Annotated in this window: 46 protein-coding genes (1 of these 46 only partly in view); 30 read left to right on the forward strand and 16 right to left on the reverse strand. The window is 42.8% G+C overall.

Annotated features, from left to right (window positions below; genetic code table 11):
- The first annotated feature begins 670 nt into the window (after positions 1–670).
- On the forward strand, positions 671–2218 hold the full coding sequence (locus AAEY99_RS08215; protein WP_502959499.1) for a glucan biosynthesis protein G: 1548 nt from the start codon (positions 671–673) through the stop codon (positions 2216–2218).
- Positions 2215–4353: a glucans biosynthesis glucosyltransferase MdoH gene (gene mdoH, locus AAEY99_RS08220; RefSeq protein WP_351009989.1), complete on the forward strand. Its 2139-nt coding sequence runs from the start codon at positions 2215–2217 to the stop codon at positions 4351–4353. The genes AAEY99_RS08215 and mdoH overlap by 4 nt, the downstream gene beginning before the upstream one ends.
- Before the next feature lie 150 nt (positions 4354–4503).
- Here mdoH and AAEY99_RS08225 read toward each other — a convergent pair whose 3' ends face one another.
- Positions 4504–5508, reverse strand: coding sequence for an oxidoreductase (locus AAEY99_RS08225; RefSeq protein WP_350979067.1), 1005 nt, complete (start codon positions 5506–5508; stop codon positions 4504–4506).
- Positions 5509–5517: 9 nt separating this feature from the next.
- Entirely contained in the window at positions 5518–6132 is a 615-nt protein-coding gene (locus tag AAEY99_RS08230) for a LysE family translocator (RefSeq protein ID WP_123776995.1), read from the reverse strand.
- A gap of 242 nt (positions 6133–6374) precedes the next feature.
- Between AAEY99_RS08230 and AAEY99_RS08235 the strand changes: the two genes are divergently transcribed.
- Together AAEY99_RS08235 and AAEY99_RS08240 are read left to right on the forward strand one after the other, a co-directional pair.
- On the forward strand, positions 6375–6881 hold the full coding sequence (locus tag AAEY99_RS08235) for a DTW domain-containing protein (protein WP_351009993.1): 507 nt from the start codon (positions 6375–6377) through the stop codon (positions 6879–6881).
- A gap of 78 nt (positions 6882–6959) precedes the next feature.
- Complete coding sequence (locus tag AAEY99_RS08240; RefSeq protein ID WP_351009995.1) at positions 6960–8591, forward strand: methyl-accepting chemotaxis protein; 1632 nt, start codon at positions 6960–6962, stop codon at positions 8589–8591.
- Positions 8592–8682: 91 nt separating this feature from the next.
- Here AAEY99_RS08240 and AAEY99_RS08245 read toward each other — a convergent pair whose 3' ends face one another.
- From AAEY99_RS08245 to AAEY99_RS08290, 10 genes are all read right to left on the reverse strand, one after another.
- Positions 8683–11310 carry a glycoside hydrolase family 3 C-terminal domain-containing protein gene (locus tag AAEY99_RS08245; protein ID WP_351009998.1) on the reverse strand — a complete coding sequence of 876 codons (2628 nt, stop codon included), beginning with the start codon at positions 11308–11310 and terminating at the stop codon, positions 8683–8685.
- A gap of 15 nt (positions 11311–11325) precedes the next feature.
- Positions 11326–12087, reverse strand: a complete 762-nt coding sequence (locus AAEY99_RS08250) for a DUF6445 family protein (protein ID WP_351010001.1) — start codon at positions 12085–12087, stop codon at positions 11326–11328.
- Positions 12088–12096: 9 nt separating this feature from the next.
- Positions 12097–13584 carry a tryptophan halogenase family protein gene (locus AAEY99_RS08255; protein WP_350998775.1) on the reverse strand — a complete coding sequence of 496 codons (1488 nt, stop codon included), beginning with the start codon at positions 13582–13584 and terminating at the stop codon, positions 12097–12099.
- A 42-nt stretch (positions 13585–13626) separates the two neighbouring features.
- The gene (locus AAEY99_RS08260; protein WP_351010004.1) at positions 13627–14649 is read right to left on the reverse strand and encodes a cupin-like domain-containing protein; all 1023 of its coding nucleotides are present in this window, start codon (positions 14647–14649) and stop codon (positions 13627–13629) included.
- Between the two features lie 5 nt (positions 14650–14654).
- On the reverse strand, positions 14655–15377 hold the full coding sequence (locus AAEY99_RS08265; protein ID WP_101086663.1) for a SapC family protein: 723 nt from the start codon (positions 15375–15377) through the stop codon (positions 14655–14657).
- A gap of 110 nt (positions 15378–15487) precedes the next feature.
- Complete coding sequence (locus AAEY99_RS08270) at positions 15488–17065, reverse strand: tryptophan halogenase family protein (RefSeq protein WP_192115266.1); 1578 nt, start codon at positions 17063–17065, stop codon at positions 15488–15490.
- A 315-nt stretch (positions 17066–17380) separates the two neighbouring features.
- Positions 17381–20317, reverse strand: coding sequence for a TonB-dependent receptor (locus AAEY99_RS08275; RefSeq protein ID WP_351010007.1), 2937 nt, complete (start codon positions 20315–20317; stop codon positions 17381–17383).
- Positions 20318–21191: 874 nt separating this feature from the next.
- Positions 21192–22205, reverse strand: coding sequence for a LacI family DNA-binding transcriptional regulator (locus tag AAEY99_RS08280; protein WP_101086666.1), 1014 nt, complete (start codon positions 22203–22205; stop codon positions 21192–21194).
- Positions 22206–22260: 55 nt separating this feature from the next.
- Positions 22261–23589, reverse strand: a complete 1329-nt coding sequence (locus AAEY99_RS08285; RefSeq protein WP_162023476.1) for a glycoside-pentoside-hexuronide (GPH):cation symporter — start codon at positions 23587–23589, stop codon at positions 22261–22263.
- A gap of 91 nt (positions 23590–23680) precedes the next feature.
- Complete coding sequence (locus AAEY99_RS08290) at positions 23681–25012, reverse strand: GH1 family beta-glucosidase (protein ID WP_351010010.1); 1332 nt, start codon at positions 25010–25012, stop codon at positions 23681–23683.
- Between the two features lie 382 nt (positions 25013–25394).
- Between AAEY99_RS08290 and AAEY99_RS08295 the strand changes: the two genes are divergently transcribed.
- The 8 genes from AAEY99_RS08295 to AAEY99_RS08330 all read left to right on the forward strand — a co-directional run bounded on the left by AAEY99_RS08295 (position 25395) and on the right by AAEY99_RS08330 (position 34830).
- On the forward strand, positions 25395–26702 hold the full coding sequence (locus AAEY99_RS08295) for a sugar MFS transporter (RefSeq protein ID WP_351010013.1): 1308 nt from the start codon (positions 25395–25397) through the stop codon (positions 26700–26702).
- 33 nt (positions 26703–26735) lie between these two features.
- A complete protein-coding gene (locus tag AAEY99_RS08300; protein ID WP_502959500.1) occupies positions 26736–29354 on the forward strand; it encodes a glycoside hydrolase family 3 protein in 2619 nt (872 codons plus the stop codon).
- Positions 29355–29490: 136 nt separating this feature from the next.
- Positions 29491–30582, forward strand: coding sequence for a glycoside hydrolase family 16 protein (locus AAEY99_RS08305; protein ID WP_335691392.1), 1092 nt, complete (start codon positions 29491–29493; stop codon positions 30580–30582).
- Between the two features lie 344 nt (positions 30583–30926).
- Positions 30927–31727 carry a 3'(2'),5'-bisphosphate nucleotidase CysQ gene (gene cysQ, locus AAEY99_RS08310; RefSeq protein ID WP_335691394.1) on the forward strand — a complete coding sequence of 267 codons (801 nt, stop codon included), beginning with the start codon at positions 30927–30929 and terminating at the stop codon, positions 31725–31727.
- Positions 31728–31800: 73 nt separating this feature from the next.
- A complete protein-coding gene (mak, locus tag AAEY99_RS08315; protein WP_101086673.1) occupies positions 31801–32706 on the forward strand; it encodes a fructokinase in 906 nt (301 codons plus the stop codon).
- A 142-nt stretch (positions 32707–32848) separates the two neighbouring features.
- Positions 32849–33607, forward strand: a complete 759-nt coding sequence (locus tag AAEY99_RS08320) for an ElyC/SanA/YdcF family protein (RefSeq protein WP_351010017.1) — start codon at positions 32849–32851, stop codon at positions 33605–33607.
- Between the two features lie 70 nt (positions 33608–33677).
- The gene (locus AAEY99_RS08325; protein ID WP_351010020.1) at positions 33678–34385 is read left to right on the forward strand and encodes a DUF2982 domain-containing protein; all 708 of its coding nucleotides are present in this window, start codon (positions 33678–33680) and stop codon (positions 34383–34385) included.
- Between the two features lie 31 nt (positions 34386–34416).
- A complete protein-coding gene (locus AAEY99_RS08330) occupies positions 34417–34830 on the forward strand; it encodes a GFA family protein (protein ID WP_351010022.1) in 414 nt (137 codons plus the stop codon).
- On the opposite strand, the gene AAEY99_RS08335 is transcribed toward AAEY99_RS08330, so the two are convergent.
- The 3 genes from AAEY99_RS08335 to galE all read right to left on the reverse strand — a co-directional run bounded on the left by AAEY99_RS08335 (position 34827) and on the right by galE (position 37269).
- A complete protein-coding gene (locus AAEY99_RS08335) occupies positions 34827–35186 on the reverse strand; it encodes a bactofilin family protein (RefSeq protein ID WP_101086677.1) in 360 nt (119 codons plus the stop codon). The genes AAEY99_RS08330 and AAEY99_RS08335 overlap by 4 nt on opposite strands.
- 111 nt (positions 35187–35297) lie before the next feature.
- Complete coding sequence (gene napF / locus AAEY99_RS08340; RefSeq protein WP_351010023.1) at positions 35298–35783, reverse strand: ferredoxin-type protein NapF; 486 nt, start codon at positions 35781–35783, stop codon at positions 35298–35300.
- A 460-nt stretch (positions 35784–36243) separates the two neighbouring features.
- Positions 36244–37269 (reverse strand): UDP-glucose 4-epimerase GalE, encoded by a 1026-nt coding sequence (gene galE, locus AAEY99_RS08345; protein ID WP_162023469.1) that lies wholly within the window; start codon positions 37267–37269, stop codon positions 36244–36246.
- A 353-nt stretch (positions 37270–37622) separates the two neighbouring features.
- Here galE and phhA point away from each other — a divergent pair, with 353 nt between their 5' ends.
- The 7 genes from phhA (at position 37623) to ompW (ending at position 44063) form a co-directional block, all read left to right on the forward strand.
- A complete protein-coding gene (gene phhA, locus AAEY99_RS08350) occupies positions 37623–38420 on the forward strand; it encodes a phenylalanine 4-monooxygenase (protein ID WP_351010026.1) in 798 nt (265 codons plus the stop codon).
- A gap of 82 nt (positions 38421–38502) precedes the next feature.
- Positions 38503–38841 carry a 4a-hydroxytetrahydrobiopterin dehydratase gene (locus AAEY99_RS08355; RefSeq protein ID WP_351010028.1) on the forward strand — a complete coding sequence of 113 codons (339 nt, stop codon included), beginning with the start codon at positions 38503–38505 and terminating at the stop codon, positions 38839–38841.
- 164 nt (positions 38842–39005) lie between these two features.
- The gene (gene tyrR, locus AAEY99_RS08360) at positions 39006–40544 is read left to right on the forward strand and encodes a transcriptional regulator TyrR (RefSeq protein ID WP_101086681.1); all 1539 of its coding nucleotides are present in this window, start codon (positions 39006–39008) and stop codon (positions 40542–40544) included.
- 237 nt (positions 40545–40781) lie between these two features.
- Positions 40782–41768, forward strand: coding sequence for a fumarylacetoacetate hydrolase family protein (locus AAEY99_RS08365; protein ID WP_351010031.1), 987 nt, complete (start codon positions 40782–40784; stop codon positions 41766–41768).
- A gap of 98 nt (positions 41769–41866) precedes the next feature.
- On the forward strand, positions 41867–42517 hold the full coding sequence (gene maiA, locus AAEY99_RS08370) for a maleylacetoacetate isomerase (RefSeq protein WP_351010034.1): 651 nt from the start codon (positions 41867–41869) through the stop codon (positions 42515–42517).
- A complete protein-coding gene (locus tag AAEY99_RS08375; RefSeq protein ID WP_351010037.1) occupies positions 42504–43169 on the forward strand; it encodes a nucleotidyltransferase family protein in 666 nt (221 codons plus the stop codon). Before maiA ends, AAEY99_RS08375 begins: the two co-directional genes overlap by 14 nt.
- Positions 43170–43415: 246 nt before the next feature.
- The gene (ompW, locus tag AAEY99_RS08380; RefSeq protein WP_182744538.1) at positions 43416–44063 is read left to right on the forward strand and encodes an outer membrane protein OmpW; all 648 of its coding nucleotides are present in this window, start codon (positions 43416–43418) and stop codon (positions 44061–44063) included.
- 76 nt (positions 44064–44139) lie between these two features.
- On the opposite strand, the gene AAEY99_RS08385 is transcribed toward ompW, so the two are convergent.
- Positions 44140–44883 (reverse strand): SDR family NAD(P)-dependent oxidoreductase, encoded by a 744-nt coding sequence (locus AAEY99_RS08385; protein ID WP_192115256.1) that lies wholly within the window; start codon positions 44881–44883, stop codon positions 44140–44142.
- Between the two features lie 361 nt (positions 44884–45244).
- Between AAEY99_RS08385 and metA the strand changes: the two genes are divergently transcribed.
- From metA to AAEY99_RS08440, 11 genes are all read left to right on the forward strand, one after another.
- Entirely contained in the window at positions 45245–46189 is a 945-nt protein-coding gene (gene metA / locus AAEY99_RS08390) for a homoserine O-acetyltransferase MetA (protein WP_101086687.1), read from the forward strand.
- Positions 46190–46284: 95 nt separating this feature from the next.
- Positions 46285–48324 (forward strand): diguanylate cyclase, encoded by a 2040-nt coding sequence (locus tag AAEY99_RS08395; RefSeq protein WP_351010040.1) that lies wholly within the window; start codon positions 46285–46287, stop codon positions 48322–48324.
- A gap of 311 nt (positions 48325–48635) precedes the next feature.
- Complete coding sequence (locus AAEY99_RS08400) at positions 48636–49826, forward strand: thiolase family protein (RefSeq protein ID WP_351010043.1); 1191 nt, start codon at positions 48636–48638, stop codon at positions 49824–49826.
- Positions 49827–49992: 166 nt separating this feature from the next.
- Positions 49993–51486 (forward strand): CoA-acylating methylmalonate-semialdehyde dehydrogenase, encoded by a 1494-nt coding sequence (locus AAEY99_RS08405; protein ID WP_192115252.1) that lies wholly within the window; start codon positions 49993–49995, stop codon positions 51484–51486.
- 165 nt (positions 51487–51651) lie between these two features.
- A complete protein-coding gene (locus AAEY99_RS08410; protein ID WP_101086691.1) occupies positions 51652–52809 on the forward strand; it encodes an acyl-CoA dehydrogenase family protein in 1158 nt (385 codons plus the stop codon).
- 50 nt (positions 52810–52859) lie between these two features.
- Positions 52860–53642, forward strand: a complete 783-nt coding sequence (locus AAEY99_RS08415) for an enoyl-CoA hydratase (RefSeq protein ID WP_162023460.1) — start codon at positions 52860–52862, stop codon at positions 53640–53642.
- Entirely contained in the window at positions 53642–54760 is a 1119-nt protein-coding gene (locus tag AAEY99_RS08420; protein WP_351010046.1) for an enoyl-CoA hydratase/isomerase family protein, read from the forward strand. Before AAEY99_RS08415 ends, AAEY99_RS08420 begins: the two co-directional genes overlap by 1 nt.
- A gap of 14 nt (positions 54761–54774) precedes the next feature.
- Positions 54775–55674: a 3-hydroxyisobutyrate dehydrogenase gene (gene mmsB / locus AAEY99_RS08425; RefSeq protein ID WP_162023458.1), complete on the forward strand. Its 900-nt coding sequence runs from the start codon at positions 54775–54777 to the stop codon at positions 55672–55674.
- Positions 55675–55686: 12 nt separating this feature from the next.
- The gene (locus AAEY99_RS08430; RefSeq protein ID WP_011636818.1) at positions 55687–56445 is read left to right on the forward strand and encodes an SDR family oxidoreductase; all 759 of its coding nucleotides are present in this window, start codon (positions 55687–55689) and stop codon (positions 56443–56445) included.
- A 203-nt stretch (positions 56446–56648) separates the two neighbouring features.
- Positions 56649–56855 carry a hypothetical protein gene (locus AAEY99_RS08435; protein ID WP_101087206.1) on the forward strand — a complete coding sequence of 69 codons (207 nt, stop codon included), beginning with the start codon at positions 56649–56651 and terminating at the stop codon, positions 56853–56855.
- Positions 56856–56862: 7 nt separating this feature from the next.
- A protein-coding gene (locus AAEY99_RS08440; RefSeq protein ID WP_351010050.1) for a DMT family transporter crosses the window boundary here: on the forward strand, positions 56863–57671 show its 5' portion. The gene runs 157 nt beyond the window's last position; 809 of the gene's 966 nt are visible here — the first part of the coding sequence; it begins with the start codon at positions 56863–56865; the stop codon falls past the right edge of the window.

Genomic DNA, 57671 nt, shown 5'->3' on the forward strand with positions numbered 1-57671 from the left:
TTCCCATTCACTTGGCCATCATCAATATCGATATTGTGTACTGCGCCAAATTAAACAACAATCATGTTGCTGCCACTCAATACCTAAACCGATTACCTATATTCGCCCATAACCTTATTGTCATTTATCTTTTAGCTTGAGTCCTTTGACCGCTTGTAGTGGTTCCCTCCAATACCGTGGTTATCTCAAATGGTCGTTAGATTAATTCACCAAATGGCACGCTTTGCTTAGTCGCCCTTATTTATTTGCCCTTATTTAGTCGTATTTATTACTAATAGTCATTATTGGGTTAGATATTGGCCATATATTTCAGCGAAATAGGATTGAGCGTTAAACAATATTCATATTGTGGATAAAATACTCAAAATGTTTACGTTTAATGGTAATACTAGTTAAGTCGTAATACTCAAGATGATTGGGGTTCATTTTTTTAAATAATTGAAGCTATGCTGATAGTGATCAATATTATCTAAACGAGGTCGTTTAAATGATCTTTGACTAAAATTATCTTCGGTCAACACCAGCCTCGATTAATACCAACCTCGATTAACAGTACAGGGGCAGAACCGTTAGTGAGTACGATGTTGTGGAGCTATTTTGTGAATGTTCAATAAGGAGTTTCAATATGTTAAGGACTGTTAATATGTTTTACGATTCACCGCTAAAAAATATGCTTGATGAGCGCTTTTCTGTGCAAGCTTGGGTTCATCTCGTGGTATCACTCTTTTTAGTTTCATCGGTAAGTATTGCTTATGCAGAAACGCCAGTATCCAAAACTGATGGCAAGCCATTCTCCCATGACACAGTCGTAGAAGTTGCTCAAAAACTGTCCCAGATCCCCTTTGTTGAACCCAAACAAGCCCCCGAAGCGCTGACTAAAATAGATTACTCAACCTATCGTCAAATTAATTTCCAACAACATGCTGCTATTTGGGGCAATGCGCCCACGCCTTTCTCGATACAACTATTTGCTCCTGGGTATATCTATAAACAGTTGATTGATATCGACGTGGTTGAGAATGGTAAATCATTTCCGGTAGCAGTATCTGAATCATCCTTCAGAGTGCCAGATGAATCAATTGGCAAATTACTGGAGCAAGTCGGTAAATATGCAGGTTTTCGTTTGCATTACCCGATCAATCGCGATGATTATAAAGATGAATTTCTTGTGTTTCAGGGCGCCAGTTATTTTCGTGGGGTCTCTAAAGGGCAAGCGTATGGCTTATCTACCCGCGGACTTGCCATCAATGTTGCCGATCCTAAAGGTGAAGAATATCCTTTATTTAAAAAGTTTTGGATTGAACGTCCATCCAGTCATCAAGAGGCTATTGTGGTCCATGCGTTACTAGACAGTGTGAGTGTAACAGGAGCCTATCGTTTTGCTATTTACCCTGGCGATCCGACTCGAATGGGTGTCGATGTTAAGCTTTTCCCAAGGCAGGATGTTAAGAATGTGGGTCTGGCTCCGTTAACGTCAATGTTTATGCATGGCGGCATCGATCGCGCTGATACTGCTGATTACCGTCCTGCGGTGCATGACTCTGAAGGCCTGCTAATGGAAAAAGGTAATAATGAGAAAATCTGGCGTCCGCTAAATAATCCTCGTGGATTACAGGTGAGTTCTTTTATGGATGATAATCCTAAAGGGTTTGGTTTGATCCAGCCACATCGAAAATTAGATTATTATCAGGACCTTGAAGCAAATTATCATCTTCGTCCATCGGCGTGGGTTGAACCAACAGGTGATTGGGGTAAAGGTAGAGTTGAACTGGTTGAAATTCCATCTGATTCTGAAGCCAATGACAATATTGTTGCCTATTGGAAGCCAGAACAAGGTTTGAAAAAAGGCCAGCCATTCGCCTATTCATATCAATTGACCTGGGTGGATCAGATCCCTAAAACCGAAGGCAAAGTAAAAGTGGTTCGAACTGCTGGTGGTCGCAAGTTATCGACGGATAAAAATGAGATTGTTATCGATTACAGTCACATTAATGCCAATGATATCAGCCATATTCGCGTCGATGCCAGTATCAGCAGCGGCGCTATTTTAGAATCACGTATTGAGTCTAATCCCAGTGTTGATGGTGCCAGAGTTTTTATCACGTTCGATCCGCAAGATGCTGAGGTTGCAGAATTACGTGTACAGCTAAGCAACAAAGATAAACCGCTTGGTATGACATGGCTGTATCGCTTTACTGCAGAGGACTGGCCTTTATGATAGACAATAATAATCCTCTGTCTGCTCACGTTAACAATACCTATCATGATGCACGTGCATTGCCAGAGGAATCGCCACTGCTGATGTCTCGTCATGAGGTTTCTGAACCGGGTCATAGATTAACTCCGAGTCAACAAACCGTGTGGTTTACGCTGCGCACATTTGTTGCACAGTTATTTGTGTTCATGGTTACAGCAGGCTTATCGACTTATGGCATAAGAGAAATGTATTTGGTGCTTAACACCAATGCCATTACCAGTTTGCAAATGGTTTTTTTGGTGTTGTTTAGCATTAACTTTCTGTGGGTTACTTTTGCTTTTTCACAGGCACTATTGGGTTTTCTGTTGCATCTCAAACCACGCCTAATTAAAGAGAATGAGACAGAACCAGAGTTCAAAACGGCGGTATTGCTGCCTATTTATAATGAAGATCCGCTGCGTATTCGGGCCACAATAGAAGCGATGAGTGCAGATTTAATCGCTACCGCACCGGGTAAATATGCTTTCTTTATTCTCAGTGACACTAATCGAGCTGATGCATGGATTGCTGAGGAACAGACTTTTGTGGATCTTATCAATAACAGCCAACCACAGTGTCCGGTTTATTACCGTCGTCGTCACCAAAACAGTGAACGTAAAGCCGGTAATATCGGCGACTGGGTTCAGCGTTGGGGCGGTGATTATGAGGCAATGATAGTGCTTGATGCTGACAGTATCATGAGCGCAAAATCGATGGTGACATTATCACGTCGTTTAGCTAGCGCACCTGGCGTCGGTCTTATTCAAACCTTACCGACACTGGTGTTTGCCAATACGCTTTACAGCCGTTTGCAACAGTTTGCCAATCAATGCTTCGGTCCTATTTATGCCGAGGGTTTGTCGGCTTGGCATGGTTTGTCCTCAAATTTTTGGGGCCACAATGCCATTATTCGCACTAAAGCATTTGCTGAGTCATGTCATCTGCCTATTCTGTCCGGTAAAGCACCTTTTGGCGGTCATGTATTAAGTCATGACTTTATCGAAGCGGCGTTGCTGCGTCGTGCAGGTTGGGGAGTACGTTTTGATACCGATATTGAGGCTTCATTTGAAGAAGCTCCACCGTCGTTAATTGATGTGATGATCCGTGACCGACGCTGGTGTCAGGGTAATTTACAGCATTCAGCATTTATGTTTGCTCGCGGTTTCTCATTGCCGACGCGGTTGCATCTTTTGTCTGGGGTGATGTCTTACCTGAGCGCCATTTTTTGGTTAGCGCTGATTATGGTCGGGCTTGCGATTGCGGTTCAGGCGGCATTTATACGTCCAGAGTACTTTGCCAATCCATCGCTGTTTCCAACCTGGCCAGTGTTTGATTCTGAGCGCGCATTAAGCCTGTTTTTGGTGTCAATGGCCATTGTGCTGGCACCTAAAGCATTTGGCTGGTTTGCTGCCTTGATTAATATTCCGCGGTGTTTACGATTTGGCGGGCCAATATTGTTAACCTTGAGTACCTTGTTGGAAATGATCATGTCTGCTCTGTATGCACCCATTCTGATGGTGTCGCAGTTTGGCGTGGTGTTGTCTATATTTCGAGGCAAAGACAGTGGTTGGATGCCGCAATCTCGAGACGATGGTGCATTGAGCTGGATGTCAGTGATGCGTGCTCATCTTGGCCATACAGTGTTTGGGGTTGCGCTGGCTTTGACCGCACTATCGCTCAGTACAGAACTCTTTTACTGGTTATTACCGATTACAATAGGGTTGATGCTATCGATCCCTTTGTCTTGGTTAAGCGGCGGCGCGAGGCGAACTAAATGGATTAAAACAGTCGGATTATTGCGAGCGCCTGAAGAAAAAAAACCAGTTAACATTTTGGTTAAAGTGAAGGAAAACGAGGCTAATTTACCCCATCTGCGACACATGCATCCGTTCAGTCGGTTGGTTAATAATCCTTTATTATTTAAATGGCACCTTGCGCAGTTACCTGATTTAGGTAAGCAAAAGCCGACGTTTTATGCCCCGAGAATTATTGCGGAATGGAAATTAAACCATGCTGAAAGCTTATCGCAATTGGAATCATGGTTGGAACCCGCAGAGGTAATAGCATTATTAAGCAATGCGGATTATCTACAGAAATTGAAAACAATCGGTAACTAATTTCTATCACTCGTCTTTGTAACAAGTACTAAAAAAGCCGCTCAATAACGCGTTATTGAGCGGCTTTTTTAGTACTTAATACTCAGCAATTAAGATTAGATTTAGGCTCTAGATCATTATTTAGGCTGAGCCATTGCTGACGTTACAGCATTATTTATGTTGAGCCATCACTCGGGTTGCAAAATCACTTGGTCCCGCCAAAATAGCCCGGCCTACTGCCACTAAATCGACTTGCTTAGTCGCTAAAATGGTTTCGATGTAATCAATGCTTTCAATACCGCCAACACCAATCACGGCCGCTTTCGTTGTACCTGTCAGCGGCGCTGCATCTTCAACTAAAAAGCCCTCGCCGCGTTTGTCTTTAGGGCGATTCCAGCCCCCAATGCCTGATGAAACATTAAGTATTTCAACGCCAGCATCAACTAGCCATTGGCTAACGTGGCCCATATCGTCATGAGACAAACCACCAGGGTAACCGTCTTGCCCAGGAATGCGGGTCATTACTGCTAATCTTGGCGCCGCTTGTTTTATTTTACTGACTATTTCGATCAATATTCTGGCGCGATTTTCAAGGCTGCCACCGTATTGGTCTTGGCGTTGATTCGTCAGCGGAGATAACCATTGATTAATACCGTAACCGTGGGCACAGTGCAGCTCGACTAAATCAAATCCGGCTTTGTCAGCACGAATGGCAGCACTAACAAAATCTTGCTGCCATTGATTGATATCATCTAATGTCATGGCTCTAGGGGTTGGTAATACACGATCATATGCTGGCACGGTAATGCCTGACGGCCCCATAATATCAGCGCTAATACCTGCACTGTCTTTTCCGCCGCAATGGGTAATTTGTAAGCCAGTTTTTACCCCTGCATTATGTAACGTCGTGGCAATTTGGCTTAAGCCGGGTAAGCAAGCATCATCATGCGCCCCAAGCTGATTAGACTCACTTCGTCCTGCCAAATTTACATGGCTGTATTCTACCATCACCAACCCTGCACCCGACTGGGCTAAATGATGGTAATGATTGATGGTCGTTTCAGTTGCTAAGCCATTTAAGTCTGCGGTTTGTGACGCCATTGGCGGCACCACTAAACGGTTTTTAAAGGTCAGTCCGTTCGTGAGTGTGAGCGGGGTAAAGCGTAACGCGGTCATTGCAACATCCTATATATTTATGGCTATCAATATGCCAGCAATCAACATAATACTGCCTGCAGTACGATTCATTATCGTTGCCGCTTTAGGGGAGGTAAATACCTGTTTTGCACTTGATGCCAAATATGCATAAGTGAGGTTAACTGAACCAAAAGCCAAGGTTGCAGTGGCGAGTATAATCATCACATCGATAAGGTCAACATGGACCATAGGCACAAAAGCAGGAAAAAAGCTGACGTAAAATATCAATGCTTTAGGGTTGCCAAGGGCAATAAGCAGGCCTGTGATTAAATTTTTAAATTGGCTCACTTTAGGTATGGTTGCTAATTGAACGCCTTTGGCGGTTGCACGCAACATACTGAAACCTAACCAGCATAAATAAAGCGCACTGGCGTACTTTATTATTTCAAACGCTGGCCCCATCGCATTGGCAATGGCAGCCAAACCAAACAAGGCTAATAGGATGTAAACAAAGTCGCCCATCAGCACGCCAAGGGTAATAAAAGCGCCATGCTTGAACCCATTTGAAAATGCTCTTGATACCACGGCAAACACTGCCGGTCCCGGTAGTATCGCCAAAATTAACATAGTGAAAAATAATGCAATAACTTGCTGTAGTATCATTAAATAACCTGAACTTGGGTTTATGGGTAGAATACGGTGGTTATAATCGATTAGGTCGCGACACTAAATCGATTTTTCGAGAGTATATCGTATTTTCATAGCTTTAATGTATTGGTCTATCGTAAGCAGTCGTTTCAGGTTATTGAATTGTGTTTATCGACGTTATGTTTTTATTACTTTGGTATTGCGGTATGTCATTACGGCGTTAAGCGGTTCATTTTATAGGTGTTATTTTTAAAATTATGTTGAAAATTATTTTACTAACGCATTCACGAGAAATGGATCGTGCTAATAATACCGGCCAATTAGTCAAACACGTTTTAGGCGATAGCGCGCGGGTGGTTGAGTGGCACCGCAAACAGCCCGATGCTGAATTATTGGCTGCTATTGAATCCGGTGTTGTTGGATTGGTTTTTCCTAGCAATGAAGAAAATATTTCTGAAAAAGTAAGCGAGATATCTAAAAGGATATTATATTTAGTGCTTATCGATGCAACTTGGCAAGAAGCGCGCAAGATGTATAACCAAAGCCCTTACCTAAAAGCATTACCTAAAGTGTCATTGATTGGCACATCTAAGTCGATATATCCACTAAGGAGAAACCAAATTGAAGGAGGATTATGTACCGCAGAATGTGTAATACATTTATTGACTGAGTCAGAAAACGTAATCGAAGCACAACAGCTAAGTCAGTTATTGATGACATTTATTGGCAGTGAGGCCAATGTTTTAACAGGGAATAAGCGTTAGCCAATATAGATTGAAACATTTGTTGTTTAACCTCGAATAATGAAAATACTAAAATTATAATAATAACCGGAGGTTGGTATGTTTAGCACAATTCGGGCTAAATTCTCACTAATATTCATCATATTTGCAGTCGCAATAGCCATAACAGCTATTACGAATGCCACACAAAGCCAAAATCAATTAGAACAGATTCATGAACTTAGTCGTCAATTTACTCCCGCTATTTCAAGCATTATCAATGGTGATCGCGATTTATATCAAGCTCATTTAAGTGAAGTTATTTTACTTGATGGCGAGCTAACTGCTCAACAACGAGATGATCAGATGAGTAATTGGCAGGAGAATGCTGATCAAGCTAGACAGCGAGTTGCTGACTTCAGTAGTCATTTAGAGAATTACCCTGAAGTGCTCAATGCGCTTAACGGTTTTGATACTCAATATCAGAAATGGTTTACGGCCTCTACCTCGGTGATCAATGCAGTTAAAGTTGGTGATTATTCAACAGCGAAGCAACGTTATAAAGACACATCTTTACTTGAATTTGCAAGGTTACGAGATATTTTTAATGCGGCTGGAGAGCGTGCCGATGAGCAAGTAAAATTAATCGACCTAAACAATACCCAAACATCAAAAAAACACATGACAATATTATTTACTGTGTCTGGTATTTTAATTGTTCTGAGCATCTTTTTGGCTTACTACGGCCCTAAAATTGTGGTGGATAGAATTAAGGATGTGACCGATCGTATTACCGATATAGGCAAAGGTGATGGCGATTTAACCCGTCGGTTAATCATAAAACAACATGATGAAATAGGTGAACTAGCAGTAGCATTTAATCATTTTGTTGATCATTTGCAGCAAATGATCATTGCCATTGATTCACAGTCCAATGATGTGAATAGTCATATTGAGCAATTAGCGAGCAATGCTGGTATTGCCAGCCAAATTAGCCAAGATCAGCACAATTCAGTGGATAGTATTGTTACTGCTGTGAATCAAATGAGCTCAGCTGTTCGTGAAGTAGCTAAAAATGCACTCGATACCGCATCTGAGATTAATAATGTAAATGATCAGACGATTGAAGGTAAGCGTATTCTGTCGTTGTCAGTCGATAATATTCAGCAACTGTCGGAATCGGTTCAAAATGCGGTGGTTGCTATTCAAGCCTTATCGACCAATTCATCACAAATATCGTCGGTTCTTGATGTCATCCGTGGTATTGCAGAGCAAACTAACTTACTTGCCTTGAATGCAGCAATTGAAGCTGCTAGAGCGGGTGAACAAGGGCGCGGATTTGCGGTCGTTGCTGACGAAGTAAGAACCTTAGCGAGTCGAACAGATCGCTCAATTCAAGATATTCAGAACATGATTGAGAAACTTCAGAGTGGTGTTAAAGATGCAGTTCATACCATAGAAGCGGGTGCGAGTTTAACCGTAAAAACAGTTGAATTATCTTCACAAACACAAACATCACTGGACTTAATTCTCCAAGCCACTTCAAAAGTCAGCGATATGTCGACGCATACCGCAGCAGCTACTGAGCAACAAACACATGTGACCGAAGAGATTAATCGTAATTTGACAGAGCTGTCTGATAAAACCCGTCATTGCAATGATGTCATTGCAGAAAATCAACAAATTGCTATAAAAACGGTTTCTGTATGCAAATCACTGCGCTCAGAAGTTGTTCGATTTAAGGTTGTTTAATATAGGATTGAACTGACAATTTAACGCAATAAAAATGGCTTAATGTTTATTACATTAAGCCATTTTATTTGGTATTTTTAAGTAGTAGTTTCTATTTCACTGAGAGATAGTCAAAGCGTTTACGCAAACGAATGTCGGCAACCGATGCGCCAATCATCACTTCAAACTGGCCTGATTCGGCTAACCAATTATTAGTGTTAACGTCCCAAAACGATAAGTCGCGTTGGGTTAGCGTAAAGCTAGCTGTTTTGCTTTCACCTGCCTTTAACCATAACTTATCAAAGCCTTTTAGCTCTTTTGCGGGACGCGGTACGCTGGCTTTAACGTCGTGCAAATACAATTGCACTACCTCGGCACCATCGACTTTACTGGTGTTAGTGACATCGACAGTAACGGTGATAATGCCATCATTTGTCATGTCAGCGCTTGAAAGACGGATGTTGCTGTAATCAAATTGGCTGTAAGACAAGCCATGGCCAAAGGCAAATAACGGCGCAATATTTTGCTGTTCAAACCAGCGATAACCAATAAATACCCCTTCGCTATAAAGTGATTCAGTGGCGTTGTAATCGTTTAACGCTATTGGCGCGGTGTCAGTAAGTTTTCTCGGTAAGGTGATGGGCATTTTACCGCTAGGGTTTTGATTGCCCAATAACATATCCGCGTAAGCATTACCGGCTTCCATACCGCCATACCAGCCCCACACAACCGCTTTAGCGTTATCTGCCCACGGCATTTCTACCGCAGAACCGCCAATCATAAACACCACAGTATTTGGATTCACTTTGAGCAGTTTGGCGATGACCTCATCTTGTTGGCCAGGCAATACCATGTCAGGTCTGTCGATAGACTCGCGGTCATCAGCATGACTTAAGCCGCCAAAGTAGATCACCGCATCGGCTTTCTTGGCTGCGGCTAAATACTCTTGTTCGGTATTGTACAAACTGTTGGGCGTTTCCCAGCCTAAGGTGGCTTGCTTGTCGCCTTGGTAACGTAAGCTCACCGCGTAAGTTTCACCAGCAGTTAAGGTCATGGCTTTACTGATAACATGTCCTTGGTTTGCTTGGGTGCTGGCGATCAGTTGTTTATCGTTAATGTACAATGCCACTTGGCCGTCAGCTTTTATGTTAAAACTGTGGCTGCCAGTTTCGATAGGTTTGATGTTGGCTTTAATATCGACAAACTGTTTTTGGCCTTTGGCATTAAATTGCGGATCGGCTATCCATGATTCACTGGTGAGCTGGGTCATTTTGTTGTCATTGTAATAATTAATTTGCCACGATGGCGTGCCTGTCCAATGACGTGTGGTGAGATAGTCATTGGGTATCGGCATAAACTGGCTGCTGGCTGGACGCATTAGTTGAATGTCGACCTTATCACCCAGTTTGGCTTTTAAACCAGCTAATGGGCTGATTTCGTAGAGTGCTTTAACTTCTGATGAGCCGCCACCAAATCCATGGCGTTTATCGGCATTGGGACCAAGTACCAAAACATGTTTAAGTTTGTCAGCGTGAAGCGGTAATACCTTGTTATCGTTTTTAAGTAATACAATGCCATTGGCGGCAAGTGTGCGAGCATCATCACGGTGAGCTTGAGTGTTACGCTCGCCGGATAAACGGTGTTTATCCATCATGCCGATGCTGAGTTGCACCCGTAAAATACGGCGGACTTTATCATCAAGTACTGATACTGGTACTTTGCCAGCATTAAGCATCTCGAGTAGCGGTTTTGCCATAAAGTAATCGTCAAAATCAGCGACATCTGTGCCCATTTCGATATCAAGGCCGTTCATGGCGGCATCATAAGTGTTGATGTCGACGTTCCAGTCGGTAAGTAACACCCCTTGAAAGCCCCATTCGCCTTTTAAGATAGTATTGACTAAGTGCTCGCTCTGATTGGCGTTAGTGCCTCTAAATTCGTTATAGGCGCCCATAATGGCATGTACGTTGGCTTGTTTTACCGCCGCTTCAAACGCTGGTAAATACACTTCACGCAAGGTGCGCTCATCAGGTGTGGCATTGACTTTTGTGCGGTTGAGCTCTTGGGTATTAAGGGCATAATGCTTTACGGTGGCGCCGACATCATTGGCCTGAATCGCTTTAATTTCGGGCACTACTAAGCTAGCTGCTAAAAATGGGTCTTCACCCATGTATTCAAAGTTACGCCCATATAACGGTAGGCGCGCGAGGTTTACACCAGGGCCCAAAATAAGATCTTTATTGCGATGACGCGCTTCTGCGCCAAGCACATTGCCGTGCAGCGTGGCCATGTTGAGATCCCAACTGGCGGCGATGGCAGTTAATGGCGGTAAATAAGTTGAGTAATCGTTAGTCCATCCTGCGGGTGCCCATGAGTTGCGATCGATTTCGTAGCGCACACCGTGTGGGCCGTCTGACATCCACATTTCATGTATGCCTAAGCGCTCAATAGCAGGTATGTGAAACTTGCCCGCGGCATGCACTAAAGACACTTTTTCCTCTAAGGTTAACTGAGGCAATAAGCGGTTAATGTCATCTTCGACTTGGCTGATACGCTCGCCAATACGCAGTTTTTCATTATCTGGTAACACCGTTAATGCATGTAAGGTTTGTGGGGTAATCGTTGGGTGTGCTGCTAATGCAGCATGGCTGACACCTAAGCATATAAGTGATGAAACACATGCTGTAAGCGCTTTCTTTTTATGATTTGACGAGATGTTGCCGTGCTGTGGCTTAGCCATAACGAGGTCCCTGTGTTATTTGAAATTGATAAAGATATTCGCGGTAAGTCGTCCTGTTTTAGGGCTGCTATCGATGTCGGTTGCTGAGTTGACTAACGTCGAGTGGAGTAGGTTACCGGGATATATGACTAAACGATTTGGCCGATATTGAACCTGATGATAAAGGGTGTAGTGATCATTACTATCGACCACATAATCAGGCGTCAGTGCTTGTTGTGCATCGACAACCGGTTGTGCCTGATTAAAGTAATGGTCAATGTTGTGTGGTGTTATCTGTTCATATTGCGTGGCGTTATGGCGAAAAAATCCAGTATCCCCATGAGAACCATCATTGAGATAGTGCAGAATCGCAAAATAGTGCGGGTCTGGGGTGTCAAAGTGTGGCATGCATTGCAGCGGCAATAAACGTTTTGCAGGCGTGTCGATAACCGAAAACACGCATTGTTGGGGCTTTATGCGTAACGAGTGTGACACCTTGTAGGTGTCATATATCAACTGATATACCGCATTAATCACTTCGATTACATATTGCTTGGGCAGCGGTGCGCGCTGCCCTGGATAGTATGAACCTTGGTCTTGATTAAATTGACTATCATCTATCGCAATATCGATTAGCGGCGACAGATCAGCGCCAAAGTCATCAATGATAATCACCGGCGTTTGCTGTAGGCCAATAAACTCAAGGTGGGGCGTAAATGGCCCCACCTTGATAATACTCTTGCTTAATAGAGTACTCTTGCTTGATATCGTTCGGTTGTTCGATGAGTCGGTTGTCATGTTACAACCTTACATGCTGGCTGATTTACAGTAATGCTGCACAAAATCATGGTGCGCTGGCAAGGTATCAACTTTACGTTTTACCGTTGCTTTAATGCTGTTTAAAAAGCTGGTTAATTCAGCTTCGTCCATCATGTCGACAATAGGATGATATTCTTTCGGCATTAAGCCTTGGCCCATCATCACTTGTATCCACGAGCTTTCACCAAACAATTCATTGCCGTATTTATAGACTTTGCCTGATTGGCTGAACATGTCGATACGATGTTGTAATGAGGCTGGAATTGGCATGTTTTTACAGTAACGCCAAAAGCGACTGTCTTCGCGATCAGTGACCTTGTAATGCAAAATAATAAAGTCGCGAATGTTATCCATTTCAACTTTAGTTTGTTGATTGAATTCAGCAATATCGGTATCTATAATGCCTTGCGACGGGAACAGCTGTAATAGGCGCACTATGCTGCGTTGGATCATATGAATGCTGGTGGACTCTAATGGCTCTAAAAAGCCGGCAGCTAACCCTATTGCTATACAGTTTTTGTTCCAATGTTGACGACGAGTACCCGTTTTAAACTTAATCACCCGAGGTTGATTGATCGGCGCGCCTTCAATGTTATTGAGCAATAATTCAGTCGCATCAGCATCAGAAATGTATTTACTGCAAAACACTAAACCATTGCCGGTGCGGGTTTGTAACGGGATACGCCATTGCCAACCAGACTCTCGGGCAATCGAGCGGGTATATGGAATTGGTTTTTGAACCGCTTCAGTTTGTACTGCAATGGCACTGTCGCACGGTAACCAGTGGCTCCAATCTTCAAAGCCAGTGTTTAAGGTTTGCTCAATAAGCAACGCTTTAAATCCGGTGCAGTCGATAAATAAATCGCCTTCAATTAACGCGCCATTTTCAAGCTTTAACGCGCGGATATTACCCGTGTCGTCGTGTTGTAATACGTCGGCTATTTTACCTTCGATGCGGGTCATGCCATGGTGCTCGGCAAATTTACGCAAAAACTTAGCATAAAGGCTCGCATCCATATGGTAAGCATGGTTGTAGTCTTGATTGGGTAATACGGCAAATCGGCCTTGGCGAGCAGCTAAATGCTCGGTGCAATAGTCGCCAATGTCACTAACCAGGCCTTGTTGCTTGCCCTTAAGCCAAAAGTGCTGAAAGCCACAAGCCCAGCAGTCTTTACCTAAAAAGCCAAATGAATGCAGGTAGTCTTTGTTGACGTCATGCCAGTTTTCAAACTGGATACCGAGTTTGAAGGTGGCATTAGTGGCTGCCATAACGTCTTGCTCTTTTAACCCAAGTAAACGATGGAAAATATGCAAGGTTGGAATAGTGGCTTCACCGACACCAACAGTACCAATTTCGTCAGATTCTACTAATACAATTTCAAGATTTTTGCCCAACAGTTTGCTAAAGGCGGCTGCGGCCATCCAACCTGCGGTTCCACCACCGGCAATGACAACTTTTTTGATTGATTTATTCATCTTGGGCATCCTGTTTGGCTTGATATCTTGCTGTGTTCAGCATTATCGTTTTAATTTATTGATTAAGTCTGCACGTATTTTGCGGGCCGTTAATTCGTCTAATGGCTTAGTTTGCATGCCTTTCACATTGTCGGGAATATGACTGTCATCAACATCGTCATGATCGAAAATGTAGTGTTCGAATATCGATTTCCATGCTTGGCGCTGAGCTTTAGGCAGAGAGCGTAAGCTTAATATACTGTGCAATAAGGCATTGTTAGGCCGGCCTAAAAAGCCAGGAGTATCGCGCCACCAGTGGGTAATGAGTACGTTAAAGTCATCGACGCCACGAACATGGTGCCACCACATGCTGGGAATAAATAACACATCACCAGGGCTTAGCTCTGCTGTTAGGCTGGCGTCTAATGCCTGCTGAAAACGCGGGAAACGTTCAAAGTCGGGGTTCGCCATATCAACGAGACTGATGTCTTGGCCACCGGGTGCCAGTTCCATGGGGCCAACATACAAATTACTAATTTGCTCGGGTGGGAATAGGGTAAAGGTACGCTTACCAACCACGTTACACGCCAGATTTAGCGGAAAGTCATAATGAGCAGCCACCTTGGTTTGGTTACCCAGCCAGATGCTGGTTAACGGTTGCATGGGCGCTAAATCTAAACTGTTTTGTGCCCCTAAACCGGGTAAACATTGGTGGATATCGGTCGAGCCCATGTACATTCCCGCAGGCATGTCTTTAATCATTTCTTGGCTTAATCGGTCTAGCAGCTGATTAAAGTCCAATCGGCCGGCTTGATAATTAAAACCATCAAGTTTTTCATTGTAAAACACTCTACCTTGTTGCTCTGGCGGTAAATAATACGCTGTTACTGGCATGCCTTGATAAAACTGGCGCAGGTAAGTCATCGCACTTTGTGCCGACTCTAATCCTGCCTGGACCAACGGCCAATGGCAACACAGCCCTTTAAATACCATGGGTTTGTCGGCATCACGGATTAAGTCTATGACGTTATCTAATGTACATTCATTGATACGTTCGACTTGCTGTAGTGTCTTGACCGTTGTCATCACTATTAACCTTGCGCATTCTTGAGGTTAAGTAAGTCTCTTACATTGCTTTGCGAGGCTAATGTCATGTAAATGGCTTGCAAGTAACCTTGCTGGTGCAGCTTTGCTAATGCGTCAGCAGACAATCCGGCTAAGGTTTCTTCATTGATGGTATAAAAACCGATCATCTGATTTTTTTGACCGTTGTCTAACTCAATATCTAAAGTGAATGATTCCAGCAATTGATGTTCAATCAAGGCATCGACAAAGCGTTGACCATCTTGTAAACCATGATGTATGACCTCAAGAATTTCGCCGACTTCATCGAGTAATGGCGTGTTACCGCCGTAAGGTAAAAATAATGCTTCACCTTCGGTCTCGCTGACTCTAGGGTGGTCTAAGTCCACATGAATAACGCGTTGCTGACGTTCTACACCGTCTTCAAGTACGGTTTGTTGACCGATTAAAAAAGGTTGGCGACGCACAGTAAGCGGCACGTATGATGCGCTCCAGCCTTGTTCACTTAAAAACACGTTATCATTTTGCTGAAAACCAAATAGTGCCACCGCGTAAAACTGGCCTGTGGCAGTATCTTTATGAAAAAAGATCGGGTAGTGGGCTTGCACGCTGCGAAACTCTTGCGGAAATGTCACGCTATACCAAAGGTTATCGCCTAGTGCAGCGGAGCGATGAGTCATCACTTTTACGTCTTTATGTTCAATGCTGTTTAGTAATACATGTTGGCTCATTTTGATGTCCTATCTTGTTCGTTCAAATACGTCGTATTTTTATGATTATTGTACGTGAATTTTGTCTGTAATCTTACTTGCGTTGTTATCGTGATTATTTATGTCATGTCTTAAAGCTTAGGGAAACCATATTGCGCAACTTTATCGAGTAACTCGCGATTACTCGGCAGGTTTTTAGCAAGCGCTTGGGTGCGCTGTTGATTGTCATTAAACAGTCGCTGTGCCAATTGTTGCATTGACGGTTTCACATGATTGGGCAATTGGGTGTTATAGCCCATGCCATAAAGTACATATTGAAAACTGGCTGCCGGAAATAAGGCTTCTTTATAACTAATATCTTGTTGGCTCGGTGTTTGATAACGCCATAATTCGAGCATGGCTTGTAAGCTGTCGGGGATTGAGTTTGACTCACGATGGTCACGCCAATAACCATCAGCTTCACGTCGGCTTATCACATAATGCAGCTTTAAAAAGTCGATAATTTGTTGCCAGTGTAGTTGATAGCGCTCGTTAACACGCTTAGCAATCGTGTCCATCACCATACGATTGGGTGGTAATTGTTGGGCTAAGGTAGATGCAGTCCATTCGATTAATGCCAAAGCCGACGCTTCTAATGGTTCGATAAAGCCTGCTGCCATCCCGATAGCAATACAGTTATTTTGCCAGCATTTAGCACGATACCCAGGGTTAATCGTCAGTTGTCTCGGTTCCAATTTGTCAGCTGCAGCGCCATCAACACCGAGATAATTAAACAATGTTTGCTGTGCATCTATGTCATTGGTATGGCTTGATGAATATACATAGCCGACACCTTTACGCGTTGGTAGGCCTATATCCCAAATCCAACCGTTTGACTGTGCAGTTGAGTGTGTGCAAGACGCAATAGGGCTATTTGCATCAGGGTAGGGGACTTGTATCGCTAGTGCGCGATCATTAAAAAGCACCGATTTTTGACATAAAAAAGGCACTTGCAAGTGTTCACCTAACAGTAGAGATTTTGCGCCGGTGCAGTCGATAAATAACTGGCCACTGATTTCGCCATGTTGTTTAGTGATCAGCTTGTCGATGTCGCCATGATCGTTATTAATAATTTGACTGACATGGTCGCGAATATGGGTGACGCCGAGTTTTTGAGTGCAATGCTCTGTGAGTAACTGACTAAACTTAGCGGCATTAAGGTGGTAGCCGTAGTTATTTTGAAAATGATACTGAGCAGTGGCAATGCTTTTGGGGGCTAAACCAAGCTGAGTTAATACTTGCTGGCTACAAACGGCTTCGGCAAAGCTGACTTGTTCGGCATGAGGCAGCCAATATTGGCATAAGTCGAGTTCTTGGTGACCGTGGGGCAAACTAAATGGATGTAAATAGCTGTCAGTGACCTTGCTTTGTGGGTCTGCACACCAATTGATAAACCGAGAGCCCTGTTTAAAGCTAGCATCACATTGGCGAATAAAGTCGTTCTCATCGATACCAATTTTGCTCAGGGTTGAGCGCATTGAAGGCCAAGTGCCTTCACCTACGCCAATAGTGGCCACATCCGGTGATTCGATTAAAGTAATATTGAGTTTGGGAGAGTGAGCTAAAACACCGTTATCAACATTATGTTCAGCGGCCAACAAACCGGCAGTTATCCAACCAGCGGTACCGCCTCCAACGATGACTATTTCGGTTATTGGTTTTTGCATCATCTTTACCTACGCTTTTGGCGTGATTATTATTTTTATTCTGATGAATCTAAAAATCTGATTGCTTAAAGAACACATTAACTAGCATTCAATAAAATGTCAGCACATTCAAGTAATAGTTTTTTTATGTTTTGCGTGTATGGTTTCAAACAACTAGGCGTAAAAAATAGTAACGTCCTTGTTACTCAATATGTTGCAATAAAAGGAGGTGACAAAGGCTGGCACCTCAACGACCTGAAAGGGAACTTGAGTGAATTCCGTCTAACACTGGGGTATTAGCCGAAATATCACTCAATGACTATTGCATTACGCTATAGGCTAGAAAGTGTAGCGAGCACCTAAACTATAACGAGCGCCGGTTTCGGTTAGGTTTAACACTTGCTCTTCTGCACGACCGTGAACACGGATGTACTCTTCAGTAATGTTAAGTCCTTCGAAAAATACGGTTAAGCCTTCAACAGATTCGACATCATAACTAACAGACAAATCGATTTGCGAGTAAGCTTCTGTGTACTGTGGGTTAGCGCCAGTACCTTGACCTGTAGAGTTTAAGAACTCATCACGCCAGTTGTATGCGATACGAGCTTGGAAACCATAATTCTCGTACACCAATACCGCATTAGCAGTGTCACTGATACCGATTAATGCTGACTGTGCATCAAATGAGAAGTTGTCGTAAGCCTGATCACTATCAACCAAGGTGTAGTTGGCAATGACACCAAATCCGCTTTCGCCGAAGAAGTGTTGAGCCGCAAACTCCCAACCATCAATGACTGAGTTATTAGAGCTATTTGATGGCGTTGAAATATTAAAGTTCAACAATTCATCATTATTAGCTGCACTGCCGCTAATAATTTGATTGGTGGCATCTACAGCAGCATTATCAGCATAATTTGCGAAAATATAATCACGAACAGCGCCAGCTTCAGTTGTCCCCGTTGCGGCCACAGCAGCTTTATATAAATCACCAGATGCTGGGTTATAAATGCCGTTAGTGGTTTTAACTGTTTCAGAACTGATAAAGTTTTTAGTGTCTTTACGGAAGTATCCTACTGACACGTAGCTCGATGGCGCGTAATACCACTCTGCCGAGAAGTCGATATTTTCAGACTCGAGCGGCAATAATGTAGGGTTACCTGCAGAACCACCACCATTACTACGATTGGCAAGGGTCGCTAATACCGTACCGCCTTGAATATCTGTGTAGCTAGGACGACCAATAGTTTCGCTGTATGCTGCACGAAGCATGACATCTTCTACCACTTCAATATTGAAGTTAAAGCTTGGAAGTAAATAGTCGTAATCACCGGTTTTGGTTTCAAAAACTTGCTCACCAGTACCCACTAATGCAATTTCAGTTTCAGCAATCCAATTTGCGCCATCATAACCAGCAACGGCTGCGGTCGAGGTGACATCAGTTTGCTCATAACGAAGTCCAAAATGCACGTCATATGGCATGCCGGCAATTTCATTATCGTAGTTGTACTGTACATAAACGGCTTGTGATTCTTCTTCAGTGTAACGGTCTGTTTCAGCTGCATAGTTTGTTGAAGGGCAGAAGCCATTACCACAATCACCGCTTACTGCAGAAGCATAGTTTGCTGCTGCAAAATCACGTACTGACGTAAAGTCCCACATGAAAATGGTATCTAAAACATCGAAGTTACCGTCTGAAAGTGAGAAGTCACCGCCATTGGCGTCAAATTTGTCATGAATGGTGTCAGCTGGGAACCATGCATCTTCAAAGTCACCTGCAGAACCTACTCCACCCCAATCGTTACGCTGAACGTTGACGCTTTGTGAGTGATTGTTTACGTTCGTTAACGCAACACCAAAGTCAATGCTGCCAGCATCTTCAAATAAGTATTCACCGTCAAATTGGTATTGATCAATTTCAGACTTATTACGTGCGTTACCAAAAACAGAACCGGTAAGCATCATGTCTGCAGGTGTCACTGCATTACCACCACCAACAGCAAGCACTGGTAAGTCACCGCTAAAGTCAGTTGCCGCGCTGGTACGCACAAACGCTGCAGTACTTAAATTGTTGTTTGAACCATAAAGGTTGTTTGGTTTGTTTTCCGCAACCGAGTTGTGCGCATCAAATGTCAGCTTTAAGTTATCTGTTGCTTGCCACTCAAGGTTAAAACCTAAAGAACCACTTTCGTTACGTACGCCATAATCACCAGCCGCCATAGATAAATCAGCAGGTGAACCATAAGTTTCAGAATAAATAAGTGGTGAGGCGATAGGGCCATCAGACCATACGTTTTCAGACGGAACGAAGTTAAACCATGCTGATACGTCATTCGATTGAGTGTCGATGTCGTTACGCATGTAGGTATAATCTAAGCTTGCGACTACGCTATCAACAGGGCTGTACTGTAATACTAACTGGCCGTTAGTACGGGTACGTTGTTGTTCTTCAAAACGATAAACAGTGGTTTGCGGAACTGAATAAATATCGCTATCACCAGGACGATTAACTTGGGTGCTGTCTTTAGCAACGCCGCCCCAATCACTGTTGTCAGCAGAACCTGGGAAGCTACGCCAGCCGGTGCCGACCTGTGCTTGTTGGTTGCCACTTTCACGCTCTTGATAACTGGCCGAGAGTGAAATACCAAATTTATCATCAGCAAACGTGTTTGAGTATAAACCTGATAACTCAGGGGTAACTGAGCCATTATCGGTTGATTGATCATCAACTGCTTTTACACCAAATGTGGCTTTTAAGCCCGGAGAGCTGAATGGCTTATGCGTTAAAATATCAATAGTAGAACCAATACCACCGGTTGAATCTGAAGCTTGGCTAGTTTTGTGTACTTCAACACCACTGATACTTTCAGAAGCGATGTTAGCAAAATCAAATGAGCGCGAACCTGTAGTCACAGGCATTTGACGACCATTGAGAGTGATCAAGTTGTAGTCTGGACCAAAACCACGCACGGATACTTTACTGCCTTCACCGTTAGAACGGTCAATCGATACACCAGTAATACGCTGTAACGATTCCGCTAGGTTGGTGTCAGGAAACTTACCAATGTCTTCAGCTGAAATAGAGTCAACGACTCCACTTGATGAGCGTTTCACATCCATTGATTTAATTAAACTGCCACGAATACCAGTAACCGATATTACTTCGATATTTTCTTCACTTGCTTCATCAGCAGCATAGGCTGGTAACATACTGCTCACACCAAGCACTAGCGATAAACTGGTCGCAAGCTTAGTTTTTGTAAATTTTGTTGTTTTCATCTAGGAAATCCCCATTGACTAGATTTTACTTCTCTCAATATTGCGGGTTAGGCGCAAATCGTTTTTTTAATTCTCTATCCACGCAGTAATCATTATTTATAATTGTAGGGTTATAAAACATCTAATGTAAGCGCTTACATAAAACTAGTGTAAAATGTGACCGCAGTCAACAAAAACAAGTTCGAATTATTACATTTCATTAACTCAGATGTAGATTTTTTTATACTAAATATTGTTATCCATTGTTTTTAAACATTTTTAATTTAATATTTATTTCTGCGTTAAAATGTAAGCGCTTTCTTTTGTGGGTTAGATTGTTACCAATTATATTTATGACTTATCTTATTATTGGGCTTGAATAAGGTGTGCTCAGAGGCATAAGCTAAGGTGTTGTCATGTATTTGGGTGGCATGGTTGTCAATCAATAGGGTTAACACTCACGCCTTTGACTTCATCCTATTACTATCATCAGCGCTGGCTCGTTCAATATAGATACCTTGTTAAAGCAACAATGGTGGTGAAGGTGTTACATTGAATGTTAGATACGTTGAACTATTATATTGTCTGGTGAAAAGGGGAGCTGATAAGTGACTTGAACATGCCAGTAATCACCTAGCTCAGGTAATCGTAATAATGTCAGTCGTGAGCAGGTATTGGAGTTTCACTTAAATACTAAGTGTTATGTTAGCGGTGAATATGTGAGAGGTTTGCTTTTTATTAGTGGGTCGTATCAAAAATCAAATGTTAATAGTTATTACACTCGTTGATAGTTGCTGTATTAGCTAATAGCGACTGCATTATGAGCCAATACCGTTGCTAAATAACATGAACAATTAATGATATATGCTCATGTTATCTGTCTTGTAAATTCAGGTTATTGACTTTTTAGGTTAACCGCTTTGGCTGAATCACGAATAAATAATTCTGGCTGAAATGAGCGTTCAATTACCACGTCTTTATTGTTATAAACTTGTCGAAGTACCCAGCGAGCGGCCATTTTACCCATCTCGTTAATGGGGTTACTGACGGTAGATAATTTAGGTGAAATATATTGTGGGAAAGGGATATTATCGTAACCGATAAATGAAATATCTTCCGGAACACGCAATCCATGCTCCAAACACACTGCAATAGCGCCTGAGGCCATCTGATCATTAGCACACACTACAGCTGTGATCGGTTTGTTCATCGACAATAAACGTTCCATCGCTTCACAACCGCCAGCTTCTTTAAAGTCACTTTCAACGCAAAGGGTGTCATCAAAATCGATATTGTATTGTTGCAATGCTCGTTTATGTCCTTTTAGGCGATCTCTCACATCGAGCTTAAACAATGGCCCTGAAATGTATGCGATATCTTTATGGCCAAGTGATAAAATGTGCTCGGTAGCCATGAAGCCACCTTGTTCATTTTCAAGATAAACACAGCGTTCTTTGATAGCGTCGATATAGCGGTTAATAAATACCACCGGCGTTGAACCTTTACTGAGCTCGATTAGGTAATCGTCTGATACAGCCTCAATATCCAAAATAAGGGCATCACAGCCGCGACTCATTAAAAACTCAACCCCTTCTTTCTCTTGTTTCTCGTCACTATGACCAGCAGCAATAATCACGTGCTTGTTAGCTGTTCTAAGGGCTGTTTCAATTTCGGTCATCATGGGACCGTAAAAAGGACCGTCAAGCTGAGACACCAAAACCCCGACACTGTTTGAACAGTTCGAGGCGAGTGACTGTGCAATCGTATTAGGCCGGTAACCTAACGCTTTCATTGCATCGAGTACTTTTTGTTTGGTTTTATCGCTTACTTTGGTGTTGTTGTTCATGACTCGGGACACAGTCGCCAGAGACACACCAGCCATCACTGATACATCGTAAATAGTTGCCATATAATGAGTATTAAAAAGCCGTCTTGGAGCACATGGCTCCAAGATTAACATGCTTTTATTTTGCTTCTCTATTTAATTCTAAGTGAATTTGGTCCACTTTTTGATTATCTAAAGTGTACCAGCGCATTACAAAAGCCACGACTAAAGATCCAATCGCAGGGTAAATAGTGAATGATAATAATATACCTTGCTGAGTATGCTCCGTTTGCATGGTATCAGGCTGATAACCATAACCTGCTAATAACCACCCCGCAGAAGCACCACCAATGGCAACACCCAGTTTGATAAAGAAAATCACTGAAGAATAAATCATCCCGGTAATGCGTACGCCATTTTTATATTGGCCATAATCGACAACATCAGCCATTTTTGCCCAAAGTAATGGGGTGGCCATGTTGAACGTAAAGCCCCAGATAATAAACATTCCAAAGGCGAGTACGACTTGATCGCTAGGTACAAAGTAGCTCACTACACACATCGCTGCCGCAAGCAGTTGCAAAGTGATATAAGCTTTGACCTTACAAAAGCGTTTAGCCAAAGGCTCAGCTAAAATACAACCAAATATATTACCAACCATACCCAGAGTGATAAATAGGGTGATGGAGTCCGGCATGTTAAGGAAATATTTAACGTAGTAAATCGCTAAGCTAGTGCGTAACACCATACCTGATAATAAACACACTGCCGCAATAGCTAACACACGCCATTGGTCATTTTTGAGCATATCGGTAAAGTCTTTCTTAAAGCTAGACTGTTGATCCGCTGGCGGGTGTAAACGCTCTTTAGTACCCCAAAAACAGGCAAGAAACATCGCAACACCCAAAACGCTCATGGCGGCAATAGTCAGCTGGTAACCTTTGGCTTGATCGCCTTCACCTAAAAATTCGACTAGGGGTAAGGTTAAACCTGACACCAATAAACCACCGAGCATTGCAAATACAAAACGGTAAGATTGTACTGATACTCGCTCTTTTGGGTCGGCTGTTAATACGCCGCCTAATGCACAATATGGGATATTAATGGCGGTGTAGACCATCATGAGTGCGGTATAAGTAACGAAGGCATAAATCATTTTGCCGTCTTCAGTTAAATCAGGAGTAGTAAAGGCTAAAACACTGATAAAACCAAAGGGTAGGGCAAACCATAATAGGTAGGGTCTAAACTTACCCCAACGGGTATTGGTTCTATCTGCCAACGCGCCCATCAATGGGTCGGTGACCGCATCAATTAAGCGTACAGCTAGAAACATGGTGCCGACAAATGCTGGCGAAATACCGAAAATGTCGGTATAGAAAAAGGTTAAAAACAGCATAACAGTTTGGAAAACAATATTACTGGCAGTGTCCCCGAGCCCGTAAGCTATTTTTTCTCTGGTGCTTATCATACATGCCTCAATTGTTGTTATTTGTTAAAATGATGCAACTGTTTGAATAGAACAAAGCCGTTTTATACAACGGCTTTATCTGGTTAACATATTATTTTCTTAAGTTTATAAATTCTCGATACGCATAGGCGCTGGCTTTTAGGGTGCGTTGTTGAGTTGTATAATCAACATAAACAATCCCAAAACGTTTTAAATAGCCTTCAGCCCATTCAAAATTATCCATTAAACTCCACGCAAAATATCCTACAACATTAACGCCTTGTTCAATGGCATTATTTACTGCATTTAAGTGAGCGTTATAGTATTCGAGTCTGTCTTGATCATCCACTTTACCGTCTTGCAATTTATCATCCATTGCCGCACCGTTTTCGGTAATGTAGATCGGCGGTAAAGGATAAAGTGCATGCAAAGAGGTTAATAAGTCGGTGAAGGATTGTGGGTATATTTCCCAGCCTATATCTGTTTTAGGTTTGTCGACCATATCGATTTGGCTAAAGCCATTTACTGGGTCTGCTTTATAGACCGCACGGGTGTAAAAGTTAATGCCTAAGAAGTCGATAGGTTGAGCAATAATATCAAAGTCGCCTTGTTCAATAACGGGCTTATCTTCAGCGGCGAAGTCATTAATAATGTCAGGGTAGCAACGGTCAAACAGTGGTTTGATGTACCATTGATTAAAGTACTGATCGGCTTTACTTGCGGCGTTAACATCTGCTGCAGAGTCTGTCGCGCTATAGCAAGGCGTGAAGTTAAGTACGATACCATTTTGGCTATTAGGACTGTTTTTTTGCAATACTTTCATGGCTAAACCATGAGCCAATAATAAATGGTGTGCAGATTGACGACCGAACGCTTTGGTTGCTAATCCAGGCGCATGAACGCCAATTTCGTAACCTAAGTAAGAACTGCAAAATGGTTCGTTAAAGGTTGCAAAGGAATAGACTCTGTCACCGAATGCCTGAGTGATTTTGTCGGCGTAGTCTGCAAATAAATAGGCCGTTTCGCGATTTAACCAACCACCATTATCTTCAATATGTTGTGGTAAATCCCAATGGTATAAGGTCACAAAGGTTTTAATACCACGACGATTTAATTCATCGAGTAAGTCGGTATAAAACGTCACACCTTGCGGATTGAGGCTGCCATCTTTATGCATTACGCGTGGCCATGAAATCGATAAACGGTAGGCGTCAACGCCTAGCGATTCAATTAGATCGACATCTTCACGCCATAACTTTAAATGCTCGCATGCTTGCGAACCGTCAGAACCATCACGAATTTTGCCTGGAGTCGCACAAAAGGTATCCCATATACAAGGAAGACGAGAATCCACTGCGCCTTCAATTTGAAAAGAAGCAGTCGCCACACCAAAGGTGAACGCTTTTGAATGCATTTTAGAATCGGCTGGTAACATAATTTTCATATTTAAATTCACTTAGTATTATTTAATTGTGTCTATTTTTATGACTAACTTATTACGTTGAAATACCCTGATAAAAGGCCTTGCGCCGTGATAGATACGCAGTAAAAAATAAGCTCTCGCGTTTAAAAATCGTTGACATCAGTTATCGATATGTTAAAAATGAAAGCGCTTACATTGAGATTAGTGATTAATTATCCAAAGGTCAATAATTGATTTGGTTAATTATTGAATGCTTATCTGCTTGCTCAAGTGTGGAAATGATCACCAGTCAAATGTCTAGGGTTTACGGGGAATTAACTCTTGGCGTGAGATTATTGGTATCCATTCAATGGCGTTATGTACTGCAACCCAAGATAACTATTAACAACAATAAGGGAATGTCATGGCGACTTCACCGCTTCAACCTGAGTTGGCAAATGCCGATTCGACTCACCAGCAAGGCAACTTTCGTTTTGCTTTGATAGCGTTAACCTCGTTATTTTTTATGTGGGGCTTTTTAACCTGTTTAAATGATATTTTAATCCCTTATTTAAAAAACATGTTCGACCTTAATTACACCCAAGCAATGCTGGTACAGTTCTGCTTTTTCGGAGCCTATTTTATTGTGTCTATTCCGGCAGGAGCCCTAGTCGGTAAAATTGGTTATCAAAAAGGTATTATTACCGGATTGGTTATTGCTTGTGTAGGGTGTTTACTGTTCTATCCATCGGCCAGTTATGGCTCTTACAATATGTTTTTATTTGCTTTTTTTGTACTGGCTTCGGGCATTACCATCTTGCAAGTATCAGCAAATCCATATGTGAGCGTATTAGGCCCAGCCGAAACCGCATCGTCTCGTTTAACCTTAACCCAAGCATTTAATTCATTAGGCACCACGGTGGCGCCATTTTTTGGTAGTTGGTTAATTTTATCGACCGTTGAACATGACAGCAAAGTCACTGAGGTTGGCGAAGTGATTGGCCAGCTATCGATTCAGCAACAAGCCTCTGCAGTACAAACGCCTTACCTTATTTTAGCGGGTGCGTTGTTTGTATTAGCATTCATTTTTATGTTGTTAAAACTGCCTTTACTGGGCAAACGAGACACTCAGTCTAATGCCGCTGTAAAAGGTAGCGCATGGCAATACCCGCATTTGGTGCTGGGTGCCGTGGGTATTTTTGTTTATGTGGGCGCCGAAGTAGGGATTGGCAGCTTTTTAATTAGTTTTTTAACTCAAGATGATATTGGCGGCGTGTCTGAATCGGAGGCTGCGCATTACATTGCTTACTACTTTGGTGGCGCGATGGTTGGGCGCTTTATTGGTGCTGCAGTCATGCAAAAAATTAACGCAGGCAAAGTACTCGCGTTTAATGCGCTGTGTGCGTGTGTTTTAGTGGCAGCAGCCATGTTGAGTGTCGGTACCGTTGCCATGTGGGCATTGTTGCTAGTCGGCTTGTGTAATTCAATCATGTTCCCAACCATTTTCAGTTTAGCGCTACAAGATTTAAAACAGCACACCAGTCAAGGTTCGGGTATTTTATGCTTAGCCATTGTCGGAGGTGCTGTTTTACCATTATTACAAGGCATGTTAGCTGACAGTTTAGGCATTCAATTAGCCTTTATTCTACCTTTGTTATGTTACGTATTTATTGGTTATTACGGTTTGATTGGATGTGCTGCAAAACGTCCAGTATTCGCAGATAAGGTATAAGGGAAGACCATGAGATTAACTCAATTACAGTGCATGCATAAAGTCAGCACACCGACAAAAACAAGCTTGATAGCCTTAGGCGTATTGCTCGGCTTAAGTGGGTGCGGCGAGAACAATAACGCCACTCAACAAGATAAAAAAACAGCAGTTACCCCTGCCATGGTTGGTGATACAGCAGCTAAGTCGTCATTAGCCATTTGGCCGGATCTTAAGCCTGCTATCGCCAAAGATGATGCTTTAGAAGCCAAAATTGATGCGTTAGTGGCTAAAATGACTATAGAGCAAAAAGTCGCGCAAATGATCCAACCTGAAATTCGCGATATTACCGTTGAAGATATGCGTAAATATGGTTTTGGCTCGTATCTCAATGGTGGTGGTGCATACCCTAACAATGACAAACATGCTACGCCTGCAGATTGGATTGCACTGGCGGAATCTTTGTATCAAGCATCGGTCGATGACAGTGTTGATGGGATTAATATTCCAACCATGTGGGGCACCGATGCCGTACACGGTCATAACAATGTTATCGGCGCGACTTTGTTCCCGCATAACATTGGTTTAGGGGCGGCTAATAACCCTAAGTTAATTGAAAAGATAGCCGCTATCACGGCAAAAGAAGTGATGGTGACCGGTATCGATTGGGTATTTGCACCCACAGTTGCCGTAGTGAGAGACGATCGCTGGGGTCGAACTTATGAAGGTTATTCAGAAGACCCACAAATCGTCAAAGCCTATTCTTACGCCATCGTTGAGGGCCTGCAAGGTTCTGTTAATGGTGACTTTTTATCTGATCAACATGTGATTTCAACGGTTAAGCACTTTTTAGGCGATGGCGGCACCGAAAATGGCATCGATCAAGGCGATAATATTGCCAGCGAACAAGACTTATATGACATACATGCACAAGGCTATGTGGGGGGACTCAATGCTGGGGCACAAAGTGTTATGGCATCATTTAATAGCTGGCATGGGGTTAAAAATCATGGCAATAAATATCTATTAACAGATGTACTTAAAGATAAATTAAATTTCGATGGTTTTGTGGTAGGTGATTGGAACGGTCACGGACAAATCGAAAATTGTACTAATGAGTCGTGTGCGCAAGCCGTCAATGCCGGTTTAGATATCTTTATGGTGCCAACTGCCGCTTGGAAACCGTTATATGAAAACACCATTGCACAGGTGAATAATGGTGAAATAAGCCAAGCGCGTATTGATGATGCGGTTAAACGTATTTTACGGGTTAAGTTCCGTGCAGGTTTGTTTGACAAACCTAGCCCTGCCAATCGGCCGTTATCGGGTAAAACTGAATTAATTGGCCAAGCAAGTCACCGTGAGGTGGCACGTCAAGCCGTTCGTGAATCTTTAGTACTGCTTAAAAACAATCAAGGTTTATTGCCTTTAGCGCCTAATGCAAAGGTGTTGGTTGCAGGTGATGCTGCGGATAATATCGGTAAACAATCGGGTGGCTGGACCATTACGTGGCAGGGTACTGATAACCAAAATAGTGATTTTCCTGGTGCTACGTCAATTTACGCTGGTATTGATAAATTGGTCACTCAAGCTGGTGGCACAACAACATTAAGTGTTGCGGGTGAATTTGAACCACAGCAAAAGCCAGATGTTGCGATTGTTGTGTTTGGTGAAGAGCCGTATGCAGAAGGTAACGGCGACATTGATAACGTAGAATATCAACGTGGAGACAAGCGTGATCTTGCTTTATTGCAGAAGTTAACAGCGCAAGGTATTCCAGTGGTATCTGTGTTTATTAGTGGCCGTCCTATGTGGGTTAATGCTGAGTTAAACAGCTCTGATGCATTTGTCGCAGCCTGGTTACCGGGTTCTGAAGGGCAAGGCGTTGCAGATGTGTTATTTACTCAGGCTGATGGCAAAGTTGCTCATGATTTTGTCGGTAAATTGTCATTCTCATGGCCTGCGACACCTCAGCAAACTCAGATTAATGTGCCATTAGCCCAATACAACACTAAACAAGCACAAGCTGATTATCAGCCGCTTATACCTTATGGCTATGGCTTAACTTACCAATCTACTGCCAGTGATGCGGTTGTGTTAGACAATTTGTCGGAAGACAATTTAGCTGCAACTCAAACACTAGAAGATTTACCTTTATTTGAGCGCGCAGTGAAATCGCCTTGGTCAATGTTCATCGCTAACGCTTCTGAGCGCCAAGGGTTAACCAGTAGCGTAGCGCAAAATAGCGCATTAACCATTCGTACTATGGATCGTGTGGTTCAAGAAGATGCGCGCTTGGTATCGTTTAATGGTAATGAGCTGGGCACTGTAGGTTTAATTAGTAATTTCCCTCGTGATTTAAGGGCTTACAGTAATAGTGATGCCACGTTATCAGTGAGTATTAATGCAACACAAGCACTGCAAAAGCCGTTATGGCTAGGGTTGGCATGTGAAGGTGATTGTCGTAAGCAAATCGATATTGCCAAGCAGGTGAATACTCAATTAGGTGAATGGCAACGTTTAAGCTTTTCATTGGCATGTTTTGCTGATGAACCAATGGATTTTGCTAAAATTGTGATGCCATTTTACCTTGCCACCGACGCGGCAGTGGAAATTCGTTTCAGTGATGTGGTCATTCAAGCTGCATCAGCAGAAAACACCATACAATGTAACTAATTAAAAGCGAATTAGCCCTATCTGAGTCATTAGATAGGGTTAGTTAAACTCAATTTTAAATAGTAATGGTTGGCGACGCTTGTTGTTTTACTACTGCGTGCGGCAAACAGAGAACGATAAATGGATAAGGCCAAAAATGAACAAGCTCAATAAGCATCATTCATTTGTATCCTGCTTAACTGCGTTGACTTTGTCGGTCATATTTTTGTCTGGCTGTAATGCTGATGATGTAACAGAACAAGCTACAGATACTATGGTATCCAATACCGCAGTATCAGGTTGGCAACTGGTTTGGCAAGATGAGTTTGAGGGTAACCAAATAGACACTGCTAAGTGGAGCTTTGCAGTTGATTGTTATGGTGGTGGCAATGATGAGGCTCAGTGCTATACCTCACGGCCTGAAAATACTGCAGTTAGTGATGGTTTGTTAGCGATTACGGCATTAAGAGAAACCTTTTCTGGGCCTGCAGTAAATGATTCTGATCCAAGCTATGACGTAAACGATACATCGAAAACATTAGATTACACCTCTGCTCGTTTAGTATCGAAAAACAAAGGTGATTGGAAATACGGCCGTTTTGAAATTCGCGCCAAATTACCGCAAGGTCAGGGGACTTGGCCGGCGATATGGATGTTACCGACAGATTGGGTATACGGTCCTTGGGCTGGATCAGGTGAAATAGACATTATGGAGGCCGTAAACCTTAAGGTTGTTACCGACGATAAGGCGCCAGAGTCTGCAGTACATGGCACATTACATTACGGTAAACAATGGCCCAACAATGTTTATACGGGCACAGAATATCGTTTACCACATGACCTCAATCCTGCAGACGACTTCCATGTTTATGCTGTTGAATGGCAACAAGGTGAAATCCGTTGGTATGTCGATGATGTTCATTTTGCCACTCAACGAGCATCGGGTTGGTTTAGCCAGTATGTCGATGATAATGGTGATGTGGTCAACGCACCTGATGATGCACCGTTTAATCAGCCATTTCACATGTTACTTAATCTTGCTGTGGGTGGCGCATGGGCCGCGAATGTGAATAAAACCGGTATCGATGAGTCGATTTTTCCGCAGTCGATGTTAGTGGATTACGTGCGTGTATATGAATGTGCTAAATCACCTAAAACAGGTGCCGGATGCGAAACAATTGATGGCAGTGTTGACGTTACCTTAGGCAAAATAGCACCAGAAATTATGTCACTAGACTCAGCGCTTTAACAGTGGGTTTTGTTTTATGTAGTCAATAATTATCAGCCAGTACTGTGAGTGACGATGGTTTTTTACTGTGATATCCCAGCTAATAGTGTCATTTTATGATGTTGATTTTTAACTGAATACGAATGCAAAGATGCACTGTTTGCTTTGAGTGGTGAGTGGTTTAGCTTAGTATCGAGCAAGTTTAGAGGTGTTGTCAGTATGTTGTAATCATGTAATGGCATGATCAGAGTGTTTTAGTTTAAGTGCGATCAAATGATTATATAAATTTATGATGTCAACAATGGCATAATGGAGCAAATGCACCTTAATGGTATTGAAGCCGTTATAAATTTTAAGGAATTGATTTGTCGAACATTACATTTTCTCTAGCTGAGCTAGAACAGGTAGTCGCCATTGCTAAAGATGCAGGTACTGCGATTATGCAGGTTTATGCTCAAACTGATTTGCAGATTGAGGTTAAACAAGACGATAGCCCTGTTACTGCAGCCGATATTGCCAGCCATAATGTGATTGTCGCTGGCCTTAAACAGCATTTTGCTGATATTGCTGTAATGAGTGAAGAAGCGGCTGATATCAGCTGGGCAGAGCGACAAACGTGGCAAACGTATTGGTTGATCGATCCGCTAGATGGCACCAAAGAATTTATTAAACGCAATGGCGAATTTACCGTCAACATCGCCCTTATTCACCAAGGCAAAGCCATTGCCGGTGTGGTATATGCACCAGTATTAGACAAATGTTATAGCGGTATTGTTGGTCAAGGGGCATGGCTTGAATATAACGGACAAATATCGTTATTAGATATTCGTGACAGAGCATTGCAATCGCCACCTATTGTAGTCGGAAGCCGCTCTCACGTTAGCCCTGATGTTGCCGCTTATTTACAGACTATTGGCGAACACCAAATGTTAAGCGTCGGCAGTTCATTAAAATTTTGTATGGTGGCCGAAGGGCAAGCAGATGTGTATCCAAGATTAGGCCTAACCAGTGAATGGGATACCGCCGCAGCGCAAGCAGTATTAGAAAGTGCTGGTGGTCAGGTGGTTGAATATCCAGCGCTTACACCGCTGCAATACAACCAAAAAGAAAATATTTTAAATCCGTATTTTATTGCTGCTTCATCGGCATGGTTTGCACGCAAATAGCGCTAATCGTTATCAGCTCTTGCAAGCCCAATATGGAACCCCAATTAATAATAAGCAAATGGAGTGACAAGTTATGATGCGCATGGGCGTCGATCTCGGTGGTACAAAAATTGAAATAGTGGCTTTAGCCGATGATGGATCTGAAATTTTCAGAAAGCGCATTCCAACGCCAAAAAACTATCCTGGTACCATTGAAGCCATTGTCAGCTTAGTGGCTGATGCAGAATCAGCAACGGGCCAAACCGGCTCTGTTGGGGTTGGCATTCCAGGTGTTGTGTCACCGTTTACTGGCTTGGTAAAAAACTCTAATTCAACCTGGATTAACGGTCATCCGCTGGATAAAGATTTAAGTGAAGTATTAAGCCGTGAAGTACGTGTAGCTAATGATGCGAACTGTTTTGCAGTATCAGAAGCCGTTGATGGCGCAGCTGCTGGTAAAGGGGTTGTATTTGGCGGCATTATTGGTACCGGTTGTGGTGCAGGTGTTGCGATTAACGGTCGTGTCCATGGCGGCGGTAATGGCATTGGCGGAGAGTGGGGACATAACCCATTACCGTGGATGACAGCAGATGAGTTTAATACCACTACTTGTTTTTGTGGTAATCGTGACTGTATTGAAACCTTTATTTCTGGCACAGGCTTTGTTCGTGATTTTCGTGAAGCGGGTGGTGATGCCACTAGCGGTATTCAAATTTCTGAGATGATGCAACAAGGCGATCCGTTAGCCACAGCCGCATTTGAACGTTATATCGATCGCTTAGCGCGTTCACTCGCACACGTGATTAATATGATGGACCCAGACATGATTGTACTTGGCGGCGGCGTCTCTAATATTGAAGCTATTTATACTGAATTACCTAAAGTGTTACCCAAATATGTTGTTGGCCGTGAATGTGGTACCCAAGTGGTTAAAAATAAGTTTGGTGCATCATCTGGTGTTCGCGGTGCAGCATGGTTGTGGGGCAAAGACGAGAAGTAATCACTTCTTACGCGATATGCAAATACATTAAGTATTACAGTAGATTAAACGGCACTTAAAGGTGCCGTTTTTGTTTTGAGTTTGTTTTAGTGCTCGATAACGATAAACTAGCCGCAATAATGATAAACGAAGTGAATAATTAATGTTTTGGCTTAAAAAACTGTTGTCACAATTGGTGATGCCAATTCCTTTTAGCATAATGTTGTTCGTTCTGGCTGCCATTTTATGGCGAACGAATCGTGTAACGTTACTGCAATTTGGCCGAGTGCTCTTGGTTACCGCTATCGTGGTGCTAACATTAACAAGCCAATCGCAAGTGAGCTATTTTTTAGCAGATTCATTAGAATCACAGCATAACGTTAATCATCAACCGATTACTGGTTCTTGTGTTGTGATGGTATTAGGTTCAGGCAATCGTGAGCAACAAGGCCATACTGCAGTGCAGCAACTATCATCAACAGCACTGGCTCGTTTAACCGAAGGCGTTCGTCAGTTTAGGTTGGGACAGCAATGCACTTTAATTGTGAGTGGTTGGAGTGGCGGATATCTGAAGACAGCTCATGCGACCATTATGGCTCAAGCTGCAGAAGAGTTAGGGATCCCCAAAGCCAGTATTGTGGCCTTTAATGAACCCAAAGACACTATTGAAGAGGCCTATGCTTTACAACAGCGAATTGGGCTGCAACCATTTCGATTAGTCACTTCAGCAACTCATATGCCGCGGGCGATGATGATATTCACCTCATTAGGAATGCAACCCCAGCCTGCGCCGAGTGATTTTATCGCACAACAAGGTTTCTGGTGGCGTTTAGATGCAGAGCAACTGCTAGCTTCGCAAAAATCTATCCATGAATATGTTGGCATCTTGTGGCTTAATATTAAAGGTATGACTGCTGATTAAATGTATTAGCCAAAAGACGCAAAGCGATATTAAAAACCTTATTTATTATATTTAGTTTAAAGGACAAACCGTGGTCAATGATGAGTTACTAATTAGCCCTTTTGCCAAACGAAATGGCATAACCTTAACGGTGGTTGGTGCCATCAGTTTAACGGCTAGCTTGATTGTTTTTATCGGCCTTAACGGTTTTTTTGCCGTAGGAATGTTGTGCTTTGCATTAGGCTCAGTGGCACTCATTTTAGGTGTCGCTAAAGTGCATCAGCCGGCGGTTAGTTTTAAGCTAACTCCTGCAGGTGTGGCATTTTTTCATCGCCGCGGCCAAGTGTTTATTGAATGGCATAATATTCAACGAGTCGATTGTGCCCGAGTAAATCAAAACTTGCAGTTGATTGAGCTACCTTATATTGGCGTTAAGCTTAAACAGATTAATCCCATTTTAGACTGTATTTCACCCCGTCTTGCCACTGGTTTACTGACCGAACAGCGGCCATTACTCATGACTGCGGCCACCCAAGATGAAGATTTACAAAGTTTAGAAGGTTATTTGGGGGCTGAATTTACGCCGCTAGTGGTCAATGGTGAACGTTACCGTGGGGTATTGGCAATGTTTGGTCATCGCTGTCAAACGTTAAACGAACAGTTGGGTTACCATGTGTATTTATCGATTGATAATTTAGATCGAGAACCGAAAGAGTTTGTGACTTTGTTGCGTCAATGGCAACAGCAAGCCCAACTACAAACTCAGCAGCACACAACATCTGCGACAGATATCGAATGAAACGACTAACAATCATGTAGCAGGTGTTCAAATGGCATTACAAGGCGGTTGTTTATGTGGCGCGATACGTTATCAAGTTAACGGTATGCCATTTGAAGCCGATCATTGCCATTGTAATCAATGTCGTAAAAGTGTTGGTGCGGTAGTCATGAGCTGGATGGGTTTTCATACAGACAAAGTGCAGTGGTTACAAGGACCGGTGACTGAATTTGCCTCTTCAGATAACATTCGACGTGGTTTTTGTAAGCGCTGTGGCTGTTCATTGACTTACCGACATTTAGATTATCCACAATACACTTCATTGTCGATAGCCTCTTTAGACCAACCAAACCTAGTACCACCGACTTATCATATACACACTGACGAGCAGGTTAGTTGGTTAAAGATAGATGATTCTTGCCCGCGTTATAAGGCAGGTAAAACAGCAGCTAAAAAACCAGATTAACTTTCTGATGAAGTACTCGTAAGAGGCTCTCTGTGACGATAACCTAAAAACTGGCCACCATCTAAAATTTCAATATTTTCACAATAAGCATCGCCTTCAAAAATCCCTTGCTCATGGAGGGTGATTTTTTTACAACGCGCTTTACCTGCTAATTGGCCAGCAATCATTAACTCGCGACATAAAATATCACCATCGACAGTGCCACTAGTTTCAATGGTTACATTGCCCTGCGCTTTGATGTCACCACTCACATGACCTGCAATTAGGACATCACCACTAAAAATGAGTTTACCGGTTAAATGGCATTCTTGGGCGATAAAACTGAGTGGATTAGCCGGTTGCTTTTGACGAAACATCTTAGTGCTCTTAAGTTGGTATTATGTCGGTAATATAACGTGATAGGTTGATAAACAACACTAAAATCGCTGACTGTATTTATAACATCTTTCTACATTTTGGAGGATAAATCAGTTTGAATTGCCAATGAGTATCGCATCCGCGGGGCAAGGAGACACACAAGCACCACAACCAGTACAGGCCTCAGTATCTATCATGGGTTTAGGCACTTGTCCTATTGCCATAATAAAACTAATTGCGCGAGGGTCGCAGGCATCTTTGCAGCTCTGACACCAAACACCTTCATGGGTTAAACAGTTGTCTTTTATCGCTGCTGTAATTGACCAAGGTAATAATTGATCGCGATCAAATACAGGCTCTGGGCACACATCAACGCATTGCTTACAGAAGGTACATTCATCTTTAGTGAAATCTATTTCAGGAAAACCACCTTCACCGCGTTTAATTATTTGGGTTTCGCAGGCGGTAATACACTTGTCACAGCGTGTGCAATTGTCAGTAAACTCTTGATCCGTTTTGCTCCACGGCGGGCGGGTAACATTGGATTTTCTGCGACTAAATAGATTACGGCGACTTTGATTAATACCTTGGTTCATTTCGGTTCCAATTGAGCTTAAATATATTTGCTGCAATCAATATTAGCATTAACTGCAGCACAAAATTGTTAAGCGCTTGGCAATTCATACCAATTCCAATAATTATCTGGTCATTCAGCGAGAATCGGCATCTTCTAGGCAAGTAATTCTTCTAGGCAAGCAATTCTTCTAGGCAAGCAATAGGATTGTAGGCATAGTTGCTCTCGGTAACAGCTCCTACGTTGCTCTATCTCGTGCATCTTGCCGCCATGGATGGTGGCAATGTCTTATTTTTTATAGAAAAAAATAGACCATGCCGTCGTACGTCAAAATACTATTAAGCAGCATAGTAGGTGCATAAACTCGTCCTGCGGGAGCCACTCAGGCTTTCCATTTTTTGTTACATTGTTCCATAAGGGAATAACCATTCTTTCAACAATGCGCCTCAAACTGAAAAACCTGAGTGACTCTGATAGATCACCTAATTAATGGCGTTGGTATTGTAACCATCAGGATTATTTGATTGCCATTTCCAACTGCTATTTGCCATATCTTCAACGGTATGGGTTGCACGCCAATCCAATTCTGTAGCGGCAAAGCTTGGGTCGGCATAACAGGCTGCAATATCACCAGGGCGGCGAGGACTAATTTGATAAGCAATGGTTTTGCCACAAGCTTTTTCAAATGCCTTGACCATGTCTAACACGCTGTAGCCTATGCCCGTACCGAGGTTATAAGTCACCAGCCCAGGTTTAGTTTGCAGCTTTTTAAGTGCTTGCAAGTGACCCATAGCTAAATCAACAACATGAATATAATCACGTACGCCTGTGCCATCTGGTGTGTTGTAATCATCACCAAAAACGCTTAATTGTTGGCGTTTACCAACAGCAACTTGGGCAATAAATGGCATCAAGTTATTAGGAATATCGTTAGGGTCTTCGCCAATCAAGCCACTTTCGTGAGCGCCGACTGGATTAAAGTAACGCAAACGAGCTATATTCCAGCTGTTATCCGAGTTATGCAAGTCAGCTAAAATATTCTCAACCATCAATTTTGACTGGCCATAAGGGTTGGTTGCGCCAGTAGGAAAATCTTCTTTAATGGGTAAGCTAGCGGGATCGCCGTAAACCGTGGCAGATGAGCTAAAAACTAAGTTTTTGACGTTATTTTCAGCCATGACTTGGCATAAAATGATGGAACCGGTGACGTTGTTTTCGTAATATTTCAATGGTTTTTCGACCGATTCACCGACAGCTTTTAATCCTGCAAAATGAATGACGGATTCGATGCTGTGATCTGCAAAAACTTTTTGCAGTAAGGCTTTGTTTAGAATGTCGCCTTGATAAAACGTAACATCTTTACCGGTAATGGTTCTAACTCGAGCCAACGCTTCAACACTTGAGTTTGATAGATTGTCTACGATGACCACTTTCTGTCCGGCCTTTAATAGCTCTACTACGGTATGTGTACCAATATAGCCTGCGCCGCCGGTTACCAAAATTGTCATAGTTTAATCGTCCTGTGAATTAATGAGTCAAGTTATAGGGCTGGTTGATTTTTGGCGATCAACTTTTATCAGGTCAGTTAGATAAATAGCCTCTCATGTATTGTAAATTATCACAGTTCAATTGCCATTTAAATTATTGATGGCACGTTCAAATTAATACCGGTCAGCTTTCCTATAAAGTGAGTCAAAAGTAGTTATAAAAATGGGCGCTGAGTGAGAGCTAAATCAGTAGTTGTATTTATTTGTTTACGATTAGCACTACATTATGGCAAGACAATAAACTGTGAAGGAGTTAACAAAACATCACCCTTAGCACACTATGTAGGGAGTGAAGTTGACGTAAAGTGGAACCTATGAGTACAGCAACAAAGTATATTGCACACCAACCTGATGCCCAAGGTTACATTGATTACTCAGAGCATGAGAATCAATTATGGCAACAATTGTATCAGCGCCAAGTGACGAATATGCCGGGCCGCGCATGCCAAGCCTATTTACAAGGCTTAGATGCATTAGGCATGTCAGTTGATCGCATTCCACAATTGCCTGAAATCGATAAAGTGTTACTTGATGCAACGGGTTGGAAAACTGCTGCAGTGCCTGCACTGATTTCATTTGGGCGTTTCTTTGAGTTACTGGCCAATAAAGAGTTTCCAGTCGCGACGTTTATTCGCAGCAAAGAAGAGTTTGATTACCTGCAAGAACCTGACATTTTTCATGAGATATTTGGCCATTGTCCGTTATTAACTAATCCATCATTTGGGCATTTTTCACATATGTATGGACAGTTAGGGCTGGCGGCATCAAAAGAAGAGCGCGTGTTTCTGGCGCGATTATATTGGTTTACTATTGAGTTCGGTTTGGTTCAGGCGAAAAATGAATCACTGCAAATATACGGCGGCGGCATTTTAAGTTCACCGGGTGAAACCATGTATGCATTAAGTGACAGCCCTGAACGTAAGCCGTTTGATTTACTCGACGTACTGCGCACACCATATCGTATTGATATCATGCAACCTATTTATTATGTTATCGATCATATTGACTATTTAGACGAAATTGCTCGTATGGACATTATGAGCATGGTGACAAAAGCACGTCAGTTAGGCATGTTTGAGCCTAAATTTGCTCTAAAAGTCAAAGCCAGTTAACGATTTATTGCAGCAGAGCAACCAATAAGATAGCTCAACAATCTGCAAGTGAGACACTATTTAATTAAGCCAAGGAGTACAAATGAACGCATTAACCGAGATGAAATGTGAAGCATGCCAAGCAGATGCACCAAAAGTAACGGATGCAGAGTTAGCAGAGCTTGTCGGTATGATCCCTGATTGGGGCATTGAAGTTCGTGACGGCATTATGCAGTTAGAGCGGGTATATAAATTTAAAAACTTTAAGTTAGCGATGGCCTTTACTAATAAGTTGGCCGATTTAGCTGAAGCTGAGTTCCATCACCCAGGTATCTTAACCGAATGGGGCAAAGTCACAGTGACGTGGTGGTCACACTCAATTAAAGGCTTACACAAAAACGATTTCATTATGGCTGCCAAGACAGACCAGTTGTTAGACTAGTTACTATCGCCATCCATTTCAGCATGTTACGTTAACGTAATGTGCTGAAATAGTTTCTCTGTTACAATTCTGCTGTAAACTTCACTTGCCACTGAAGCCATATCCCTCTAACGTTATGCCAAATTTCCGCAATAAAACATTAATAAATAGGGAATCGTTACATTATGCGTTTGGAAGTCAGCTGTATCGATCGCGTGGGTTTAGCGAAAGACATCCTCGTCGTGCTTGAAAAACATGGTATTAACTTAATTGCCATTGATGCCAGTAATAAAGGTTTCCTGTTTTTGCAGTTTGCAGAAATCAGTTTCGAAACCCTGCGTGAGCTAATGCCACAAATTCGTAAAGTCGAAAGTGTGCATGATGTCCGTACCGTATCTTTTATGCCGTCAGAGCAAGAACATTACGCCCTAAAAACCTTACTTAAAACCTTACCCGATTCGGTGTTTTCAACAGACGCGAAAGGGCGGATCCGCATAGCCAATGAGTCGGCATTATTGACGCTTGGTATGGCTGAACATGAAGTGGTGGGCGAGTCACTTAATCATTGGGTACAAGGGTTTAACTTTGCTCGTTGGATGAGTGAAATACCGGTGTTGGCGCAAGCCACACGAGTTCAAATTAACTCGAGCGAGTATTTGGCTGAAATGCTGCCAATTTACTTACCCGATGACGATGAAAAAACTATTTTGGCGGGTGCGGTTATCTCGCTGAAATCACCCGCTAGAGTGGGTAAACAGTTTAATGCTCTGCAAAATCAAACCACTGGTTTTGATAATGTATTGGCTATCAGTGACAAAATGAAAGACATACTCAAGCAAGCCAAGCGTATGGCGCAACTTGATGCACCGTTACTTATCACCGGTGAAACGGGAACGGGTAAAGAGTTGATGGCCCGTGCGAGTCATGATGCCAGCATGCGCCGTGAACATCCTTTTATCGCGATAAACTGTGCGGCTTTGCCCGATAGTGTCGCAGAGGAAGAGTTGTTTGGCTTTGTTAGCAATGGCACCGTCGTTAAACGCGGTCTATTTGAAGAAGCAAAAGGCGGTACGGTGTTTCTTGATGAAATTGCCGAGATGTCTAAAACCGCACAAGTTAAATTATTGCGTTTATTACAAGACGGAACTTTTAGACGGATTGGTGGCGATGAAGAAGTACGCGCCGATGTGCGGATTATTTGTTCAACCCAAAAACATTTGGCTGAACTTTGCCAATCCGGTGAGTTTAGAGAAGATTTGTACTATCGAATCCATGTCTTAAGCTATCACATGCCATCACTGCGTGAGCGTCGTGTAGATGTGATTCCATTAACTGAGATGTTTTTAGAGCATTATAGTCAGCAGTTATCGAGTCCCTTAAGACGTATATCGGCAAGTTGTCGCGATTACCTATTTACTTATGCATGGCCGGGTAATGTGCGCCAATTGAAAAATGCGATTTTTAGAGCGGTATCAATGTGGGATGGCTCAACAGAATTGACCGTTGAGCAACTTAAATTACCTTCATATGCTGAAGGCTTTGGCTACTTCGATGAAGAGTTCGAAGGCACGTTAGACGAGGCGATGAAAGAATATGAAGCCAGTTTATTACGTCGGTTATATCCCGCGTACCCAAGTACACGCCAATTAGCCAAAAAGTTAGGTGTGTCTCATACCGCTATTGCTAACAAGTTGCGTGATTACAGTATTAGTAAGAAAAAGTAATGTAACGATTTAATGCCAGCCAAGTGCTGGCATTTTGGTCATTTTAACGCTAACAATCAGTGTTGACGTGGCCTTTTATGTTTTGTAACGAATAATTTACAAATCACGATTAGCACCGCAAAAATGTGATTTAGAACCTACTATAGGATTTTCCGTCACGATCGGTTATTTCTATGGTTAGATTGAGAGTCTTGTATCGAGTAGGACGCAGATCTCACCCAGAATTTAGGAGCAGTAATGAAACTTGCAAGTTATCACAATGGACGTCGCGACGGCCAATTGATGTTAGTCAGTAAAGATTTGACCAAAACAGTCGCGGTACCCGCTATTGCCCATACTATGCAGCAATTATTAGATGCTTGGGATTTGTTATACCCACAACTCAATGAGTTGTATGAAGCACTAAACGCCGGCCAGATGGACAATGCAGTAGATTTTGATGAAGCACGTTGTTTATCTCCTTTACCAAGAGCCTACCAATGGGCCGATGGCAGTGCGTATGTTAACCATGTTGAGTTAGTACGCAAAGCGCGTGGCGCTGAAATGCCTGCATCGTTTTGGACTGATCCTTTAGTATATCAAGGTGGTTCTGACTGTTTTATCGCCCCTAAAGCGGATATTCAAATGGCCAGTGAAGAATACGGTATCGATTTCGAATCAGAAATCGCTATTGTTACTGATGATGTTGCCATGGGTGTTAACAGCGAAGATGCAACTAAGCACATCAAATTATTGATGTTAGTTAACGACGTATCACTGCGTAACTTAATCCCAGGTGAATTAGGCAAAGGCTTTGGCTTTTTCCAATCTAAGCCATCGAGTGCCTTTTCACCCATTGCGATTACCCCAGACGAGTTAGGTGACAAATGGCAAGACAGCAAAGTACATTTGCCGTTAGTGACTCATTTAAACAGTGAGTTGTTTGGCCGCCCTAATGCCGGTGTCGACATGACGTTTAACTTTAGCCAGTTAGTCGAACATGTGGCTAAAACACGTCCATTAGGCGCAGGTGCAATTATTGGTTCTGGTACTATTTCTAACTACGATCGCAGTGCTGGTTCAAGTTGTTTAGCTGAAAAACGCATGCTTGAAATCATTGCCGACGGTAAAGCATCAACACCCTTTATGCATTTTGGTGACACTGTTCGCATTGAAATGTTTGATGATAACGGTGTGAGTATCTTTGGTTCTATCGATCAAAAAGTGGTTGAATACAAAGTTTAAGATTATGAAAGCGATATAAATCGAAATATAAAGGCAATAGCGATTAATCGTTATTGCCTTTTTGTTAGGCAGATTAAAATAAAAATAAGGGAATTTGCATGAAACTCTATGGCTACTGGCGTTCAAGTGCGGCATATCGCGTGCGTATTGCGTTAAATTTAAAGCAGTTAACGGCTGAACATATTTCAGTTCATTTGGTTAATAATGGTGGTGAGCAACATTCTGAGGCTTACCATCAACTCAACCCCTCGGATCTTGTGCCGACGTTTATCGACAATAATGAGTCAGGCGAGATTAACTTATCGCAATCGTTAGCCATTATAGAATACCTCGACGAAAAACACCCTCAGCAACCGTTACTTCCCAGCAATATTGAGCAGCGAGCTATTGTTCGCAGCATGGCTCAAGCCATAGCATGTGAAATTCATCCTTTAGATAATCTTCGAGTATTACAATATTTAGTTAACGAAATGGGTGTCTCAGAAGCTGATAAAATGCGTTGGTATCACCATTGGATACACCTTGGCTTTGCTGCTTTAGAACAGCAGTTAAGCCGATATTCTGGACGTTTCTGCTTTGGTGATACTCCTTCGCTGGCCGATATTTGTCTGATCCCGCAAGTGTATAATGCCAAACGCTTTAATTTCGAGCTTGCTGCGTATCCTAATATTGTCAGAATTTGGGATGAGTGCCATAAGTTACCTGCATTTGCTGATGCCGCGCCAGAACAACAGCATGACGCGACGTAATCAAACCTTGTTTAATCAGCACCAGTTAAATCCGCCCCTGTTAAACCAAGTGGCCATTGAACAGTTGCAACATGGGCAGGCTAAGCCATTGTTCTTGTTGTGGCAGTGGTTACAACAAGATGAACTTAGAATGGCAGCCTTAATGACGTGTCAGAAAGTGATGCAACAACAAGGGATCACCGACTGGTTAATTAGCGCGGGTTTTATACGCAATTTAATTTGGGACAATTTGCACGGCTTAGCTTCACAAGCCTTAAACGACATTGATGTCATTTACTGGCGTGATAACACCCCATCTTCTGCAGAAGACCAGGCGATTGAAGCTTTACTCGTTAAGCAGATAGGTCTGCCATGGTCGGTGAAAAATCAAGCCAGAATGCACCTTAGAAATGGCGATGTGCCCTATAGTTCTTGTGTTGATGCCATGTCATTTTGGCCAGAAAAACAAACGGCTATTGGGGTTAAATTAGTCCCCTCTGATGACCATACAACAGCTGAGTTTCAATTACACGTGACGAGTGTGTTTGGTTTAGGCTGTTTGTTTGACTTGTCATTAAGTCCAAATCCAAAGCGTGACAAAGCTATTTTTAACCATCGCGTGTCCCAAAAGGGATGGTTAATGCATTACTGCAAACTATCTGTAACAGATTAATCATCAATAATAATTCACCTGTTCAACCTCACAAAACCTAACTGTTAAATACATCTTTCATCTCTTTACCGCCTCACTTTGTGATCTAAATCATGTGTCTGGGATCTAATTAGGTACCTCTATAGGGGTACTGCTGTTTTGTTGATCTGAATCAATGATGTTAACGATTAACTTCAGTAGGTTAACCGCAAATGTTAAGGATGCACAGAATTGCATCTAGTTGTCATTGCCAAGGAGTGTTAAAAAATGAATAAGAAAATTACCCTAAGTTTAGTTGCTGCTTCTTTATTAACTGCTGGTTTTTCATTTGGTGCTGCGGCCCATCAAGCAGGAGATATTATTGTTCGTGCTGGTGTGGCAATGGTTGCTCCAAATGAGTCAAGCCCTGTAGTCGCAAATATTGCTGAATTTAGCGTAGATAACGATGTCCAATTAGGGCTAAATTTTGGTTATATGCTAACTGATAATATCGGTATTGAATTATTAGCGGCATCGCCTTTTAGTCACGATGTGTCACTGGGTGAACTCGGTAAAATTGCTGACTCAAAGCAATTACCTCCAACACTGGTCGCACAATATTACTTTGGCGATTCACAGTCTGCTTTACGTCCCTATATTGGCTTAGGGGTTAATTTTACCAACTTTTATGACAGTGAATTTACTCAAGAGGCGAAAGATCTTGGTTTAGATAATTTGAGCCTATCGAACTCTTGGGGCGTGGCGGCTCAAGTTGGGCTTGATTATCAAATTGACAAGAAATGGTTGGTTAACGCGTCTGTTTGGTATGCTCAAATTGCAACGGATGTGAGCTTTGACATGGGGGCAGATCATGTTGTGGTTGATACAGACATTGATCCTTGGGTTTACATGATCAGCGTCGGTTATACTTATTAAGCTAGGGTAGAATACGTTAGCGAAAAACGAACATATGAAACAGGAACCTACGGGTTCCTGTTTTTGTTGATGGCACTTATGGAGACTTTTTACGCGGTTTCCAATGGCGAGTATTGTAAATGTACTCTGGTAATAAACGATTTATCCACGCGACAATGCGCCAGCGTTTAGTGACATACACTCGGCGTTTACCTTTTTGCAAGGCTGAGATGATTTGTGTAGCCACTTTATCGATAGGCGACAACAGCAATTGTGTATTCAAATGAACGGCTTTATCAAATAACCCTAATTGAATATCACTAATGGTAATAGGCAGCTTTAATCGTTGTGCATGCATACTCAAGCCTTGCAGGTAATTTTCAGCAAAGGCTTTGGAGGCATGATAAGCCACATTAGGCCCTCCACGTTGACCGGCTATTGAGTTAATGGCGGCTAGTTGGCCGTAACCTTGCTCGCACATTAATTTAAAAATACAGTTATTTGCCGCAGCAAAGCCCATTACGTTAATATCGATAGTGTGCTTATCAATTGCCCAAGGCAGGGTAGAATCGTAGTCATTAACACCGGTATTAACAATCACCAAATGGGCGCCATTATGTTTGCTCCAGGCGGCATTCAGCTGTGCTATTAGTGTGTCAGGTTGATTAATTACTAACGGATATACACTGACATCGCCAGGCAGACTTTGACTAAACTCGTTAAGTGATTCAGGGTCGTTAACAAAAAGCACCAGCGAAACTTGCTGTGCAGATAACTGTCTGGCTAAGGCTTGGCTCAGTTGAGAGCTGGCGCCAATAATCATCGCTGTCGCTGTAGACATGATTCATCTCATCAAAAATAATGACTCATAATAGAAATAACATCAGTTGATAACAAGTAAGAAAAAAATTCAACTTGAGACGTGTAGACTTCCAGCCATCCAAGTGTATGATGGTTATCTAACAGATTGACCGATATTAACGTTAGCAATAAGCCATTCTGTCGCGGTTTAGGCTAGGTGAGTAGGTTAGTTATGTTTGCAAACGACATTTGACAATCGATGATGACCGCTGTTTTTAGCGCTAAACTGAATGTTGAAACTGTGACATAACAGACATTAACGTTATTGTGAAAAGGCTGGTTGGTTAATCGAGCGCTGGTTAATCAAGTACATGTGTTTAATTAATCTAAAGGTGAGACGTATGCCGGTTCGAATTCCAGATAACCTGCCTGCAGCAGGTATTTTAGAGTCAGAAAATATCTTTGTGATGTCTGAAACCCGAGCTGCTAATCAGGACATTCGTCCAATGCGGGTATTAATCTTGAATCTAATGCCTAATAAAATCGAAACTGAAACCCAGTTGTTGCGATTACTGGGCAATACGCCCTTGCAAGTTGGGGTCGATTTATTACGCATTCATGATAAGGAATCTAAGCATACATCAGTGGATCACATGAATACTTTTTATCGTGATTTTGAAGACATTAGAAATAACAATTACGATGGTTTGATTATTACCGGCGCACCGTTAGGAAAAATTGATTTTAAAGATGTGGTGTATTGGGACCACATTCGCGAAATTATTGACTGGTCACAACAACATGTCACTTCAGTACTGTTTTTGTGTTGGGCAGCTCATGCTGGTTTGTATCATCTTTATGATTTACATCGTCAGTTATTAGCGAATAAACGTTCAGGTGTATTTAATCATCGAAGAACCAGCGACCCACACCCACTATTGCGCGGTTTTGATGATGAGTTTTTTGCACCGCACTCACGATTTGCTGAAATGGATATTGAACAAATTCGTCAACATCCAGATTTAGAAGTGTTGGCTGAATCAGACGAGGCTGGCGCGTATATTGTACTCAGTCGTGATAATCATAATGTGTTTGTTATGGGCCACCCTGAATATCAAAAAGACACCTTGAATGAAGAATATGTGCGCGATGTTGGCGAAGGCCTCAAGCCAGATATTCCGCAAAACTATTACCGACAAGATGACCCAACACAAGATACTATTGTTCGTTGGCATAGTCATGGCAGCTTATTAGTCAGTAATTGGCTTAATTATTATGTTTACCAGTTAACGCCATATGACTTGTCTGACATGAATGCGAAAACACCATGGGAAAGTAAAAAGTAAACTTGAATATAGTTATACCGGCGTTTTAACGTTGACTTCGTTTCGATAAAAGCTATTGTTAAACTTAGATGTTTTTATTGTAAGGTCGAGGTTAAATGGTTAAAACCAAGTTGATGATATTATTGGTGTGTGCAGTAAGCTGGCCGCTAACTACCTGGGGGGCCGGTGACATTTTTAGTGACGCTAATGGCACTATTATGAATGGTGCCAATGTTAGCAACAATACTGTTATCAACAGTACTGTTAGCGATAATACCGTTAGCGACAATACCGTTAGCAACAATACTGTTAGCAACAATACCGTTAGCGATAATACTGATAGCACAGAAATTACTGATAGTACAAAAATTACTGATATCAAACAACAGTTAGCCACATTAAGCTCACCACAACAACGCATTGACTTTTTACAACAACAGCGACCACAAAGTGCTCAATGGCCGATTGAACAGCAAGGCCAGTTATTGCATTTACTGGCAATAGAGCAAGAAGTTAACAGTGATCTTGTTGCTGCAATTAACAGCTATAGCCATGCCATTAAATTACTTACACCACATCCTCTTAGCAAAGAACTGGTCAAAAGCTATCTCGAACGCTCATTCATACTTTACCTTCAAACTAACGACACCCAAATTTATTGCCCAGATCGTGAAGTGGCGATTACATTAGCCCGTCAGCTTGGAAACGTTGATATCTTGGCCGAAGTGTTAGCGCAAAGTGCGTATTGCCATAATAAACCAAGTGATTTTGGCGAAGGTCTCAAAAGGTTAAATGAAGCTTTAGCGTTAGCGCAACAACATCAATTAGGACTGAGTCGTCAAGCGATGATATTCAATGCCACGGCTGCTATCTATCGTGACAATGGTTTAAACCGTAAAGCCTACGAATACTTTAACAAAGCCTATGACTTTTGGGAGCAAGCCCAAGATAAACAAGACATGTTTAATATGTTGCATAACATGGTGGGCGAATCGATTAAATTGGCCTTGTGGGGGGAAAATAAAGCTCATTTAGCCCAAATGCAGCAACTGGTAGGACAATCGCCAGAGTTTGCTGACTTTGATTTTTTCTATCAATTTAATACGGGTATTAGCTGTTGGGCTCAAGGTTTATTTCAAGAAGGTATAGATCATTTTTTGCGCGCACTTGAAGTGCAAGATACAACCCAAGAAAAATACTTTGTCGACGCTACGCATGCATGGTTGGCATTGAGTTATTTTCGCCAACAACAACCAGATAAAGCTTTTAAGTATGCTGAAATATTTTCTGGTTCGGCGACTTATGACGGCCATTCCAATGAACTGAAATTGATGATTGCGGCCATTATTGATTACGCCAATGGGTCGAGTAATCTGGGCATGAATAAGCTTTTGGATACCATCGATTTACAAAAAAAGCACTTTGCTAACATCATAAATAACGATGTGGTTAATTCATCATTAGACCATAATCTTACCGTGGCTGAGTTCAATAATCGTCTGCTCGAAAAGCAATTGGCCATCAATAAGCTGAATTTAGAGGCCGAAATTGATTCTCAAAAAATTACTAACTTATCAATGGCAATCGCAGTGCTAATTGCATTGGTGTTATTAGTGCTGGTCATTTTCTTGTGGCAATCTCGCCGACAATTTAAACGCCGCTCTCAAACGGATTATTTGACGGGGATTGCTAATAGACGTCATACTTTTGAGCAGGGCAAAAAGCGCTTTTATCAGGCTAAAAAACATCATCGATCACTAGCCGTTATTATGTTCGATATCGATAACTTTAAAGCCATTAATGACCATTATGGTCATGATATTGGCGATTTAGCCATAAAAGCGTGTGGTAGACGAGCACGCAATTGGCTCAAGAAAAACGATATTTTAGGTCGCATCGGTGGCGAAGAGTTTTTAATTATTTTACCCGATACCGAGCAAGCACAAGCCGTTGAAATAGCCGAGCGATTGCGAACCAGTATTGAGTCAAACCAGTTTGTGTTTAACGATGTTAAAATGAATTTCACCATCAGTGTGGCTGTTGCGATGTTAACCTCGCAAACTCATGAGCTTGTCGACATTATTAAGCAAGCCGATTTAGGCTTATATCAAGCAAAAGACAACGGCCGCAATCAAGTAGTGATAGTGGACCAATAACCCTCTCTAAGTGCCGATTTAGTTTATTGAGTCACTACGGCTATTTTGTGCTTAGACTAAAGTTTTACGCTCAATAAATCACTCAACAGTAATCATGTTACTGATAAATAGATATTGATATGTCTTATAAAAAACAACATCTTACATCAAATTTAAATGTGACATTCTTCAAGTGTAAATCTTCACTGACAATTCCAATCAATTAACATCAACATTTAGACCATTTTTTACTTGCTTTACGTTCGCGTCAACGTCAAAGTGATATCCATATTGTTGATGTTATTTTTTAAGCGCAGTAAATTGGAGTGGTCATGAGTACAGAGCAAACAGGTCAAGATATCGTTATTGTTGCCGCGAAACGTACACCAATGGGTGGGTTTCAAGGGGCATTGTCTGAGGTAGCTTCTCCAGTATTAGCAGCAACCGCTATCAAAGGTCTTATCGCCCAAACGGGGATCAGCGTTAATGCTGTTGACGAAGTATTGATGGGTTGTGTATTGCCAGCCGGTCTGGGCCAAGCGCCTGCTCGCCAAGCGACTCTAGGTGCAGGTTTACCGTTAAGTGTTGGTGCAACAACAGTCAATAAAGTTTGTGGTTCTGGTATGAAAACCGTCATGTTAGCGCACGATTTAATTAAAGCGGGTAGCAGTCAAGTTGTGGTTGCAGGTGGCATGGAAAGCATGAGCCAAGCGCCATATTTACTCGACAAAGCTCGTAGCGGTATGCGCATGGGCCACGGCAAAGTAATGGACCACATGTTTTTAGACGGTCTTGAAGATGCTTACACTGGTGGTGCAATGGGCACATTTGCCCAAAAAACCGCTGATGACTTTGGCTTAACTCGTGAGCAAATGGATGCTTTTGCATTAAGTTCGCTGGAAAAAGCCAATGCAGCGATTAACTCTGGCGCATTTAAAGATGAAGTAGTGCCTGTAACCATCAGCACACGTCGTGGTGATGTGACGGTTGAGATAGACGAGCAGCCTGGTAACGCCCGCCCTGAAAAAATCCCAACATTACGCCCTGCATTTACTAAAGACGGCACGATCACTGCCGCCAACTCAAGTTCTATTTCAGACGGTGCTGCAGCGTTAATGTTAATGACGCGCGAAAAAGCCCAGCAACTTGGCTTAAATGTTTTAGCCACCATCAAAGGTCACACTACTCATTCACAAGAACCGTCAATGTTCACTACCGCACCGGTTGGCGCGATGCAAAAACTGTTCGATAAAGTGCAGTGGAACAAAGATGATGTCGATTTATATGAAATCAACGAAGCGTTTGCCATGGTGACCATGTTAGCGATTTCTGAACTTGGCTTAGATGCCAATAAAGTTAACGTTAATGGCGGCGCATGTGCAATGGGACACCCAATTGGTTGTTCTGGAGCGCGTTTGTTAGTCACATTAATTTATGCCTTAAAAGCACGCGGCCTTAAGCGCGGCGTGGCATCGTTATGTATTGGTGGCGGCGAAGCCACAGCAATGGCGATAGAAGTGTAAATAGACAATACAAGTTAAGTTCGACAAGACCACCGCACAGGTAAATGTATACGCAGCCACTTAATATGTGCGACTGACAAACATAATAAATCGCATTACCTGCGCAGTAACTCAATACGAGTGATGTTATTCACTCATAAGATGTTCAAGGATCGAGGAAAACAACATGATCACACAAGTTAAGCATTATATTGATGGCGAATTCACTTATGGCAGCGGCGATCGCAATATTGATGTGACCAATCCAGCCAATAATAGCGTTATTGCTAAAATTAACTGCGCTACTACTGCCGAAGTAGAGCAGGCCATTCACAGTGCCAAAGAAGCGTTTAAAACCTGGAAAGAAGTCCCCGTGTCTGAACGTGCGCGCGTCATGTTGCGTTATCAACATTTGCTCAAAGAGCATCACGATGAACTAGCAACTATTTTAGCTCACGAGACCGGTAAAACTTTTGAAGATGCTAAAGGTGATGTATGGCGCGGCATTGAAGTTGCTGAACATGCTTGTGGTGTTGCCTCGTTAATGATGGGCGAAACCGTTGAAAACGTCGCTCGTAATATTGATACCTATAGCTACACTCAACCTTTAGGTGTATGTGCCGGTATTACTCCGTTTAATTTCCCTGCGATGATCCCATTATGGATGTTCCCGTTATCTATCGCTTGTGGTAATACGTTTATTTTAAAGCCGTCAGAACAAGATCCTATGACGCCACAGCGTTTAGTTGAATTGTTTGTTGAAGCAGGCGCGCCAAAAGGCGTGTTACAACTTATTCATGGCGACAAAACAGCAGTCGACATCTTGCTAAGAGACCCAGCCATTAAAGCGATTTCGTTTGTTGGTTCTGTGGGGGTTGGTCAATACATTTACAAAACCGGTACCGACAATCTAAAACGTGTGCAAGCGTTTGCAGGAGCTAAAAACCATTGCGTGATCATGCCTGATGCGAACAAACAGCAAGTGATCAATAACATGGTTGGTGCCTCTGTTGGTGCTGCTGGTCAGCGTTGTATGGCGATTTCAGTCGCTATTTTTGTCGGTAAAGCTAAAGAGTGGATCCCTGAATTAAAAGAAGCGTTAGCTAAGGTTCGTCCTGGTTTATGGGATGACAAAGATGCTGCTTACGGCCCTGTTATCAGTCCTGCAGCAAAAGAGCGTGTACTCAAACTGATTGCTCAAGGTAAAGCTGAAGGTGCTGATTGCTTACTCGATGGAACCGATTTCACCGTTGCAGGTTACGAGTCGGGTAACTGGGTTGGCCCAACGATGTTTACCAATGTCACCACCGACATGAGCATTTACAAAGAAGAGATTTTTGGTCCGGTACTGTGTTGTATGGAAGCGGATAACTTAGACGATGCTATCGAACTGGTTAACAACAGCCCTTACGGTAACGGTACCTCAATCTTTACTGCATCAGGCGGAGCTGCACGTAAATATCAACATGAAATTGAAGTAGGCCAAGTGGGTATTAACGTGCCAATTCCGGTGCCATTACCATTCTTCTCATTCACCGGTTGGAAAGGCAGTTTCTATGGTGACCAACACGCCTACGGCAAGCAAGCGGTACGTTTCTGCACAGAAACCAAAACTATCACCACTCGTTGGTTTGACTCAGAAGCCGTTAGCGGTCCTAACATGAGTATTGATCTTAAATAGAAATGATGTTTATTGCCGTGACGCTGTCACGGTAATATTTTTCGCTAAACAACAAGACCACCTTACCTCCCATTGCAGCTAGTAATGAGTTAACCGCTTAAAGCGGTATGCGGCTAAGGCAATAAATGACCCAAGAGTCATCCAAGACAATATTAGGAGTCCAGCATGGATTTTAATTTAAACGAAGATCAGCGTCAGTTTGCTGATTTAGCCCGTCAATTCGCTGCCGAAGAACTCGCGCCATTCGCCGCCAAGTGGGATGAAGAACATCATTTTCCTAAAGACGTTATTCAAAAAGCCGGGGAACTGGGCTTTTGTTCTTTGTATTCGCCAGAATCAGAAGGCGGCATGGGCTTATCCCGGTTAGACGCTTCAATTATTTTTGAAGAATTAGCCCATGGTTGTACAGCCACCACAGCAATGTTAACTATTCATAATATGGCAACCTGGATGGTGACTACGTGGGGTACAGAAACCTTGCGTAAGCAGTGGTCAGAAGGCTTAACCACAGGGCAGTTATTAGCCTCTTACTGTTTAACAGAACCTGGTGCCGGCAGCGATGCCGCTTCATTGCAAACTAAAGCTGTGCGTGATGGTGATGATTACTTGATCACCGGTTCAAAAATGTTTATCTCTGGTGCCGGTGAAACCGAGTTACTCGTAGTGATGTGCCGTACCGGTGAATCTGGCCCTAAAGGGATTTCAGCGATTGCCGTACCAGCAGATGCAGTAGGCGTCACTTACGGAAAAGCAGAAGATAAAATGGGCTGGAACGCACAGCCAACAAGAATGATCAGTTTTGAAAACGTGCGTGTACCGGCTGCCAATTTACTTGGTGAAGAAGGCCAAGGTTTTACCTTTGCGATGAAAGGCCTAGACGGCGGACGTATTAACATTGCCACCTGTTCAATTGGCACCGCGCAAGCTGCACTGACTCGCGCAACTCAATACATGAATGAGCGTAAGCAATTTGGTAAACCGCTGGCGGCATTCCAAGCATTGCAGTTTAAACTGGCTGACATGGCAACCGAATTAGTGGCTGCCCGTCAAATGGTACGTTTAGCAGCTTTTAAATTAGACACTCAAGACCCTGAAGCCAGTGCTTATTGTGCTATGGCGAAACGTTTTGCGACCGATGTAGGTTTCCAAGTGTGTGACGGTGCGCTGCAAATTCACGGCGGTTACGGTTATATCCGTGAATACCCTTTAGAACGTCATTTCAGAGATGTGCGCGTGCACCAGATTTTAGAAGGCACTAATGAAATTATGCGCCTGATTATTGCTCGCCGTTTGCTCGCTAGCGATGCTCATCCGATCCTGTAATTAGCGGTTCCACTCGTGACTCACTAGCTTTAGCATAAGGACATAGCATTATGACTACACACCCTGCAATTCTAAAACATATAGTCGGCCACACGGCCATTTTGACTCTGAATAATCCGCCAGCTAATACTTGGACCGCTGACAGTTTGCAAGCGCTGAAACATATCGTGCTCGAACTGAATCAAAACAAAGATGTTTATGCGCTTGTGATCACTGGTCAAGGTGACAAGTTTTTCTCAGCAGGTGCTGATTTGAATTTGTTTGCTGACGGCGATAAAGACAATGCAGCTTCCATGGCAACACATTTCGGCGAAGCGTTTGAAGCCTTAAGTGCGTTTAGAGGTGTATCTATTGCGGCAATTAATGGTTATGCCATGGGCGGCGGGTTAGAAGTGGCATTAGCTTGTGATTTACGAATTGCAGAAGCGCAAGCCCAATTGGCATTGCCTGAGGCCTCAGTGGGTTTACTGCCTTGTGCTGGTGGCACCCAAAACTTAACCGCATTAGTGGGTGAAGGTTGGGCAAAACGGATGATTTTATGTGGCGAGCGTATTGATGCTGCGAAGGCTGAAAAAATTGGCTTAGTGGAAGAAGTCGTTGAACAAGGCCATGTCTTAGATGCCGCAGTGGCGCTAGCAGCGAAAGTGGCTAAGCAATCACCTAGCAGTGTCAGCGTATGTAAAACCCTTATTCAAGCTGGACGAACTATGCCGCGAACTCAAGCATTACCGCTTGAGCGTGAACTGTTTGTTGGCTTATTTAATACCGAAGATCAGGCTGAAGGTGTGAAGGCCTTTTTACAAAAACGCGCCCCAAACTGGAAGAACTGCTAATGACTCAAGATGTAATATTTCAAACCTTAGGCACGTTATCAGGTCAATCTATTGGCGTGGTAACTCTGAATATTGAAAAAGCACTTAATGCATTAACCCTCGACATGGTTGCAGCAATGCAAGCACAACTCACTAAATGGCAACAAGACGACAGTATTGCGTGTGTTGTGCTTGATGGCGCCGGCGAAAAAGCCTTTTGCGCTGGTGGAGATGTACGTGCCATTTACCATGCATCCATCGCCAATCCGAACAACATGACCACAGAGGCGTGTGAGTTCTTTACCCAAGAATACCAACTTGATTATTTACTGCATCAATTCGGCAAACCCGTTTTAGTGTGGGGTGACGGCATTGTTATGGGCGGTGGACTCGGGCTAATGGCGGGCGGGAGCCATCGTGTTGTTACCGAGCGTAGCCGTATTGCAATGCCTGAAGTGACCATTGGTTTATACCCAGACGTTGGCGGTAGCTACTTTTTAAACCGTATGCCGGGAAAAACAGGGTTGTTTTTAGGCTTAACCGCTTACAACATGAACTGTGCAGATGCGCTGTATGTCGGTTTAGGGAATCATCTTCTTAATAGCGATGAAAAAGAGCCGTTATTCGATGCCATGGCTGAACTGGCTTGGAGTCAAGATAGTGAGATAAACCATCAACTGCTAAGCGGATTGTTGACCAATATGAGTCAGCCACACTTAGCGGCATTATCCGTTAGCCCACTGCAACAATTTCAAGCACAAATTGATTTGTTGATGGCGGGTGACATCCTTGATGTGCATCATCAATTATCGACATTAAACACTGAGCTTGATTGGCTAAAACGAGCCCAAAAGACCGCGTTAGCTGGCAGTCCTATTAGCTGGCACTTGATTTTTGCTCAGGCAGAACTTGGCACAGAACTTAGCTTAGCTGATTGCTTTAAGTGGGAGTTAGGTGTGAGTGTCAATTGTTGCTCTATGGGTGATTTTTGCGAAGGTGTTCGCGCCTTACTGATTGATAAAGATCGCCAACCTAAATGGTTATTTGCAGATGTAGACGCAGTGGATGCGAATAAAGTGACCCAATTGGTTACCTCGCCTTGGGCTGAAGATAGACACCCATTAGCAGACTTTACTTAAAAAGGATTAACGAAATGGCAACAGTAGCATTTATTGGTTTAGGTAACATGGGTGGCCCAATGGCGGCCAATTTAGTTAACGCGGGTATGACAGTCACTGTGTTTGACTTAAACCCTGTCGCAGTAGAAGCGTTAACGGCGCAAGGCGCACTCAGTGCTAAAACCGCGTGCGGCGCAGCGGCAGCCGCCGATTTTGTCATTACCATGCTGCCAGCAGGCAAGCATGTTCGCAGCTTGTACCTTGGCGATGACAATAATAAAGGTTTGTTAGATGTCGTGTCTAAACAGGCATTACTGATAGATTGCTCAACCATAGATGCCGACAGTGCCCGTTTAGTGGGAGCAAAAGCCGCTGAGAAGGGTATCGAATTTATGGATGCGCCAGTATCAGGCGGCACAGCAGGCGCGGCAGCCGGTACCTTAACCTTTATTTGTGGTGGTAGTGAAGCAGCCTATCAACAAGCGCAAACGGTATTAACGGTTATGGGCGGCAATATTTTTCACGCTGGTGCAGTAGGTGCAGGTCAAATTGCTAAAATTTGTAATAACATGCTGTTGTCTGTGTTAATGGTGGGTACTAGCGAGTCATTACAACTTGGTTTGGATAATGGTTTAGATCCTAAAGTGTTGTCTGATATCATGAAAGTCAGCAGCGGCGGTAACTGGACGTTAGAAAAGTACAATCCATGCCCAGATGTGATGGAAAATGTGCCGTCGTCAAAAGATTACCAAGGTGGCTTTATGGTTGACTTGATGGTTAAAGATTTAGGGTTGTCGCAAGAAGCGGCGGTCGCCTCTAATTCAAGCACACCAATGGGTTCTCTGGCTCGCAGTTTATATGTTAATCATGCTCGCCAAGGCCATGGTCGTCGCGATTTTTCGAGTATTTTTGAACAATTTTCAAAGAAAAAATAAAGGATTCAGTTGATGGAATTAAAAGATAAGGTTGTCGTCATTACTGGCGGAGCTGGTGGGTTAGGTCTAGCTATGGCGCATGATTTAGCTGCCCAAGGTGCTAAGTTGGCGCTTATCGATGTTGATCAGGCTAAACTTGAACAAGCTTGTGCTGATTTAGGTTCTGTAACTGAAGTTCAAGGTTACGCCCTAGACATTACTGATGAAGAAGATGTGGTCTCTGGCTTTAAATTTATCGTTGAAGACTTTGGTAAAGTGAATGTGTTAATTAACAATGCCGGTATTTTACGTGATGGGCTAATGATTAAAGCCAAAGATGGCGTTGTCACCGATCGCATGTCGTATCAGCAGTTTCAGTCTGTCATCAATGTTAACTTAACCGGCACTTTTTTATGTGGCCGTGAAGCCGCAGCAGCGATGATTGAAACCAAGCAAGCAGGGGTAATTATTAATATCTCTAGCGTTGCTAAAGCCGGTAACATGGGACAATCTAACTACTCAGCGTCTAAAGCGGGCGTTGCTGCAATGTCGGTTGGGTGGGCAAAAGAGTTAGCCCGTCATAATATTCGCAGTGCTGCCGTGGCTCCTGGTGTTATTGCTACCGAAATGACCGCAGCGATGAAACCTGAAGCATTAGAGCGTTTAGAAAAAATGGTCCCAGTAGGGCGCTTAGGTCAGCCTGAAGAAGTGGCTGCAACCGTACGTTTTATTATTGAAAACGATTACGTTAACGGCCGTGTATTTGAAATTGACGGCGGTATTCGCTTATAAGCGATAGAGTATATTCATTGTGCTCATTATCTGTTCGCTCAGTGCAATATAACGCGTTGCGCACTTTCATATAATGAATGTGATTGGTGTTACCCACATTCAGTTTGTTATGATGCTGTCACGCCGAGCTTATGCTCGGCGTGGCTTTTTTACTTTTAAGGATTAATGACGTGGCGAAGTTAGAATACCTGCTTAAAAAAATCATGCTAATCGTAGGCATTCTGGGCGTGATTATTATCTATGGCGGTTTTTTGTATTTATTGTTTTCAGGTCGCTCGACTGCGGCGCTCCCGTGGTTTTTACTCATTTCACCGTGGATTTGTGTTTACTTTGGCTTAACCCACGTACAGCAAGTGGCTGTAATACAGTGGTTTACTCATAAATTTAGTTTCAAAAAATCGACTAAGTAGCTCTGTTATGTCTAGCTTATCCGCATTTTTATCAAGGTTTTCTATCGCTTTGTATACCTTAATTGCCTTGGTCGCATTTGCTGCCAATTCAGTGTTGTGTCGTATGGCATTATCGACCCAACAAACTCCTGCACTTATAGATCCCAGCAGTTTTACTGCGATTCGTTTAGCTGCTGGTGCCTTAGTGTTGGGGCTATTAATGTTATTGCGTAACACTAAAGCAGGGACAAGCCGACCCACTAGCCGTGGCAGCATGTTTGCTGCGGCATTATTGTTTATTTACGCGGTGACTTTTTCATACGCCTATGTGCTACTCGATACCGCCACTGGTGCGTTGATTTTGTTTGCCGCGGTGCAAATTAGCATGATGTTAATCAGCTATGTTCAAGGCCAACGCTTAACCCTACTTGAATGGATTGGCGCATTATTGGCTTTTAGTGGTTTTGCTTATTTAGTGTTGCCCGGCGTGAGTGCGCCTTCGATGACCGGCTTAGTGCTAATGGCGATCAGCGGCTGTGCTTGGGGTGGATATACTTTGCTTGGCAAAAAGTCAGTTAACCCATTATTTGATACAGGTTATAACTTTATTCGCAGTTTACCTTTAGTTGTAGTGATGATATTAGTGGTATGGCTCCTGCCTTACTTAGCCTCAGCGCCACAATTAGTCTCAATACCACAAGCAACGGTATTGTCTGCCAAAGGAATGTTGTTAGCCGTCTTATCAGGTGCAATTGCTTCGGGTATTGGTTATGCGTTGTGGTATCAAGCATTGCGTGGACTTACATCAACCCATGCCGCGGTTTTACAATTAACGGT

It is taken from the genome of Shewanella sp. S1-58-MNA-CIBAN-0166, assembly GCF_040310085.1.
GTDB lineage: Bacteria > Pseudomonadota > Gammaproteobacteria > Enterobacterales > Shewanellaceae > Shewanella.

What these genes read in the sequence shown, in the direction of transcription:
- AAEY99_RS08250 (WP_351010001.1), bottom strand. Translation starts at nt 12,087, where the DNA reads ATGACAACCGACTCATCGAACAACCGAACGATATCAAGCAAGAGTACT.
- AAEY99_RS08330 (WP_351010022.1), top strand. Translation starts at nt 34,417, where the DNA reads ATGGCATTACAAGGCGGTTGTTTATGTGGCGCGATACGTTATCAAGTT.
- AAEY99_RS08365 (WP_351010031.1), top strand. Translation starts at nt 40,782, where the DNA reads ATGAAACTTGCAAGTTATCACAATGGACGTCGCGACGGCCAATTGATG.
- AAEY99_RS08245 (WP_351009998.1), bottom strand. Translation starts at nt 11,310, where the DNA reads ATGGCTAAGCCACAGCACGGCAACATCTCGTCAAATCATAAAAAGAAA.
- AAEY99_RS08280 (WP_101086666.1), bottom strand. Translation starts at nt 22,205, where the DNA reads ATGGCAACTATTTACGATGTATCAGTGATGGCTGGTGTGTCTCTGGCG.
- AAEY99_RS08395 (WP_351010040.1), top strand. Translation starts at nt 46,285, where the DNA reads ATGGTTAAAACCAAGTTGATGATATTATTGGTGTGTGCAGTAAGCTGG.
- AAEY99_RS08255 (WP_350998775.1), bottom strand. Translation starts at nt 13,584, where the DNA reads ATGAATAAATCAATCAAAAAAGTTGTCATTGCCGGTGGTGGAACCGCA.
- metA (WP_101086687.1), top strand. Translation starts at nt 45,245, where the DNA reads ATGCCGGTTCGAATTCCAGATAACCTGCCTGCAGCAGGTATTTTAGAG.
- AAEY99_RS08285 (WP_162023476.1), bottom strand. Translation starts at nt 23,589, where the DNA reads ATGATAAGCACCAGAGAAAAAATAGCTTACGGGCTCGGGGACACTGCC.
- AAEY99_RS08410 (WP_101086691.1), top strand. Translation starts at nt 51,652, where the DNA reads ATGGATTTTAATTTAAACGAAGATCAGCGTCAGTTTGCTGATTTAGCC.
- maiA (WP_351010034.1), top strand. Translation starts at nt 41,867, where the DNA reads ATGAAACTCTATGGCTACTGGCGTTCAAGTGCGGCATATCGCGTGCGT.
- AAEY99_RS08405 (WP_192115252.1), top strand. Translation starts at nt 49,993, where the DNA reads ATGATCACACAAGTTAAGCATTATATTGATGGCGAATTCACTTATGGC.
- mdoH (WP_351009989.1), top strand. Translation starts at nt 2,215, where the DNA reads ATGATAGACAATAATAATCCTCTGTCTGCTCACGTTAACAATACCTAT.
- AAEY99_RS08415 (WP_162023460.1), top strand. Translation starts at nt 52,860, where the DNA reads ATGACTACACACCCTGCAATTCTAAAACATATAGTCGGCCACACGGCC.
- AAEY99_RS08215 (WP_502959499.1), top strand. Translation starts at nt 671, where the DNA reads ATGCTTGATGAGCGCTTTTCTGTGCAAGCTTGGGTTCATCTCGTGGTA.
- phhA (WP_351010026.1), top strand. Translation starts at nt 37,623, where the DNA reads ATGAGTACAGCAACAAAGTATATTGCACACCAACCTGATGCCCAAGGT.
- AAEY99_RS08335 (WP_101086677.1), bottom strand. Translation starts at nt 35,186, where the DNA reads ATGTTTCGTCAAAAGCAACCGGCTAATCCACTCAGTTTTATCGCCCAA.
- AAEY99_RS08435 (WP_101087206.1), top strand. Translation starts at nt 56,649, where the DNA reads ATGCTAATCGTAGGCATTCTGGGCGTGATTATTATCTATGGCGGTTTT.
- tyrR (WP_101086681.1), top strand. Translation starts at nt 39,006, where the DNA reads ATGCGTTTGGAAGTCAGCTGTATCGATCGCGTGGGTTTAGCGAAAGAC.
- AAEY99_RS08300 (WP_502959500.1), top strand. Translation starts at nt 26,736, where the DNA reads ATGCATAAAGTCAGCACACCGACAAAAACAAGCTTGATAGCCTTAGGC.
- AAEY99_RS08230 (WP_123776995.1), bottom strand. Translation starts at nt 6,132, where the DNA reads ATGATACTACAGCAAGTTATTGCATTATTTTTCACTATGTTAATTTTG.
- napF (WP_351010023.1), bottom strand. Translation starts at nt 35,783, where the DNA reads ATGAACCAAGGTATTAATCAAAGTCGCCGTAATCTATTTAGTCGCAGA.
- AAEY99_RS08375 (WP_351010037.1), top strand. Translation starts at nt 42,504, where the DNA reads ATGACGCGACGTAATCAAACCTTGTTTAATCAGCACCAGTTAAATCCG.
- mmsB (WP_162023458.1), top strand. Translation starts at nt 54,775, where the DNA reads ATGGCAACAGTAGCATTTATTGGTTTAGGTAACATGGGTGGCCCAATG.
- AAEY99_RS08355 (WP_351010028.1), top strand. Translation starts at nt 38,503, where the DNA reads ATGAACGCATTAACCGAGATGAAATGTGAAGCATGCCAAGCAGATGCA.
- AAEY99_RS08275 (WP_351010007.1), bottom strand. Translation starts at nt 20,317, where the DNA reads ATGAAAACAACAAAATTTACAAAAACTAAGCTTGCGACCAGTTTATCG.
- AAEY99_RS08225 (WP_350979067.1), bottom strand. Translation starts at nt 5,508, where the DNA reads ATGACCGCGTTACGCTTTACCCCGCTCACACTCACGAACGGACTGACC.
- AAEY99_RS08320 (WP_351010017.1), top strand. Translation starts at nt 32,849, where the DNA reads ATGTTTTGGCTTAAAAAACTGTTGTCACAATTGGTGATGCCAATTCCT.
- AAEY99_RS08400 (WP_351010043.1), top strand. Translation starts at nt 48,636, where the DNA reads ATGAGTACAGAGCAAACAGGTCAAGATATCGTTATTGTTGCCGCGAAA.
- ompW (WP_182744538.1), top strand. Translation starts at nt 43,416, where the DNA reads ATGAATAAGAAAATTACCCTAAGTTTAGTTGCTGCTTCTTTATTAACT.
- AAEY99_RS08270 (WP_192115266.1), bottom strand. Translation starts at nt 17,065, where the DNA reads ATGATGCAAAAACCAATAACCGAAATAGTCATCGTTGGAGGCGGTACC.
- AAEY99_RS08430 (WP_011636818.1), top strand. Translation starts at nt 55,687, where the DNA reads ATGGAATTAAAAGATAAGGTTGTCGTCATTACTGGCGGAGCTGGTGGG.
- AAEY99_RS08290 (WP_351010010.1), bottom strand. Translation starts at nt 25,012, where the DNA reads ATGAAAATTATGTTACCAGCCGATTCTAAAATGCATTCAAAAGCGTTC.
- AAEY99_RS08305 (WP_335691392.1), top strand. Translation starts at nt 29,491, where the DNA reads ATGAACAAGCTCAATAAGCATCATTCATTTGTATCCTGCTTAACTGCG.
- AAEY99_RS08295 (WP_351010013.1), top strand. Translation starts at nt 25,395, where the DNA reads ATGGCGACTTCACCGCTTCAACCTGAGTTGGCAAATGCCGATTCGACT.
- galE (WP_162023469.1), bottom strand. Translation starts at nt 37,269, where the DNA reads ATGACAATTTTGGTAACCGGCGGCGCAGGCTATATTGGTACACATACC.
- AAEY99_RS08265 (WP_101086663.1), bottom strand. Translation starts at nt 15,377, where the DNA reads ATGAGCCAACATGTATTACTAAACAGCATTGAACATAAAGACGTAAAA.
- AAEY99_RS08385 (WP_192115256.1), bottom strand. Translation starts at nt 44,883, where the DNA reads ATGTCTACAGCGACAGCGATGATTATTGGCGCCAGCTCTCAACTGAGC.
- AAEY99_RS08235 (WP_351009993.1), top strand. Translation starts at nt 6,375, where the DNA reads ATGTTGAAAATTATTTTACTAACGCATTCACGAGAAATGGATCGTGCT.
- AAEY99_RS08420 (WP_351010046.1), top strand. Translation starts at nt 53,642, where the DNA reads ATGACTCAAGATGTAATATTTCAAACCTTAGGCACGTTATCAGGTCAA.
- AAEY99_RS08260 (WP_351010004.1), bottom strand. Translation starts at nt 14,649, where the DNA reads ATGACAACGGTCAAGACACTACAGCAAGTCGAACGTATCAATGAATGT.
- AAEY99_RS08240 (WP_351009995.1), top strand. Translation starts at nt 6,960, where the DNA reads ATGTTTAGCACAATTCGGGCTAAATTCTCACTAATATTCATCATATTT.
- mak (WP_101086673.1), top strand. Translation starts at nt 31,801, where the DNA reads ATGATGCGCATGGGCGTCGATCTCGGTGGTACAAAAATTGAAATAGTG.